This window comes from Streptomyces sp. NPDC050439 (assembly GCF_040655335.1).
In the GTDB taxonomy this organism is placed as follows: Bacteria; Actinomycetota; Actinomycetes; order Streptomycetales; family Streptomycetaceae; genus Streptomyces.
In genome coordinates, this window is record NZ_JBFAJT010000007.1 from 282,864 (window position 1) to 338,637 (window position 55,774).

Annotated in this window: 56 protein-coding genes (1 of these 56 running past the window's edge); 36 read left to right on the top strand and 20 right to left on the bottom strand. The window is 71.2% G+C overall.

The genetic code is table 11. The features are described from left to right. A protein-coding gene (locus AB0I66_RS29080) for a TDT family transporter (RefSeq protein ID WP_363210905.1) crosses the window boundary here: on the bottom strand, positions 1–291 show its 5' portion. The gene continues 834 nt to the left of window position 1, outside the view; 291 of the gene's 1,125 nt are visible here — the first part of the coding sequence; its start codon is at positions 289–291; its stop codon lies beyond the left edge, outside the window. 70 nt (positions 292–361) lie between these two features. Here AB0I66_RS29080 and AB0I66_RS29085 point away from each other — a divergent pair, with 70 nt between their 5' ends. Continuing rightward, on the top strand, positions 362–1,327 hold the full coding sequence (locus tag AB0I66_RS29085; RefSeq protein WP_363210906.1) for a LysR family transcriptional regulator: 966 nt from the start codon (positions 362–364) through the stop codon (positions 1,325–1,327). A 225-nt stretch (positions 1,328–1,552) separates the two neighbouring features. Here AB0I66_RS29085 and AB0I66_RS29090 read toward each other — a convergent pair whose 3' ends face one another. The 3 genes from AB0I66_RS29090 to AB0I66_RS29100 all read right to left on the bottom strand — a co-directional run bounded on the left by AB0I66_RS29090 (position 1,553) and on the right by AB0I66_RS29100 (position 4,659). After that, on the bottom strand, positions 1,553–2,278 hold the full coding sequence (locus AB0I66_RS29090; RefSeq protein WP_363210907.1) for a gamma-glutamyl-gamma-aminobutyrate hydrolase family protein: 726 nt from the start codon (positions 2,276–2,278) through the stop codon (positions 1,553–1,555). A gap of 32 nt (positions 2,279–2,310) precedes the next feature. Then, the gene (gene eat, locus AB0I66_RS29095; RefSeq protein WP_363210908.1) at positions 2,311–3,756 is read right to left on the bottom strand and encodes an ethanolamine permease; all 1,446 of its coding nucleotides are present in this window, start codon (positions 3,754–3,756) and stop codon (positions 2,311–2,313) included. Between the two features lie 141 nt (positions 3,757–3,897). Continuing rightward, entirely contained in the window at positions 3,898–4,659 is a 762-nt protein-coding gene (locus tag AB0I66_RS29100; protein WP_363211149.1) for an FCD domain-containing protein, read from the bottom strand. 86 nt (positions 4,660–4,745) lie between these two features. On the opposite strand from AB0I66_RS29100, the gene AB0I66_RS29105 reads away from it, so the two are divergent. From AB0I66_RS29105 to AB0I66_RS29130, 6 genes are all read left to right on the top strand, one after another. After that, positions 4,746–6,116, top strand: coding sequence for a glutamine synthetase family protein (locus AB0I66_RS29105; RefSeq protein WP_363210909.1), 1,371 nt, complete (start codon positions 4,746–4,748; stop codon positions 6,114–6,116). A gap of 7 nt (positions 6,117–6,123) precedes the next feature. Continuing rightward, complete coding sequence (locus AB0I66_RS29110) at positions 6,124–7,509, top strand: aldehyde dehydrogenase family protein (RefSeq protein WP_363210910.1); 1,386 nt, start codon at positions 6,124–6,126, stop codon at positions 7,507–7,509. A gap of 5 nt (positions 7,510–7,514) precedes the next feature. Beyond that, on the top strand, positions 7,515–8,294 hold the full coding sequence (locus AB0I66_RS29115) for a 3-oxoacyl-ACP reductase (protein WP_363210911.1): 780 nt from the start codon (positions 7,515–7,517) through the stop codon (positions 8,292–8,294). 78 nt (positions 8,295–8,372) lie between these two features. Further along, on the top strand, positions 8,373–9,665 hold the full coding sequence (locus tag AB0I66_RS29120; protein WP_363210912.1) for a haloacid dehalogenase-like hydrolase: 1,293 nt from the start codon (positions 8,373–8,375) through the stop codon (positions 9,663–9,665). 34 nt (positions 9,666–9,699) lie between these two features. Next, a complete protein-coding gene (locus AB0I66_RS29125) occupies positions 9,700–11,004 on the top strand; it encodes a haloacid dehalogenase-like hydrolase (protein ID WP_363210913.1) in 1,305 nt (434 codons plus the stop codon). Positions 11,005–11,032: 28 nt separating this feature from the next. Then, positions 11,033–12,001: a DUF2510 domain-containing protein gene (locus AB0I66_RS29130; RefSeq protein WP_363210914.1), complete on the top strand. Its 969-nt coding sequence runs from the start codon at positions 11,033–11,035 to the stop codon at positions 11,999–12,001. 19 nt (positions 12,002–12,020) lie between these two features. Here the strand turns inward: AB0I66_RS29130 and AB0I66_RS29135 are convergent, their stop codons facing one another. Beyond that, on the bottom strand, positions 12,021–13,223 hold the full coding sequence (locus AB0I66_RS29135) for an amino acid deaminase/aldolase (RefSeq protein WP_363210915.1): 1,203 nt from the start codon (positions 13,221–13,223) through the stop codon (positions 12,021–12,023). A 138-nt stretch (positions 13,224–13,361) separates the two neighbouring features. Between AB0I66_RS29135 and AB0I66_RS29140 the strand changes: the two genes are divergently transcribed. From AB0I66_RS29140 to AB0I66_RS29150, 3 genes are read left to right on the top strand one after another with little or no spacing between them, the layout of a single operon-like run. Beyond that, positions 13,362–15,464 carry a hypothetical protein gene (locus tag AB0I66_RS29140; RefSeq protein WP_363210916.1) on the top strand — a complete coding sequence of 701 codons (2,103 nt, stop codon included), beginning with the start codon at positions 13,362–13,364 and terminating at the stop codon, positions 15,462–15,464. Then, the gene (gene mycP / locus AB0I66_RS29145) at positions 15,461–16,651 is read left to right on the top strand and encodes a type VII secretion-associated serine protease mycosin (protein ID WP_363210917.1); all 1,191 of its coding nucleotides are present in this window, start codon (positions 15,461–15,463) and stop codon (positions 16,649–16,651) included. Before AB0I66_RS29140 ends, mycP begins: the two co-directional genes overlap by 4 nt. A 10-nt stretch (positions 16,652–16,661) precedes the next feature. Further along, a complete protein-coding gene (locus AB0I66_RS29150) occupies positions 16,662–17,393 on the top strand; it encodes an SseB family protein (protein WP_363210918.1) in 732 nt (243 codons plus the stop codon). A 22-nt stretch (positions 17,394–17,415) separates the two neighbouring features. On the opposite strand, the gene AB0I66_RS29155 is transcribed toward AB0I66_RS29150, so the two are convergent. Then, complete coding sequence (locus AB0I66_RS29155; RefSeq protein ID WP_363210919.1) at positions 17,416–17,799, bottom strand: DUF1844 domain-containing protein; 384 nt, start codon at positions 17,797–17,799, stop codon at positions 17,416–17,418. Between the two features lie 400 nt (positions 17,800–18,199). Between AB0I66_RS29155 and infC the strand changes: the two genes are divergently transcribed. The 10 genes from infC (at position 18,200) to AB0I66_RS29205 (ending at position 29,248) form a co-directional block, all read left to right on the top strand. Continuing rightward, positions 18,200–18,886, top strand: a complete 687-nt coding sequence (infC, locus tag AB0I66_RS29160) for a translation initiation factor IF-3 (protein WP_363211150.1) — start codon at positions 18,200–18,202, stop codon at positions 18,884–18,886. A gap of 105 nt (positions 18,887–18,991) precedes the next feature. Then, positions 18,992–19,186 carry a 50S ribosomal protein L35 gene (gene rpmI / locus AB0I66_RS29165; RefSeq protein WP_135330421.1) on the top strand — a complete coding sequence of 65 codons (195 nt, stop codon included), beginning with the start codon at positions 18,992–18,994 and terminating at the stop codon, positions 19,184–19,186. A 94-nt stretch (positions 19,187–19,280) separates the two neighbouring features. Continuing rightward, the gene (gene rplT, locus AB0I66_RS29170) at positions 19,281–19,664 is read left to right on the top strand and encodes a 50S ribosomal protein L20 (protein ID WP_003970214.1); all 384 of its coding nucleotides are present in this window, start codon (positions 19,281–19,283) and stop codon (positions 19,662–19,664) included. Between the two features lie 170 nt (positions 19,665–19,834). Next, complete coding sequence (locus tag AB0I66_RS29175) at positions 19,835–20,680, top strand: RNA methyltransferase (RefSeq protein ID WP_363210920.1); 846 nt, start codon at positions 19,835–19,837, stop codon at positions 20,678–20,680. Positions 20,681–20,735: 55 nt separating this feature from the next. Continuing rightward, positions 20,736–21,878 (top strand): ATP-binding protein, encoded by a 1,143-nt coding sequence (locus AB0I66_RS29180; RefSeq protein ID WP_363210921.1) that lies wholly within the window; start codon positions 20,736–20,738, stop codon positions 21,876–21,878. A gap of 148 nt (positions 21,879–22,026) precedes the next feature. Then, a complete protein-coding gene (pheS, locus tag AB0I66_RS29185; protein ID WP_363210922.1) occupies positions 22,027–23,157 on the top strand; it encodes a phenylalanine--tRNA ligase subunit alpha in 1,131 nt (376 codons plus the stop codon). Beyond that, positions 23,157–25,667, top strand: coding sequence for a phenylalanine--tRNA ligase subunit beta (pheT, locus tag AB0I66_RS29190; protein ID WP_363210923.1), 2,511 nt, complete (start codon positions 23,157–23,159; stop codon positions 25,665–25,667). Before pheS ends, pheT begins: the two co-directional genes overlap by 1 nt. Positions 25,668–26,005: 338 nt before the next feature. Continuing rightward, positions 26,006–27,013: a PP2C family protein-serine/threonine phosphatase gene (locus AB0I66_RS29195; RefSeq protein ID WP_363211151.1), complete on the top strand. Its 1,008-nt coding sequence runs from the start codon at positions 26,006–26,008 to the stop codon at positions 27,011–27,013. A gap of 266 nt (positions 27,014–27,279) precedes the next feature. After that, positions 27,280–28,629, top strand: coding sequence for a transcriptional regulator (locus tag AB0I66_RS29200; protein WP_363210924.1), 1,350 nt, complete (start codon positions 27,280–27,282; stop codon positions 28,627–28,629). A 76-nt stretch (positions 28,630–28,705) separates the two neighbouring features. After that, positions 28,706–29,248, top strand: a complete 543-nt coding sequence (locus AB0I66_RS29205; RefSeq protein ID WP_363210925.1) for an NUDIX hydrolase — start codon at positions 28,706–28,708, stop codon at positions 29,246–29,248. Here AB0I66_RS29205 and AB0I66_RS29210 read toward each other — a convergent pair. Beyond that, positions 29,245–29,502 (bottom strand): hypothetical protein, encoded by a 258-nt coding sequence (locus AB0I66_RS29210; protein WP_363210926.1) that lies wholly within the window; start codon positions 29,500–29,502, stop codon positions 29,245–29,247. The genes AB0I66_RS29205 and AB0I66_RS29210 overlap by 4 nt on opposite strands. A gap of 199 nt (positions 29,503–29,701) precedes the next feature. After that, a complete protein-coding gene (locus tag AB0I66_RS29215; protein ID WP_363210927.1) occupies positions 29,702–30,562 on the bottom strand; it encodes a 3-hydroxybutyryl-CoA dehydrogenase in 861 nt (286 codons plus the stop codon). A 179-nt stretch (positions 30,563–30,741) separates the two neighbouring features. Here AB0I66_RS29215 and AB0I66_RS29220 point away from each other — a divergent pair, with 179 nt between their 5' ends. After that, positions 30,742–31,974, top strand: coding sequence for a family 10 glycosylhydrolase (locus AB0I66_RS29220; protein ID WP_363210928.1), 1,233 nt, complete (start codon positions 30,742–30,744; stop codon positions 31,972–31,974). Between the two features lie 25 nt (positions 31,975–31,999). Here AB0I66_RS29220 and AB0I66_RS29225 read toward each other — a convergent pair whose 3' ends face one another. After that, positions 32,000–32,194: a DUF1918 domain-containing protein gene (locus AB0I66_RS29225; protein WP_363210929.1), complete on the bottom strand. Its 195-nt coding sequence runs from the start codon at positions 32,192–32,194 to the stop codon at positions 32,000–32,002. Positions 32,195–32,295: 101 nt separating this feature from the next. Beyond that, a complete protein-coding gene (locus tag AB0I66_RS29230; protein ID WP_363210930.1) occupies positions 32,296–33,240 on the bottom strand; it encodes a DMT family transporter in 945 nt (314 codons plus the stop codon). On the opposite strand from AB0I66_RS29230, the gene AB0I66_RS29235 reads away from it, so the two are divergent. Together AB0I66_RS29235 and AB0I66_RS29240 are read left to right on the top strand one after the other, a co-directional pair. After that, a complete protein-coding gene (locus tag AB0I66_RS29235; RefSeq protein WP_363210931.1) occupies positions 33,239–34,690 on the top strand; it encodes a PLP-dependent aminotransferase family protein in 1,452 nt (483 codons plus the stop codon). The two genes, AB0I66_RS29230 and AB0I66_RS29235, sit on opposite strands and share 2 nt — an antisense overlap. A 31-nt stretch (positions 34,691–34,721) precedes the next feature. Continuing rightward, positions 34,722–35,381 (top strand): deaminase, encoded by a 660-nt coding sequence (locus AB0I66_RS29240; RefSeq protein ID WP_363210932.1) that lies wholly within the window; start codon positions 34,722–34,724, stop codon positions 35,379–35,381. Here the strand turns inward: AB0I66_RS29240 and AB0I66_RS29245 are convergent. From AB0I66_RS29245 to AB0I66_RS29260, 4 genes are all read right to left on the bottom strand, one after another. After that, the gene (locus AB0I66_RS29245; protein WP_363210933.1) at positions 35,296–35,826 is read right to left on the bottom strand and encodes a DUF6314 family protein; all 531 of its coding nucleotides are present in this window, start codon (positions 35,824–35,826) and stop codon (positions 35,296–35,298) included. The genes AB0I66_RS29240 and AB0I66_RS29245 overlap by 86 nt on opposite strands. A 46-nt stretch (positions 35,827–35,872) precedes the next feature. Then, positions 35,873–36,859 (bottom strand): aldo/keto reductase, encoded by a 987-nt coding sequence (locus tag AB0I66_RS29250; protein WP_363210934.1) that lies wholly within the window; start codon positions 36,857–36,859, stop codon positions 35,873–35,875. A gap of 122 nt (positions 36,860–36,981) precedes the next feature. Next, positions 36,982–37,455 (bottom strand): VOC family protein, encoded by a 474-nt coding sequence (locus tag AB0I66_RS29255; RefSeq protein ID WP_363210935.1) that lies wholly within the window; start codon positions 37,453–37,455, stop codon positions 36,982–36,984. Between the two features lie 128 nt (positions 37,456–37,583). Continuing rightward, entirely contained in the window at positions 37,584–38,417 is an 834-nt protein-coding gene (locus tag AB0I66_RS29260) for a MerR family transcriptional regulator (protein WP_363210936.1), read from the bottom strand. Positions 38,418–38,561: 144 nt separating this feature from the next. Here AB0I66_RS29260 and argC point away from each other — a divergent pair, with 144 nt between their 5' ends. The 5 genes from argC to AB0I66_RS29285 are packed head-to-tail and all read left to right on the top strand — an operon-like array spanning position 38,562 to position 43,455. Further along, positions 38,562–39,590, top strand: a complete 1,029-nt coding sequence (argC, locus tag AB0I66_RS29265; protein WP_363210937.1) for an N-acetyl-gamma-glutamyl-phosphate reductase — start codon at positions 38,562–38,564, stop codon at positions 39,588–39,590. After that, positions 39,587–40,741 (top strand): bifunctional glutamate N-acetyltransferase/amino-acid acetyltransferase ArgJ, encoded by a 1,155-nt coding sequence (gene argJ / locus AB0I66_RS29270; RefSeq protein WP_363210938.1) that lies wholly within the window; start codon positions 39,587–39,589, stop codon positions 40,739–40,741. The genes argC and argJ overlap by 4 nt, the downstream gene beginning before the upstream one ends. Then, positions 40,738–41,688: an acetylglutamate kinase gene (argB, locus tag AB0I66_RS29275; RefSeq protein WP_363210939.1), complete on the top strand. Its 951-nt coding sequence runs from the start codon at positions 40,738–40,740 to the stop codon at positions 41,686–41,688. The genes argJ and argB overlap by 4 nt, the downstream gene beginning before the upstream one ends. Then, positions 41,685–42,893: an acetylornithine transaminase gene (locus AB0I66_RS29280; RefSeq protein WP_363210940.1), complete on the top strand. Its 1,209-nt coding sequence runs from the start codon at positions 41,685–41,687 to the stop codon at positions 42,891–42,893. Before argB ends, AB0I66_RS29280 begins: the two co-directional genes overlap by 4 nt. Before the next feature lie 7 nt (positions 42,894–42,900). Continuing rightward, a complete protein-coding gene (locus AB0I66_RS29285; RefSeq protein WP_363210941.1) occupies positions 42,901–43,455 on the top strand; it encodes an arginine repressor in 555 nt (184 codons plus the stop codon). 77 nt (positions 43,456–43,532) lie between these two features. On the opposite strand, the gene AB0I66_RS29290 is transcribed toward AB0I66_RS29285, so the two are convergent. The 3 genes from AB0I66_RS29290 to AB0I66_RS29300 form a co-directional block, all read right to left on the bottom strand. Beyond that, the gene (locus AB0I66_RS29290) at positions 43,533–44,498 is read right to left on the bottom strand and encodes a bile acid:sodium symporter family protein (RefSeq protein WP_363210942.1); all 966 of its coding nucleotides are present in this window, start codon (positions 44,496–44,498) and stop codon (positions 43,533–43,535) included. 98 nt (positions 44,499–44,596) lie between these two features. Then, the gene (locus tag AB0I66_RS29295) at positions 44,597–45,310 is read right to left on the bottom strand and encodes a L,D-transpeptidase family protein (protein WP_363210943.1); all 714 of its coding nucleotides are present in this window, start codon (positions 45,308–45,310) and stop codon (positions 44,597–44,599) included. A gap of 3 nt (positions 45,311–45,313) precedes the next feature. Next, the gene (locus AB0I66_RS29300; RefSeq protein WP_363210944.1) at positions 45,314–45,901 is read right to left on the bottom strand and encodes a pyridoxamine 5'-phosphate oxidase family protein; all 588 of its coding nucleotides are present in this window, start codon (positions 45,899–45,901) and stop codon (positions 45,314–45,316) included. 139 nt (positions 45,902–46,040) lie between these two features. Between AB0I66_RS29300 and argH the strand changes: the two genes are divergently transcribed. The 4 genes from argH (at position 46,041) to AB0I66_RS29320 (ending at position 50,727) form a co-directional block, all read left to right on the top strand. Further along, a complete protein-coding gene (gene argH, locus AB0I66_RS29305) occupies positions 46,041–47,471 on the top strand; it encodes an argininosuccinate lyase (protein WP_363210945.1) in 1,431 nt (476 codons plus the stop codon). A 108-nt stretch (positions 47,472–47,579) separates the two neighbouring features. Then, a complete protein-coding gene (locus tag AB0I66_RS29310; protein WP_363210946.1) occupies positions 47,580–48,554 on the top strand; it encodes an aldo/keto reductase in 975 nt (324 codons plus the stop codon). Between the two features lie 83 nt (positions 48,555–48,637). Continuing rightward, positions 48,638–49,189: a TetR/AcrR family transcriptional regulator gene (locus tag AB0I66_RS29315; RefSeq protein ID WP_363210947.1), complete on the top strand. Its 552-nt coding sequence runs from the start codon at positions 48,638–48,640 to the stop codon at positions 49,187–49,189. Beyond that, entirely contained in the window at positions 49,186–50,727 is a 1,542-nt protein-coding gene (locus tag AB0I66_RS29320; protein ID WP_363210948.1) for an MFS transporter, read from the top strand. Before AB0I66_RS29315 ends, AB0I66_RS29320 begins: the two co-directional genes overlap by 4 nt. Before the next feature lie 70 nt (positions 50,728–50,797). Here the strand turns inward: AB0I66_RS29320 and AB0I66_RS29325 are convergent, their stop codons facing one another. After that, a complete protein-coding gene (locus AB0I66_RS29325) occupies positions 50,798–51,418 on the bottom strand; it encodes a lysophospholipid acyltransferase family protein (protein WP_361056899.1) in 621 nt (206 codons plus the stop codon). A gap of 454 nt (positions 51,419–51,872) precedes the next feature. Between AB0I66_RS29325 and AB0I66_RS29330 the strand changes: the two genes are divergently transcribed. From AB0I66_RS29330 to AB0I66_RS29340, 3 genes are all read left to right on the top strand, one after another. Beyond that, positions 51,873–53,033 (top strand): glycerophosphodiester phosphodiesterase, encoded by a 1,161-nt coding sequence (locus AB0I66_RS29330; protein ID WP_363210949.1) that lies wholly within the window; start codon positions 51,873–51,875, stop codon positions 53,031–53,033. Between the two features lie 74 nt (positions 53,034–53,107). Next, complete coding sequence (locus AB0I66_RS29335) at positions 53,108–53,623, top strand: sigma-70 family RNA polymerase sigma factor (RefSeq protein WP_363210950.1); 516 nt, start codon at positions 53,108–53,110, stop codon at positions 53,621–53,623. Positions 53,624–53,660: 37 nt separating this feature from the next. Continuing rightward, positions 53,661–54,164: a GNAT family N-acetyltransferase gene (locus tag AB0I66_RS29340; RefSeq protein ID WP_363210951.1), complete on the top strand. Its 504-nt coding sequence runs from the start codon at positions 53,661–53,663 to the stop codon at positions 54,162–54,164. Between the two features lie 56 nt (positions 54,165–54,220). Here the strand turns inward: AB0I66_RS29340 and AB0I66_RS29345 are convergent, their stop codons facing one another. Both AB0I66_RS29345 and AB0I66_RS29350 read right to left on the bottom strand, forming a co-directional pair. Further along, positions 54,221–54,646, bottom strand: a complete 426-nt coding sequence (locus tag AB0I66_RS29345) for a hypothetical protein (RefSeq protein WP_363210952.1) — start codon at positions 54,644–54,646, stop codon at positions 54,221–54,223. Between the two features lies 1 nt (position 54,647). Further along, the gene (locus AB0I66_RS29350) at positions 54,648–55,007 is read right to left on the bottom strand and encodes a hypothetical protein (RefSeq protein WP_363210953.1); all 360 of its coding nucleotides are present in this window, start codon (positions 55,005–55,007) and stop codon (positions 54,648–54,650) included. 92 nt (positions 55,008–55,099) lie between these two features. Between AB0I66_RS29350 and AB0I66_RS29355 the strand changes: the two genes are divergently transcribed. Continuing rightward, positions 55,100–55,747, top strand: coding sequence for an HAD family hydrolase (locus AB0I66_RS29355; protein WP_363210954.1), 648 nt, complete (start codon positions 55,100–55,102; stop codon positions 55,745–55,747). Positions 55,748–55,774: the final 27 nt, after the last annotated feature.

Below are 55,774 nucleotides of genomic sequence, written 5' to 3' on the forward strand. Positions count from 1 at the left end.
GGCCACGGCCGGGTCGAGGAGGTGGGCGCGGGCCTGGTCGCGGTGGTGGATCCAGTGCAGCGTCCGGGCGGCGAGCAGCGAGGCCAGCATCAGCAGGGAAAGCGCCCAGACCGCGGTGCAGGCGGTCCGCAGGCCGGGGACGTGGACCGGCAGGGTCGCGCCGGCCCCGGCGATGATCGCCGTGCCCATGACGGCGGCGTACCAGTTCGGGCCGAGGTGGCGGGTGGCGCGGGTGATGCCGGGGGTGGTGGCGGAGCTCGTGGGTGCCTGCGGGTGGGCGACGGTGACCATGCCTCCACGGTCGCCGTTCGGCGGGCCCCCCACCAGGAGGCATCTTCGTATGAGGGCATAACCTGGGCTTATGGGTACGTCTTCTGGTTCCTCCGGTGTGTCCGATGCGTCGCCGGGGGCGTCGCCGCTCGCGCATCGCGTGCCGGATCTCGGGGCGCTCGAACTGCTGCTCGCCGTGGCGCGGCTGGGCAGCCTGGGGCGGGCCGCGAAGGAGCTCGGCATCACCCAGCCCGCCGCGAGCAGCCGCGTCCGGTCGATGGAGCGGCAGCTCGGGGTCGCACTGGTCGACCGGTCGCCGCGGGGGTCGCGGCTCACGGACGCGGGGGCGCTGGTCACCGACTGGGCGCGGCGGATCGTGGAGGCGGCCGAGGCGTTCGACGCGGGGGCGCAGGCCTTGCGGGACCGGCGGGACTCACGGCTGCGGGTCGCGGCGAGCATGACGATCGCCGAGTATCTGCTGCCGGGCTGGCTGATCGCGCTGCGGACGCAGCGGCCGGACACGGCGGTGTCCCTGACGGCGGGCAACTCGACCGCGGTCGCCGAGCGGTTGCTCGCGGGCGAGGCGGACCTCGGCTTCGTCGAGGGGCTCGCGGTGCCGACCGGCCTCGACTCTGCCGTCATCGCCCACGACAGCCTGGTCGTCGTCACGGCGCCGGGCCACGCCTGGGCGCGGCGCCGAAAGCCGTTGAGCGCCGCGGAGTTGGCGGCCACGCCGCTGATTCTCCGGGAGGAGGGTTCAGGGACGCGGCAGGTCCTCGACGCGGCGCTGGGGGGTCTGGCGCGCCCGCTGATCGAGCTGTCGTCCACCACGGCGGTAAAGGCGTCCGCGGTGAGTGGGGCGGGGCCCGCTGTGCTGAGTGAGCTCGCGGTGGGGGAGGAGCTGTCGGCTCGGCGCCTGGTGGCGGTCCCTCTGGAGGGGGTCCAACTACGCCGCGCCCTCCGGGCGGTGTGGCCCACGGGACACCGGCCCACCGGCCCGGCACGGGATCTGCTTTCGCTCACTCGGGCGGGGTCGCCGGCTTCCCCTGGGGGGTGAGTTCTGCTTCGCGCCTCCGGGGCTGGGGTCTGCTTTCACCTGCGGGTGGGATGTCTCCTCCCGCCTCCGGCGGAGGTCTCCCGCCCACCCACCCGATTACCCCGGGGCAACGGGCGGGTGGGCGGGAAAGGTCCCGCCGAGGGGAAACCCGGCGGTGCAGGGACCGCTGGGTGCAGGCATGCCCCCGGCCGGAGGGCCACCCCCCGGGTGCGAGGCGGTCCGGGGTCAGGCCGGGCTCCCCGGTCCGCTGAACGCCCTCGCCGCGCGAACCAGCGCTGACATCACCCGCAGGTCGTCCCCCATCTCCGGGTGCCACTGGACCCCAAGGACCCACCCCGCGGACGCGGGGAGTTCCAGCGCCTCCGGGGTGCCGTCCGCCGCGTACGCCGACACCACAAGCCCCCGGCCGATGCGGTCCACCGCCTGGTGGTGATAGGCGGGGACCTCCGCGGCGGCGGGGACGATCGACTCGTAGAGCGAACCCGGCACCGGCTTCACCTCGTGCGTGCCGAAGACGCCCACCGTCTCCGCATGCCCCTCCATGTGCTGCACCAGCGTCCCGCCGCGCGCCACATTGAGCAGCTGCATCCCCCGGCAGATGCCGAGCAGCGGCGTCCCGGACGTCAACGCCGCCTCGATCAGCGCTAGTTCCCACGCGTCCCGCTCCCGCGCCGGCGGGCCCGTACGCTGCTCGCGCTCCGCGCCGTAGCGGACCGGCTCGACATCGGGCCCGCCCGCGATGACCACGCCGTCGAGGCGGGCGACGACCTCGTCCGCGTACGAAGGATCATCCGGCGGCAGCATCGCGGCGATGCCGCCCGCCCCCTGCACGAGCCGCGGATAACCGGCCGGGAGCAGCGCCGCGGGCAGCTCCCACACGCCCCAGCCCACTTTCGACTCCAGATAGGTGCTGACACCGATCAGCGGTCGGCCGGTGTTCGTCGCGCTCACCCTCGTCTCCCTCACGCTCAGCCGCGACATGCTCAGTCGCGTTCCAGTTCCGCCTCCGCGGCCGCCAGCGCCGCGAACTCCTCCTCGGGCGCCCGTGCCACGAGATGCTTGCGGCTGTAGAGGCCGAAGTACGCGATCGCCACCACGTATACCGCGAGCGCGATCAGCGCCGCCGTCACGTCCACCAGGAAGGTCGCCACCAGCGCCGAGCAGGCGAGGACCAGCGCCACCGACGACGTCAGCATGCCGCCCGGCGTGCGGTACGGCCGCTCCAGGTGCGGCTCCCTGCGGCGCAGCACGATGTGCGAGAGCGACATCAGGGCGTACGAGATGGTTGCCCCGAACACCGCCACGTTCAGCATCCGCGCGCCGTCCCCGGTCGCCGCGGCCAGGCTGAAGCCGATCGCCCCGGGGACCAGGAGTCCCAGGTAGGGAGCCTTGCGGCTGCTCGTGAGGGAAAGGAAGCGCGGCAGGTAGCCCGCCCTGGACAGGGCGAACAGCTGGCGCGAGCCCGCGTAGATCAGGGAGAAGAAGGACGCCACCAGGCCCGCCAGGCCCGCGTAGTTCACGATCCGGCTCAGCGCCGTCGCCTCACCGCCCGGCTGCAACGCCTCCACCAGCGGATTGCCCGCCTCCTGGATCGCGTTCGCGCCGCGCGCCCCCGCCGACGCGAAGAACGTGAGGAGCGCGAGCACGATCAGGATGGCCATGGACCAGCGGATCGCGCGCGGCAGGGTGCGGGCCGGGTCCTTCGTCTCCTCTGCCGCCAACGGGACGCCTTCCACCCCGAGGAAGAACCACATGCCGAACGGGAACGCCGCCCAGATGCCCAGCAACCCCATCGGCAGCCAGGAGTTGGAGCCGAACGCGTCGGCCTCCACGGGGATGTCGTTCAGCGTCGACGCGTCGAAGTCCATGAACGCGCCGACCGCGAAGACGAGCAGCGCCGCCACCGCGATGCCCGTAACGACGAAGCTGAAGCGCAGCGCCTCGCCGACCCCCCACAGATGGATGCCGATGAAGATCACGAAGCAGGCCAGGTACACCGGCCAGCCGGAGGTGAGTCCGAAGAGGCCGAGCGACTCGACGTAGTCGCCGATGAAGATGGAGATCGCGGCGGGCGCCAGGATGTACTCGATGAGGATCGCCGTGCCGGTGAGGAAACCCCCCAGCGGGCCGAGCGCCCGGCGCGCGAAGCCGTAGCCACCGCCCGCCGTCGGCAGGACCGACGACAGTTCCGCCAGCGAGAACACCATGCACGCGTACATGACGCCCATCAGCGCCATGGCGATCCCGAGGCCGCCGAATCCGCCCTCCGCCAGGCCGAAGTTCCAGCCCGAGTAGTCGCCGGACACCACGTACGCGACACCGAGGCCGGTGAGCAGCAGCCAGCCCGCGCTGCCCCGGCGCAGCGCTCTGCGCTCCAGATAGTCGTCCGCCGGCTCGGCGGCACTCGACTTGGGGGACTCCATGGTCATGGCACGGCTCCTATGTGACTGCGCGGCGGCGGCACTACGGCGGGGTGACTCAATGGAACGGATGCATACCTTTGCCGTGCGACCCGCGAGAAAGCAAGACCCCTGCGTTACGTCGCCGTTAATCGCCCCGCAGCTCGCCCCTTATGTCAGGAAGCCCCGCAGCAAGGCGGCCGTACCTGCGCAGTGCTCGCGCATCATCTCCCGCGCCCCGTCCGCGTCCCCGTCGAGCACGGCCTCCACCAGAGCGGTGTGCTGACGCTGCGAATGCTCCAGATTCCGGACCAGGAGCGGGATGCAGTCAAGGAGGTCGTTGACGGTCGCGCGGACCGCCGCGTACTGCGCGGTGAGTGAGGGGGAGCCGCACAGCTCGGCGAGCGTCAGGTGCAGCAGCGTGTCCAGGCGGCGGTACTCGGAGAGGGGTGCCTCGTGCGTCTGTACGAGCGCCGCGCGCAGCCGCTCCCGCTGCTCCCCGCTCAGGCCGTGCGCCGCGCAGAGCCCGGCCGCGCCGACCTCAAGGACCTCGCGGAACCGCAGCGCGTCCTCGACGTCGACATCCGCCACGCGCCGCCGCAGCTCGTCCTCGCCGGCCGCCTCCGGGCGCGGACGCACGAACGTGCCGCCGTACCTGCCCCGCCGCGACTCGACCAGACCCTGGTCCTGGAGCACCTTGAGGACCTCGCGCAGCGTGACCCTGCTGATGCCGAGGCGTTCGGCCAACTCCCGCTCGGAGGGCAGCCGTTCGCCGCCGGGCACCAGGCCGAGGCGTACGACCTGGAGGATCTGTTCCAGGGCCTCCTCGAAGCCGTTGCCCGCCCGCACGGGCCGCAGGATCGGTGCGAGCCGGTCGTCGGCGGTCGCGGCGGGGCCATCCGGACCCGCCTCACCGGCGACGTCGGCATCCATGTGCGACATCTGGCCGTACCCCCTTCCCAATTAATGGTTCTCGGCAATACCTTATGGCTCTCGGCTGACCCAAGGAGGATTTTCCCGTGGCAGACCGCACACCACCGCTAGGGATCGAGGAGCTGCGTGCTCTCGTCACGAGCGGCGAGATCGACACTGTCGTCCTGGCCTTCCCCGATATGCAAGGGCGGCTCCAGGGCAAGCGGTTCGCCGCCCGCTTCTTCCTCGACGACGTCCTGGAGCACGGCACGGAGGGCTGCAACTACCTCCTGGCCGTCGACGCGGAGATGAACACCGTCGAGGGGTACGCGATGTCCTCCTGGGACCGCGGCTACGGCGACTTCGCCATGCGCCCCGACCTGAGCACCCTGCGCCGCGTCCCCTGGAACGAGGGCACCGCGATGCTGATCGCGGACCTCGCCTGGAACGACTCCTCGCCCGTCGTGGCCGCGCCCCGCCAGATCCTGCGCCGTCAGCTCGACCGCCTCGCCGAGCTCGGCTACACCGCCAACGTCGGCACCGAGCTCGAGTTCATCGTCTTCAAGGACACCTACGAGCAGGCCTGGGACGCGGGCTACAAGGCCCTGACTCCGGCGAACCAGTACAACATCGACTACTCGGTGCTCGGCACGGGCCGCATCGAGCCGCTCCTGCGCCGCATCCGCAACGAGATGGCGGCCGCCGGGCTCGTCGTCGAGTCGGCCAAGGGCGAGTGCAACCCGGGCCAGCACGAGATCGTGTTCCGCTACGACGACGCCCTCGTCACCTGCGACCAGCACGCCATCTACAAGACCGGCGCCAAGGAGATCGCGTCCCAGGAAGGTGTCTCGCTCACCTTCATGGCCAAGTACAACGAGGCCGAGGGCAACTCCTGTCACATCCACCTCTCGCTCGCCGACGCGGACGGCGCCAACGCCATGGCCGGTTCCCCGGACGATCCCGGCGGCATGTCGCCCGTCATGCGGCACTTCCTGGCCGGGCAGCTCGCGGCGCTCCGCGAGTTCTCCCTGCTCTACGCGCCCAACATCAACTCGTACAAGCGGTTCCGGCCCGGCTCCTTCGCGCCGACCGCCGCCGCCTGGGGGTACGACAACCGCACCTGCGCCCTTCGCGTCGTCGGCCACGGCCGTTCCCTGCGCTTCGAGAACCGCCTCCCGGGCGGTGACGTCAACCCGCACCTCGCGGTCGCCGGACTCGTGGCCGCCGGTCTGCACGGCATAGAGCAGAAGCTGGAACTGCCCGAGGAGTGCACGGGCAACGCCTACACCGGTGACTACGCGCACGTTCCCACCACCCTGCGCGAGGCCGCCGAGCTCTGGGAGAACAGCGCCATCGCCAAGGCCGCCTTCGGCGACGAGGTGGTCGCGCACTACAGCAACATGGCCCGGGTCGAGCTGGACGCCTTCGACTCCGCGGTGACCGACTGGGAGCTCCGCCGCTCCTTCGAACGCATGTGAGGCACCCTTGCTCGACGTACAGCACCTCGAGGTATTGAATCCGGCGACCGAAGAGGTCGTCGCGACCGTCCCCGCCGCCACCCCGCAGGACGTCGACGCCGCCGTCGCGCGTGCGACATCCGCACAGGTCAAGTGGGCCGCCGCAGCCCCCGCCGACCGCGCCCGGCTGCTCCGCCGTTTCGCGGCGAAGGTCGACGAACACCTGGAAGAACTCGCCCTGTTGGAGGTCCGCGAAGCCGGTCACCTCATCGGCAACGCACGCTGGGAAGCAGGCAACGTCCGCGATCTCCTGGACTTCGCGGCCGGGGGAGCCGAGCGGCTGAACGGCCGTCAGATCCCGGTACCGGGCGGCCTGAACGTCACGATCCTCGAACCCCTCGGCGTCGTCGGCGCCATCGCGCCCTGGAACTTCCCCATGCCGATCGCGGCCTGGGGCACCGCCCCGGCGCTCGCGGCGGGCAACGCGGTCATCCTCAAGCCCGCCGAGACCACCCCCCTCACCGCGCTGCGTCTCGCCGAACTCGCCCTGGAGGCAGGCCTCCCCGAGGGCCTCTTCCAGGTACTGCCAGGAATCGGCGGCGTCGCGGGCAACGCCCTGGTCGAACACCCCGGCGTCGCCAAGATCGTGTTCACCGGCTCCACGGGTGTCGGCAAACAGATCATGGCCAAGTGCGCCGACCGCGTGAAGCGCGTGACGCTGGAACTCGGCGGCAAGAGCCCGAACATCGTCTTCGCCGACGCGGACGTGGAGGCCGCCGCCCTCGCCACCCCCATGTCGTACCTCGACAACTCCGGCCAGGACTGCTGCGCCCGTACCCGCATCCTGGTCCAGCGATCGGTCTACGACCGCTTCCTGGAGATCGTGCGGCCCGCGATCGAGTCGATCGTCGTCGGCGACCCGTCCGACGAGAAGACCCAGATGGGCCCGCTGATCTCCAGGTCCCAGCTGGAGCGCGTGCGCTCGTACGTCGCCGCCGGCACCGGAATCCACGGCACGGCCCCCGAAGGTCCCGGCTTCTGGTTTCCGCCGACGCTCGTCACCGACGCCGCCCCCACCTCGCCGGTGGCGACGGACGAGGTCTTCGGCCCGGTCGCCGTCGTCCTCCCCTTCGACGACGAGGCCGACGCGATCCGCCTCGCCAACGCCACCGAGTACGGCCTGTCCGGGTCCATCTGGACGCGGGACGTGGGCCGTGCGCTTCGGGTCTCGGGAGCCGTCCAGGCCGGGAACCTGTCCGTCAACTCGCACTCCAGCGTGCGCTATTGGACCCCGTTCGGGGGTTACAAGCAGTCCGGGCTCGGCCGTGAGCTCGGCCCGGACGCGCTCGCCGCCTTCACGGAAACCAAGAACGTCTTCATCAGTACGGAAAGCACGGAAAGCACGGAGGCCTGAGCCCTATGTCTGAGAACATCTGCCGCCGTCTCGTCGGCCGCACCGCCGTCATCACCGGCGCCGGCAGCGGCATCGGCCTCGCCACCGCGCGCCGTCTCGCCTCGGAGGGCGCACACGTCGTCTGCGGTGACATCGACGAGACCGCGGGCAAGGCCGCAGCCGACGAGGTCGACGGGACCTTCGTCAAGGTCGACGTGACCGACGCCGAGCAGGTCGAGGCGCTCTTCAAGACCGCGTACGACACCTATGGCTCGGTCGACATCGCCTTCAACAACGCGGGCATCTCGCCGCCCGACGACGACTCCATCCTGGACACGGGCCTGGAGGCCTGGAAGCGCGTCCAGGAGGTCAACCTCACCTCCGTCTACCTGTGCTGCAAGGCCGCCATCCCCTACATGCGGCGCCAGGGCAAGGGCTCGATCATCAACACCGCCTCCTTCGTGGCGAAGATGGGCGCGGCGACGTCGCAGATCTCGTACACGGCATCCAAGGGCGGTGTCCTCGCCATGTCCCGCGAGCTCGGCGTGCAGTTCGCCCGCGAAGGCATCCGCGTCAACGCGCTCTGCCCGGGCCCGGTCAACACCCCGCTCCTCCAGGAGCTGTTCGCCAAGGACCCCGAGCGGGCCGCGCGCCGCCTCGTCCACATCCCGGTGGGCCGCTTCGCCGAGGCCGACGAGCTCGCCGCGGCCGTGGCGTTCCTCGCCAGCGACGACTCCTCCTTCGTGAACGCCACCGACTTCCTCGTGGACGGCGGTATCGCCGGGGCGTACGTCACGCCCATGTAGTTCATCCTCCAGCAACCACCCCGTCAGCCGGGCGTCGCACGACGCCCGGCTGACCTGCGTAAACACGGGAGTGTGTTCGTGAACTTCAAGCGCCGCGCCGCCGCGGCAGCAGCAGTGATCGCCGTCGCCGGAGCCGGTCTCGTCACCGTCCAGGCCACCGCGGAAGCCACCCAGCCGGTGCGGGCCAAAGCGAAGGACTGCCCCTCGCTCACCGTCTCCAAGGGCTGGTACGGCGACAACAGAGCGCGCATCCAGAAGGTGATCGACACCTACGGGACCTGCGGCGAGCGCCACGGCCGAGGCGCCGCCAAGCCCGTCGCCACCTTCGACTGGGACAACACGGTCATCAAGAACGACGTCGGCGACGCCACCATGTTCTGGCTCCTGCGCAACAGCAAGATACGTACGCCACAGGGCGCCGACTGGCACACCACCAGCCGCTATCTCACCGACCCGGCGGCCAAGGCCCTCGCCACGGCCTGCCCGGCCACGCGGACCACCCTCCCCACCGGCCGCGACACGGACTGCGCCGACGAGATCGCCTCCGTCTACAGCGAGGGCACCACCACCGGCGGCGACGCGGCCTTCGCCGGCTTCGACCGCCGGCGCATGGAACCGCAGTACGCCTGGCTCGCCCAGCTCACCCGCGGCTGGTCCACCCAGCAGGTCAAGGGGTTCGCCGCCGCGGCCCGCAAGGAGAACCTCGCCGCGCCCGTCGGCACCGAACAGCGCGTCGGCACGGGTAAGTTCACCGGCTGGGTCCGCTACTACGACCAGCAGCGCGACCTGATCCGTACGCTCAAGAAGGCCGGATTCGACGTCTACGTTGTCTCCGCGTCACCCGAGCCGGTCGCCGAGGTGTGGGCCAAGAGCGTCGGCATCGACGCCCGGCACACCATCGGCATCCGCAACGTCGCCGCGCACGGGAAGCTGACGGCCCATCTGAAAGGGTGCGGCACCGTCAAGGACGGCGACGACTCGATGATCACGTACATCGACGGCAAGCGCTGCTGGATCAACCAGGAGATCTACGGGGTCCGGGGCGCGGCCGCCGAGGAGGTCCAACCGGCCTCCAGGCGACAGGTGTTCGCGGCCGGGGACTCCGACACCGACATCTCCTTCCTGCGCGACGCCACGGCCCTGCGCCTCGTCCTGAACCGCAACAAGAACGAGCTGATGTGCCGCGCCTACGACAACTTCGACGGCCGCTGGCTGGTGAACCCCATGTTCATCGAACCCAAGGGCAAGCTCGCCGACCCGTACCCGTGCGCGAGCACCGGCTACACCGAACGGAACGGAAAGGAAGGCCCCGTACGGCGCGCCGACGGGTCCGTCATCCCCGACCAGAAAGACACGGTGCACGGGGCCTGACCTGGCCCGGGAGATTGATGTACGGTCCATGCGCATGCGCAACAGACATGCCTTGGCATTGACGTTGGCCACGGCCGCCACTCTGGCCGCCGTGCCCGCGTCGCTCCCCGCGGCCGCCGCCACGCCCGCGAACTCCCCTGCTGCGAAGGCCCATTGCCCGCAGCTGTCCAAGAAGTTGACCTGGTTCGGCGACAACCGCGACCGGCTCCAGCAGATGATCGACGAGCGCGGACGCTGCGGCTCCCACCGGGGCCACGACGAGAAGCGTCCCGTCGCCGCCTTCGACTGGGACAACACCGTCGTCAAGAACGACATCACCGACGCGACGATCGCCTGGTCGCTGCGCCACGACAAGATCCTGCGTCCCGCCTCCTGGAAGTCCACCAGCAAGTGGATGACGGACGAGGCCGACAACGCGCTCACCAAGGCCTGCGGCACCAAGGTGCCGGTCGGCAGGCCGCTGCCCACCTCCAGGGACACCGACTGCGCCGACGAGATCTTCGAGGTCCGCGAGGACGGGAAGACGATGAGCGGCGCCCCCGCCTTCGCGGGGGAGTGGGACCACCGGCACACCGTCCCCCAGTACGCCTGGGTGCCCCAGCTCTTCGCCGGACACACCGTCCCCGAACTCAAGTCATACGCCGCGAAGGCCCGCAAGCAGGTGCTCGCCGCACCCGTGGGCGCCACCCAGACCGTCGGAACGCACGAGATCCCCGGCTACGCCCGCTACTACGACCAGCAGCGTGACCTCATCCGCACGCTCAAGCGGGCCGGGTTCGACGTCTACATCGTCTCGGCGGGCTCCGAGCCGGTGACCGAGGTGTGGGCCGGCGGCAAGGGGGGCGTCGGCATCGACAGCGAGCACACCATCGCCATCCGCTCCGTCCTGGACCGCAAGGGCCGGATCACCACCTGGAACCAGGGCTGCGGTGACGTGCCGGTGAACAAGGGCGAGGCCATCCCCTACATCGACGGCAAGCGCTGCTGGATCAACCAGGAGATCTTCGGCGTCAAGGGCAAGTCGGCCTGGGACAAGCAGGACCCGTCCCACCGCATCGCGCTGGGCGGCGGCGACGCCGACACGGACGTGACGTTCGTCGGTGACGCCACGGGCGCCCACCTCGTCCTGAACCGCAACAAGGACGAGTTCATGTGCCGTGCGTACGACAACGCCGACGGCCGCTGGGTCGTGAACCCCATGTTCATCGAGCCCCTGAAGCAGAAGTCCGGCCTCTACCCGTGCTCGACGGCCGCGTACAACGTGCCTGCCGGGGGCAAGGGTCCGGTCCTGCGCGAGGACGGCTCGGTGGTGCCGGATCAGGCGGACGCGGTGTTCTGATCTTCACGGCACGTCCTAGAGTGCCGGGATGAGCATGTCGCCCCCTCCCGGCTGGTACACCGACCCGTCGGCGCCCCCGACGCAGCACGTCGAGCGCTGGTGGGACGGGTCGGCCTGGACCGAGCACCGGCGCGCGCCCGAAACGCCCCAGACGGGCCAGGCGCAGCCGGGGTTCGGCCCGCCGCAGCCGCAGACCCAGGTGCAGCCGCTCGCGGGAACCACCTCCGGAAGCGGCCGGGCCAAGGTGGTGGCGCTGACCACCGCGGGGGTCGTCCTCGTCGCGTCGATCGTCACCGGCGTGGTGCTCCTGGGCAAGGACGACGGCGGCGACCCGCAGGTGGACGGCCCCGTCCCGGGCGCGTCGGAGCCGGTGGACCCGCCGTCGCCGACCTCGCCCTCGCCGACCACCTCGGCGCCGGACCCCGATCCCTCCACCCTCGTCGACCAGCTCAACGGCATCACGATCCCCGTCCCCGACGGCTGGGAGAAGGCCGACAGCACGGTCGGCGGCGACCCGACCGTCCGCACCCCGGACATCTACGACTGCCCGGGCGAGGGCAGCCTCTGCCGCCACGGCACGGTGTACTCGCGCACGTCGACGGCGACCGACGAACGCTCGCCCAAGGTCCTCGCGCTGAGGGACGTCAAGGACGCGGCCGACCGGGCGTACGACGAGGACAAGGTCGGCATGGAGCCCTTCGGCGGGATCGTCCGGCACCAGAAGGTCAAGGAGGGGACCGTGGCGGTCGCGGGCCGCTCCGGCTACCTCGTGCGCTGGCGCGTCCACACGGAGAAGGGCTCCGGCGGATACGTCCAGTCGCTCGCCTTCCCCTCCAGCGTCGGATCCGAGGCGATGGTGATCGTCCGCTTCGCCATCGACGCCGGGACCGAGGCGCCGCCCCTCTCCGACATGGACGAGATCACCAAGGGAATCAGGGCGGTCGGCGACTCGGAGACGGGCGGCGGCGTGGGCAACAGCGTGGGCGCGACACCCTGACGGGCCCCGGCCCCTCCCGCTACAGGAACGTGTGGCCTTCCCCGCGGTACGTCGGGACCGTCGCCGTCACGCGGTCACCCTCGACCAACTGCAGTGCGTCGAACCGCTCGCACATCTCCCCGGCCTTGGCGTGCCGGAACCACACCTTGTCGCCGAGTCGCAGATCGTCGGCGGGCGCTCCGAGCAGCGGGGTCTGCACCTCGCCGGCGCCTTCCTGCGGGTCGTAGCGCAGGCCCTCCGGGAGGTACGGCACCGGGGAGCGGTCGGCGCCCGCCGCACCCGAGGCGGGGTAGCCGCCGCCGAGCACGGTCACGGTGCCCACGCCGGGGCGGCGCACGACGGGCTGGGCGAAGAGCGCGGCCGGACGCCCGCTGAACGACGTGTAGTTGTCGAAGAGCCGCGGCACGTAGAGGCCCGACCCCGCCGCGATCTCGGTCACCGCCCGCTCGGCCGCGGTGTGCTGCACACTGCCCGTGCCACCGCCGTTGACGAACTCCAGGTCCGGCGCGACCGCCCGCACCGCGCGAATGGTCTCCGCCCGGCGCGCGGCAAGCTCCTTGCGGGCGGCGGCCTGCATCAGCCGGATCGCCCGCGAGCGCGCGGGACGGCCGGCGATCGCGTCACCGACCCCCGCCACATGCCCCTCGTACGCCATCACGCCCACGAGCCTGAAGCCCGGCCGACGGACCACGGCGCGGGCCAGCGCGGCGACTTGGGCGGGGGAGTGCAGCGGCGAGCGCAGCGCACCGATCCGCACCCGCCCTCCGAGGGTCTTGTAGGCGGTGTCCAACTCCAGGCAGACCCGCACCTCTTCGCGACCGCCGTCCCTGGCCTCGTCGATGAGCCGCAGCTGCGCGGGGTCGTCGATCATCACGGTCACCGAGGACGCGAGCTTCGGGTCGGCGGCGAGTTCGGCGAAGGCGGCGCGGTCGGCCGAGGGGTAGGCGAGCAGGACGTCCTCGAACCCCGACCGCGCGAGCCACAGGGACTCGGCGAGCGTGTAGGACATGAGCCCTGCGAAGCCGTCGCGGGCCAGGACGCGTTCGAGCAGCGCCCGGCAGCGCACGGACTTGCTCGCGACCCGGATCGGCTTGCCGCCGGCCCGGCGCACGAGGTCGTCGGCATTGGCGTCGAATGCCTCCAGATCGACGATCGCGACGGGGGCGTCGAGGTGTGCGGTGGCCCGGTCGTAGCGGGCCCGGTCTGCTGCACGGGAGGTCATGGCCGAAGCCTGCCAGACGGGATTACCCGAGGGTAGGGGGATGATCCGGGCAGATCGCCCGGGGCCGCGGACTGGTTCCCGCACGACCGGAATCTGCCCTTAGAGTTACGCGCAGAAGAGCGAGGAAACGGGGGGTGCATGAGCACGGAAGCGCGACGGGCCCCAGTCCCGCCACGTCCCACGACTCCGCCCCCGCCGCCGGGCCCGCCCTCGTCGATGCCGCCGCCCGCTCCTTCGTCCCGCTTCCCCGACCAGAGTCCGCCCCCGGCGGACCCTGAGCCGTCCGACTCCGACTCCGACTCCGACGACGACCAGGACTCCCTCCTCGGAGACCTGCTCGCGCCCTTCGACCGGGTACGACTGCCACGGCCGTCGCCGCCACCGGACGAGGCACGGCCCTCCGCGGGAGAGACGGACGAACCAGGCATTCTGTACGGAACGCACGACGCCGCTGACGAGTTGCGGCGAGGCGCCGACGAGGCGGAGACACAGCACTCTCCACCTCCGCCGCCCGCGTCGGCCCGCTTCCCCGACGCACCGCCGCCGTCAGCGACGACACCGGCGCGTACCGCCGACTCTGCCCCGGCCCCCACCCAGCCCCCACGACCCCCTGCCGCCCCACCGCACGTCGGTGGCCCGGACACGGAGGAGTACCGGCTCAGTCCGCTCCCCGACGCACCGCCGCCGTCCGCGACACCTGGGCCGCCCGCGCACGCCACCGACCCTGCCCCGGACTCCGCCGAGCCCCTGCCGCACATCGGCGCCCCGGACACGGAGGAGGAGCGGCATTCCGCGGAGTACCGGCTCCGTTCGCTCCCCGACGTACCGCCGCCGTCGGCTACGACCGGGGCGCCCCCGCACGCCACCGACACTGCCCAACCTCCGCCGCCCCCTGCCGCCCCACCGCACGTCGGCGGCCCGGACACGGAGGAGTACCGGCTCCGCTCGCTCCCCGACGCACCGCCGCCGTCGGCGACGACCGGGGCACCCCCGCACGCCACCGACACTGCCCAACCTCCGCCGCCCCCTGCCGCCCCGCCGCACATCGGCGCCCCGGACACGGAGGAGTACCGGCTCCGTTCGCTCCCCGACGTTCCGCCGCTGTCGGCTACGACCGGGGCGCCCCCGCACGCCGCCGACCTTGCCCCGGACCTTGCCAAGCCCCCGCCACCCCCTGCCGCCCCGGACACACACGAGGAGCGGCATTCCGCGGAGTATCGGCTTCGTCCGCCGATGCCTGCGGTGGCGCCTCCGGGCGCGACGGCGGCGGGCATATCCGGGCAATCCGTGGCCGACCCCGCTGATCCCGCCGCCTCCGGACCCATATCCGCGCCCCCACCCACTCCCTCCCCCCGAACGGCCGCCGCCCGTCGCGCGGTCGGTGCTGTCGACCTGACGCCAGGGCCCGGAGCAGGGCGGCCCTTCGTGTCGTTCGCGCGGCCCGCGATGTACGACGACAGCACCACGCGGCTGCGTCCCGTCCGCACCTGGGCCCAGCCCCGCGTGACCGCCGCCGCTGCCTGTGTCGTGCTCGGCCTCGGCCTCATCGGCGGCGCGGCGACCGGGAGTTGGCTGACCGGCGGCTCCGAAGGAACGGCCACCACGCGCACCACGTACGCCGCCGCGGGCGAGCTCTGGCACAGCGTGCCCGTCGACCAGCTCTTCCCGGCCACCATCAAGGGAGAGGGCGCCGGCCCCGGCGGAGCCGACCGCACCTGGACCCGCGTCGCCGTGGCCCCCGACTCGCACTGCAAGAGCGCCTTCGACCCGCTCCTGCGCAAGGCCCTGGCCCCCGCGGGCTGCCTGCGGCTGCTGCGCGCCACGTACACGGACGCCACCCGCAGCCATGTCACCACCGTGGGCCTGCTGTTCACCAAGGCCGACGCCGACGCGATGCGCTCGCTGCGCACCCGCTTCACGGAGGAAGGCCTCGACAGGCGCCCCGACCTGATGCCACGGCCGTACGCCGCCAAGGGCACCCCGGCCGCGGACTTCGGCGACGCCCAACGCGCCTCCTGGACCGTCTCCGTGCTCCCGGACGCCCCCGTAGTCGCCTTCTCCGTCTCCGGCTTCGCCGACGGCCGCACGCTCACCGAACCCGAGCCCGCCGAAGAGGCCATGAAGACCTCAGCCACCTCCGCCCCCGCCCAGGCGGGCCTCGGGCACGAGGCGCAGGGCATCGCCGACCGCGTGGAGCGGCGCCTGCGCAAGACCGTCGCGGCCACGGAGAAGTCCTCATGAGAATCCGCCGGCCGCTCGTCGCCGCCCTCGCCGCCTCGCTCGCCCTGCTGCCCGCCACCGCCCACGCCGACGACGGCATACGAGCGCAGCAGTGGGCCCTCGACGCCATGCACACCAGCCAGGCCTGGCAGACGACCAAGGGCAAGGGCATCACCGTCGCGGTCCTGGACACCGGCATAGACGGCGCACACCCCGACCTGGCCGGCAGCGTCCTCGAAGGAAAGGACATGGTCGGCTTCGGGGCGAAGAAGGGCGACCGCCCCTGGGCCCGGCACGGCACCGCCATGGCCGGCATCATCGCGGGCCACGGACACGGCGCGGGCCGCGAGGACGGCGTGGTCGGCATCGCGCCGGAGGCCAGGATCCTGCCGATCCGCGTGATCCTGGAGGACGGGGACCCGGACCGCTCGAAGGCCCGCAACACCCGGGGCAACGCCCTCGCCGACGGCATCCGCTGGGCCACCGATCACGGCGCCGACGTCATCAACCTCTCCCTGGGCGACGACTCCAAGTCCGCGCACCCGGAGCCCGCCGAGGACGCCGCCGTCCAGTACGCCCTGAAGAAGGGCATCGTCGTCGTAGCGTCGGCGGGCAACGGCGGCGAGCGCGGCGACCACATCTCGTACCCCGCGGCCTACCCCGGCGTCATCGCCGCCACCGCCGTGGACGAGAGCGGCGAGCGCGCCTCCTTCTCCACCCGCCGCTGGTACGCCACGGTCAGCGCCCCCGGCAAGGACATCGTCATCGCCGACCCGGACCGGGAGTACTACGAGGGCTGGGGCACCAGCGCCGCCTCGGCGTTCGTCTCCGGCGCCGTGGCCCTCATCCGCGCCGCCCACCCCGGTCTGACCCCGGCCCAGATCAAGCAGCTTCTGAGGGACACCGCCCGCGACGTGCCGAGCGGTGGCCGCGACGACTCACGCGGCTTCGGCTTCATCGACCCGGCGGCAGCGATCGCCCAGGGCGGCAAGAAGCAGCCCGAGGGTCTGAAGTCGGCGACGTACGGAAAGAAGTACTTCGGCCCCGGCCCGGACACGGACCGGGCCGACGAAGGACCCGCAGGCTGGGTGGGGCCGGTCGCGGGCGGCTTCGGTGTCCTCCTGCTCGGCGCGGCCGTGTATCTGTGGCGTGGCCGCAGGGGAGCCCGCCCCGGCACCGCCCGACAGGGCCGGGCCGACGGTCGATAGGCTCGTGACCGTGGCGAACAAGAACATCCCCGACCCCGGCTTCTCCGACGACGACGGCTCCGCCGATCCCCGGCTCACCGCGGCGCTGACCGCGTGGGCGGAGGACCGCACGGCACACGGCCCCGTCCTGGAGGCGCTCACCGGCGCCCGGCTGCTCGTCCCCGTGGTCGCCGTGCTGGGCGAGGTCGAGGAGGACGAGGACGGCCTGCGCCGCGAGAAGTCCAGCGACATGGCGGTGCCCACCCTCAAGGCGGGCGACCGCAAGGCCCTGCCCGCGTTCACGTCGACCGAGGCCCTCGCCCTGTGGGACCCGGCGGCCAGGCCCGTCGCCGTCCCCCTGCACCAGGCGCTCCAGGCCGCCGCGCACGAGCAGGCCGACACGATCGTGCTCGACCTCGCGGGACCCGTCGCCTACGAGATCAACCGGCCCGCCCTGATCGCCCTCTCCGAGGGCCGCCACACCCCGGACCCGCTCTCCGACCCCGCCGTCACGGCCGCCGTGCGCGCGTCCGTCGCCGCCGAGCCCGCCGTCCTGCGCGCCTACCTCGGGGCGGGCACCGCGGACGGCACCCTCGCGCTCGTCCTCGACCCGGCGGCGGACCCCGCCGAGGCCGCCCAGCGCGTCGCCCGGCACATCGCGGCCGACGAAACACTGAGGGCCCGCCTGGTCAGCGGCCTCGACCTGGCACTGCTGCCGGCCGAGGCGACGCCACCGGGCGAGCCCTTCTACGTACGTCCGTGACGCACGTGTCCCACGTGACCGCTCAGCCGAAGACCGGGCCCGTGTACTTCTCGCCCGGGCCCTGACCCGGCTCGTCCGGAACCTCGGACGCCTCGCGGAAGGCCAGCTGCAGCGACTTCAGGCCGTCGCGCAGCGGGGCCGCGTGGAACGAGGAGATCTCCGTGGCGCTCGCGTCCATCAGGCCGGCGAGGGAGTGGATCAGCTTGCGGGCCTCGTCGAGGTCCTTGTGGCCCTCGCCGCCCTCGGCGAGACCGAGGTTCACGGCCGCCGCGCTCATCAGGTGGACGGCGACCGTGGTGATCACCTCGACCGCGGGGACGTCCGCGATGTCACGGGTCAGGGTGTCGAAGTCGGGGGAGTCGGGCCCGGGGGCCGCGGACTCGGGGGTGGGGGTCGCGTCGCTCATGCCCCACACGATAAGCGGAGCCCCGTGCGGAGCGGTCCGCGGGAGGCCGCGGCAGCCCGTGGGCGCCGTTGGTTAGCCCCACCCCCGCGGAGCTGCTAACCTTGTGTAACGACCGGCCGGACACTCGCGTGCCACGCAGAGACCCGGCCCACAAGTGGAGGCTCCGCTTCCCACCTTGCCGCTCTCAGAGTGGCGGGTCACCGGTCAGGCGGCCGCAGTCCCCGAGACTACGGCAGGCCCGAGATGCGCCCCGCGATCATCGCGGAGGTGCTCCGGTAGTAATGGAGCCCCTTCCTGTGATCGGTTGGGGCATTTTTTATGTACTCACTCGGTTGGTCCTTATAACAGACGTAACGCGGCTGTCCGCCAGACCGCCGCGTGGTGCTACCGAGGAGGATCCATCAGCGCCGAGCCCCGCATCAACGACCGGATTCGCGTTCCCGAGGTGCGACTTGTCGGTCCCAGCGGCGAGCAGGTCGGGATTGTTCCGCTTGCCAAGGCCCTTGAGCTCGCACAGGAGTACGACCTCGACCTGGTCGAGGTGGCGGCGACCGCCCGTCCGCCCGTGTGCAAGCTCATGGACTACGGGAAGTTCAAGTACGAGTCGGCCATGAAGGCCCGTGAGGCGCGCAAGAACCAGGCGCACACGGTCATCAAGGAGATGAAGCTCCGGCCGAAGATCGACCCGCACGACTATGACACCAAGAAGGGTCACGTCGTCCGGTTCCTCAAGCAGGGCGACAAGGTCAAGATCACGATCATGTTCCGTGGTCGCGAGCAGTCCAGGCCGGAACTCGGCTACCGACTGCTGCAGCGTCTCGCGAACGACGTCGAAGACCTCGGGTTCATCGAGTCGAACCCGAAGCAGGACGGCCGAAACATGATCATGGTCCTCGGTCCGCACAAGAAGAAGACCGAAGCCATGGCCGAGGCTCGCGAGGCCCAGGCGGTCCGCAAGGCGGACGCGAAGGCCAACCCGGGTCGCTCGCAGAACTCCGCCGAGGGCGAGGAGCCCGCAGCGGCTCCTGCCGAGGCTGCCGCCGAAGCTCCTGCCGAGGCCCCTGCCGAGGCTCCCGCCGAGGCCTGATCCCAGGACGCGAGTCCGGGGATCGCCAACTGACACATACGGTTCCCGGATGCCCGGTTTCACGACCGGGCATCCGAGTGCCACTGACGAGGAGAGAACGGCGCTATGCCGAAGAACAAGACGCACAGCGGTGCCAGCAAGCGCTTCAAGATCACCGGCTCCGGCAAGGTGCTCCGCGAGCGCGCCGGCAAGCGCCACCTGCTCGAGCACAAGTCGTCCCGTCTGACGCGTCGCCTCTCCGGCAACGCCGAGATGGCCCCGGGCGACGCCAAGAAGATCAAGAAGCTTCTCGGCAAGTGAGTTCGGGCGCACACCGCGCCTGAACTCTGACCGGGACCCAATCGATACCGGGTCGTGTGAGTCCAACCACGGCCCCGCTACAAGGAGTTAACAAGTGGCACGCGTCAAGCGGGCAGTCAACGCCCACAAGAAGCGTCGGGCGATCCTCGAAGCGGCCAGCGGCTACCGCGGCCAGCGTTCGCGCCTGTACCGCAAGGCCAAGGAGCAGGTCACCCACTCCCTGGTCTACAACTACAACGACCGCAAGAAGCGCAAGGGCGACTTCCGTCAGCTGTGGATCCAGCGCATCAACGCCGCTGCCCGCCAGAACGGCATGACGTACAACCGCCTCATCCAGGGTCTGAAGGCCGCCAACATCGAGGTGGACCGCAAGATCCTCGCGGAGCTCGCCGTCAACGACGCGAACGCCTTCGCGGCGCTCGTCGAGGTTGCCCAGAAGGCTCTGCCTTCGGACGTCAACGCACCCAAGGCCGCCTGAACCTTGCGTTGAGCTGTACGTGACCGGACCCGCAAGCCTGTGGCTTGCGGGTCCGATTGCGTCCGCTGTCCGCCGACCGCGGGCCGTGGGGGCTTGTCGCGCAGTTCCCCGCGCCCCTGACGGGGCCCCGCGCGCGCCCCGATCCGTTCTCGTTCCACGAAGGTGACTTGATGCCCGCCAGCCCCGAGTTGATCTCCCCCAAGTCACCCCGCGTCAGCGCCGCCCGGCGGCTCGCCAAGCGGAACTTCCGGGGGAAGGAGCAGCTGTTTCTCGCCGAGGGGCCGCAGGCCGTGCGGGAAGGGGCCGCGCATCCGGACACGCTCGTCGAGCTGTTCGCCACCGTCGAGGCCGCCGAGCGGTACGCCGACATCGTGGGGGAGGCCCGTGCCGCGGGCGCCCGGGTGCACCTGGCCGACGAGGACGTCATCGCCGACATCTCCACGACGGTGACGCCGCAGGGGCTCGTCGGTGTCTGCCGGTTCCTGGACACCTCTTTCGACGGCATTCTGGCCGCCAGGCCCAAGCTGGTCGCCGTCCTCGCGCACGTCCGTGACCCCGGGAACGCCGGCACCGTACTGCGGTGCGCCGACGCGGCGGGGGCCGACGCCGTCGTCCTGACGGACGCCTCCGTGGATCTCTACAACCCCAAGTGCGTGCGCGCGTCGGTCGGTTCGCTGTTCCATCTGCCCGTCGCCGTCGGCGTACCCGTCGAGCGGGCCGTGCAGGGGCTGAAGGACGCGGGCGTACGCATCCTCGCCGCCGACGGAGCGGGCCAGGACGACCTCGACGACGAGCTCGACAAGGGCACCATGGGCACGCCCTCCGCCTGGGTCTTCGGCAACGAGGCCTGGGGGCTCCCGGAGGAGACCCGCGCACTCGCCGACGCCGTGGTGCGCGTTCCGATCCACGGCAGAGCCGAAAGCCTCAACCTCGCGACGGCCGCGGCCGTGTGCCTCTATGCGTCCGCCCGTGCACAGCGTGCGGCTGGAGGGTGCCGTTCCGTCACTCCCAGCTAGTAGGGTGACGGGCTCGGAGGCCTCCTGCGCCGGTCCGAGAGGTGGGGTACGGGGAATGAGCATCGGCACGAGCAGATCACCGGGAGTACAGGACATCCTGTCCTCTCGCGCGGACCATGGCGCCCTCGGTGACCTCGGCGGCCTCGGTGTCGACCCGGACGACCTGCCCGACGGCCTCGTGGTCGCGGACGAGACGGGCCACGTCATCTGCTTCAACGCCGCGGCCGTGCGGATCACCGCGGTGGACGCCGACGAGGCACTGGGCGCGCCACTGGAACGAGCTCTTCCGTTAGAGGACCTCGAAGGCCGCCGCTGGTGGCAGCTGACCGATCCCTACGGCGGCCTCGCCACCCGCTTCGCCCAGCCCGAGCGCAATCTGCTGCTCCCCGGCGGGCGTGAGGTCCTCGTCTCCGCTCGCTATGTGCGCACCGCGCCCACCGGCCCCGTCCGCCGCGTCGTCGTCGCCATCCGCGACACCGAGGCCCGCCGCCGCACCGAGCGCAGCCACGCCGAGCTGATCGCCACCGTCGCCCACGAGCTCCGCTCGCCCCTCACCTCCGTGAAGGGCTTCACCGCGACGCTGCTCGCCAAGTGGGAGCGCTTCACCGACGACCAGAAGAAGCTGATGCTGGAGACGGTGGACGCCGACGCCGACCGCGTCACGCGGCTCATCGCCGAGCTTCTCGACATCTCCCGCATCGACTCCGGCCGCCTCGAACTACGCCGTCAGCCCGTCGACATCGGCGCCGCCGTCGGCCGCCACATCCAGGCCCATGTCGCCTCCGGCCAGGACGCGGACCGCTTCCTGGTCCGGATCGAGCAGCCGATGCCCGATCTCTGGGCCGACCCGGACAAGATCGACCAGGTGCTCAGCAACCTGCTGGAAAATGCAGTGCGGCACGGCGAAGGAACCGTCACCATCGACGTGGCACCCTCATCGTCCCCGCGTGAGCGGGGCGGGGCCGAGACGGCCGTGACCGTGAGCGACGAGGGGACCGGCATTCCGGAGGAATCGATGGGCCGCGTCTTCACCCGCTTCTGGCGGGGCAGCAAGCGCGGCGGGACGGGACTGGGCTTGTACATCGTGAAGGGCATCGTGGAAGCGCACGGCGGGACGATCACCGTCGGCCGTGCGCCCGGCGGCGGCGCCCAGTTCCGATTTACGTTGCCCGTGGGCACTCCGGCGTATCTCCTCTGATCCGCCCGAGCACCGCCCGCGGGCTCATTCACCCGCGTCACCCCCGTTAGACTCGATCCTTGGCACGTTTGCGTCCCTGATCTGTGGACGATTCGTCTCCGAGTCGTAGACGGGGACCATCACCAGCCAACCGGAAGCACGGGAAGAGATGTCGGCACCGAACAAGTCGTACGACCCTGTTGAGGTCGAGGCACTGAAACCTGAAGAGATCGAGCGCATGCGGGACGAGGCGCTCGCCGCCTTCGCCGCCGCCGGCGACCTCGAAAAGCTCCAGGAGGCCAAGGTCGCGCACACCGGCGGCACCTCGCCGCTGGCCCTCGCCAACCGCGAGATCGGCGCGCTGCCCCCGCAGGCCAAGGCCGAGGCCGGCAAGCGCGTCGGCATGGCGCGCGGCGCGGTCAGCAAGGCGCTCGCCGCCCGCCAGACCGAGCTGGAGGCCGAGCGTGACGCCCGGGTGCTCGTCGAGGAGGCAGTGGACGTCACGCTGCCGTACGACCGGGTCCCGGCCGGTGCCAGGCACCCGCTGACCACGTTCATGGAGCGTGTCGCCGACGTCTTCGTCGCGATGGGCTACGAGATCGCGGAGGGCCCCGAGGTCGAGGCGGAGTGGTTCAACTTCGACGCCCTGAACTTCACCCCGGACCACCCGGCCCGGCAGATGCAGGACACCTTCTTCGTCCAGGGACCCAAGGGCACTGACGGGGACGAGTCCGGCGTCGTGCTGCGCACGCACACCTCGCCCGTGCAGGCCCGCGCCCTGCTCGAACGCCGTGAGCCACCCGTCTACATCGTCTGCCCCGGCCGCGTGTACCGCACGGACGAGCTGGACGCGACGCACACCCCGGTCTTCCACCAGATCGAGCTGCTCGCCGTGGACGAGGGCCTGACCATGGCCGACCTCAAGGGCACCCTGGACCACATGGTCCAGTCGCTCTTCGGCGCGGACATGAAGACCCGCCTGCGCCCGAACTACTTCCCGTTCACCGAGCCGTCCGCCGAGATGGACATGGTCTGCTACGTCTGCCGCGGCGAGTCCGTGGGCAACCCGGACCGCCCCTGCCGCACCTGCGGCAGCGAGGGCTGGATCGAGCTGGGCGGCTGCGGCATGGTCAACCCGAAGGTGCTCACCGCCTGCGGCGTCGACCCCAAGAAGTACAGCGGATTCGCCTTCGGGTTCGGCATCGAACGGATGCTGATGTTCCGCCACAACGTCGAAGACATGCGAGACATGGTCGAGGGTGACGTCCGGTTCACCCGGCCCTTCGGGATGGAGATCTGATGCGGGTCCCGCTTTCCTGGCTGCGGGAGTACGTCGATCTCCCCGCCTCCGAGACCGGCCGTGACGTACAGGCCAAGCTGATCGAGGTCGGCCTCGAGGTCGAGACCGTCGAGCAGACCGGCGCCGGCCTGACCGGCCCGCTGGTCGTCGGCAAGGTCCTCACCATCGAGGAGCTCGAAGGCTTCAAGAAGCCCATCCGTTTCTGCACGGTCGACGTCGGCCAGGCCAACGGCACGGGTGAGCCGCAGGAGATCGTCTGCGGCGCGCGCAACTTCGCGGTCGGCGACAAGGTCGTCGTCGTGCTGCCCGGCGCCGTCCTGCCCGGCGACTTCAAGATCGCCGCGCGCAAGACGTACGGCAAGACGTCGCACGGCATGATCTGCTCCGGCGACGAGCTGGGCATGGGTGACGACGGCAGCGGCGGCATCATCGTCCTGCCGCCCGAGCACGAGGCCGGCACCGACGCGATCAAGCTGCTCGAGCTGGTCGACGAGGTCCTGGACATCGCCGTCACGCCCGACCGCGGGTACGCGCTCTCGATGCGCGGCGTCGCCCGCGAGGCCGCCATCGCGTACGGCCTGCCGCTGCGCGACCCGGCGCTCCTGGACGTGCCCGCGCCGAACGCCGCCGGCTACCCCGTCAAGATCTCCGACCCGCGCGGCTGCGACCGTTTCACCGCGCGCACGGTCACGGGCCTGAAGCCCGAGGCCCGGTCGCCGATCTGGCTGCAGCGCCGCCTGCAGAAGGCGGGCATGCGCCCGATCTCGCTCGCCGTCGACATCACCAACTACGTGATGCTGGAGCTCGGCCAGCCCCTGCACGCCTACGACCGCTCCCGCATCGAGGGCACCATCGGCGTGCGCCGTGCCGAGCAGGGCGAGAAGTTCACGACGCTCGACGGCGCCAAGCGCGTCCTCGACGCCGAGGACCTGGTCATCACCGACGACCGCGGCCCCATCGGCCTCGCGGGCGTCATGGGCGGCGCCAACACCGAGATCGCGGACCACGAAGAGACGGCCGGGACCACCGACGTCGTCATCGAGGCCGCGCACTTCGACGCCATCTCCATCGCCCGCACGGCCCGGCGCCACAAGCTGCCCTCCGAGGCGGCCAAGCGCTTCGAGCGCGGCGTCGACCCGCAGGCCGCGTCCGCCGCCGCGCAGCGCACGGTGGATCTCCTCGTGCTGCTCGCGGGCGGCACCGCCGAGGCCGGTGTCACCGAGGTCATCGCGCCCTCAGCGCCGCACACGATCGCCATGCCCGCCGATCACCCGGACAAGGTCGCCGGCGTGGAGTACGGCCGCGAGACCGTCGTGCGCCGCCTCCAGGAGGTCGGCTGTGACGTGTACGGCCAGGACGCCCTGACCGTCACCGTGCCGTCCTGGCGCCCCGACCTCGCCGAGCCGAACGACCTCGCCGAAGAGGTCATCCGCCTGGAGGGGTACGAGAACCTCCCCTCCACGCTGCCCAAGCCCCCCGCGGGCCGCGGCCTGACCGGCCGGCAGCGCCTGCACCGCCGCGTCGGACGCGCCCTCGCCGGCAGCGGCTTCGTCGAGGCGCCGAACTACCCCTTCATCGGCGAGCAGGTCTTCGACCAGCTGGGCCTGGAGCCCGGCGACCCCAAGCGCCGGGTCGTCAAACTGGTCAACCCGCTCTCCGACGAGGAGCCCGCTCTTCGTACGACGCTCCTTCCGGGTCTGCTCGGCGCGCTTCGCCGCAACGAAGGCCGCGGCAGCCACGACCTGGCGCTCTTCGAGACGGGACTGGTCTTCCAGCCTCGTGACGAAGCCCGCGTCGCGGTCCGGCTGCCCGTCGACCGCCGACCCACGGACGAGGAGATCGCCTCCCTGACCGAGGCGCTCCCCGTGCAGCCGCGGCACGCCGCCGTCGTGCTCGCGGGCGCCCGTGAGCAGGCCGGCTGGTGGGGCAACGGCCGGCCGTCCGAGTGGGCCGACGCGATCCAGGCCGCCCGCGCCCTGGCCGCCGAGTCGGGCACCGAACTGCTCGTGCGCCAGGGCCAGTACGGCCCGTGGCACCCGGGCCGGTGCGCCGAGCTCGCCGTCGTGATCGACGGGGCGGAGCAGGTCATCGGGCACGCGGGCGAGCTGCACCCGCGTGTCGTCAAGGCGCTCTCGCTGCCCGCGCGCACCTGCGCGATGGAGCTGGACCTGGACCGTCTGGAGGAGGCGAGCACCGGCGTCCCGCAGGGCCCGAAGATCTCCACCTTCCCGGTCGCCACGCAGGATGTCGCGCTCGTCGTCGACGGGGGCGTGCCCGCCGCCGACGTGGAGAAGGTGCTGCGCGAGGGCGCGGGTGAACTCCTGGAGTCCATCCGGCTGTTCGACGTCTTCGAGGGCGAGCAGATCGGCGAGGGCAAGAAGTCCCTGGCGTACGCGCTGCGTTTCCGCGCGGCCGACCGCACGCTGACCGTCGACGAGGCTTCCGCGGCCCGGGACGCGGCCGTCGCCCTGGCGACCGAGCGGACCGGCGCGGTGCTGCGCGGAGCGTAGTCACCGCCAGTAGTCGCCGCCAGGCGCACAAGAGGCGCAAAGAAGGGCGTATCCGGGTCTCCGGGTGCGCCCTTCACTCGTTTGAGTGACTAGTTAGCCCTCCCTGGTCCGATCGGCTCATGCGGTCGACAGAATCGGTGCGGCCGCAGGGCCTCGATCTGTACGGCCTGCGCGGTCCGCACGCTGAACAGGGCCGTAGGGGGGCCGTCGGCATGATCCGTATCAGGGCTGGAGATCCTCGCCGGGCGTTGTGCCGGGCGAGGAACCGGGCCAGGCTCCGGGCGCGGGCCGGGACGAGGGCGTCCCGGGTGGATCCGCCACGCGTCCGGCGCGTCCTCATGCTCGGTCTTCCCACGGTGTGGGGCGCGGCCGCCATCACGTACAAACTCCTCTGTCCGCTCGCCCAGCAGAACGGCCTGGGGGCCCGGATCGTCACCAGCGCGGTCTTCTTCGCGGTCGGCACCGGTCTGATATTGCAGGTCCGCGGCGCACTGGTGCGGGAGCTGCGTCAGCTCCGGGAGGTCGCGGGCGCCGCACAGAACGTCCTGCTCCGCCCGCTGCCGCCGCGCGTCGAGGGCCTCACGGTCGCGGCCGGGCGGGTCTCCGCGTCACGCGGCGCCTCCGTCGGCGGGGATCTGTACGAGGTGATGGCCACCGATCACGGCGTCCGGGTGGTCATGGGAGATGTGCGCGGGCACGGCCTGACCGCCGTCGGCACGGCCGCCGCGGTGCTCGGCAGCTTCCGCGAGGCGGCCCACGAGGAGGCTGAACTGGCGCACGTGTTAAGGAAGTTGGAGCGCTCCCTGGGGCGGCACCTGCGGGAGCGCTCACGGGCCGAGCACCCGGCGAACGGTGCTCCCGCGCCGGAGAGTCCGTCGGCCGAGGAGTTCGTCACCGTACTGCTGATGGAGATCGGCCCGGAGGGCGAGCTGACCGCGCTCAACTGCGGTCACCCCTGGCCGTACCGCCTGAGTGGGCACGCCGAGCCGGTCGCCGACGGAGATCCGTTGCCGCCGCTCGGACCCTTCCCGCTCCCCGCCGACCTGCCCCTGCTGCACTGCGGGCCGCTCCTTCCCGGGGAGGCGCTCGCCCTGCACACGGACGGCATGGAGGACGCGCGGGACGCGGCCGGACGGTTCTTCCCGCTCCAGGCGGCGCTCACCGAAGCGGTGCGGGTCCCGCCGGTCGCGCCCCAGTCGGTGATCCGCACGGTGTACGCCCAACTCGCGCGCCACGCGGGGCGGTTGCCCGCCGACGACGCGGCGCTCCTGGTCCTGCGGAACGACCGTCGCCGGGTGCCGGTACAGCAGGGGGAGACGGTGCGTCGGCAAAGCACCATGACATGACGCACCGTCAACCTCCGCCGGCCTTGCGCCGCCCGGCCCGCCTGTAGGTGTCGGGCAGACGGCGGGGCGGGCGGCGCCGGTGTGGGCCGCCGTACTTTTCGAGGGGGAGCCGACGGCCCGGCCGGCCTCCTTGTGAGGAACCTCAGTCAAGCGTGACGGGAGTGGCGACGGCAGAGCGCACACCCCCCGGATCCGGGCGTTCCGTTCACACCCCGTGTGAAGTCACCTCTACTACGCTGGCCACACCGAGTCACCGGAGGGCCTCCATGCAGCCCAATACCCTGCTCGACGCGATCCTCGACGAGGCGGGAATCTCCCACGCGGGCCTGGCTGCCCACGTCAATCAGGCGGGGAAGAGGCGAGGCCTCGCCCTGCGGTACGAACACACCGCTGTGTCACGGTGGTTGAAGGGTCAGCGCCCGCGAGGCCAGGTGCCCGACCTGATCTGCGAGGTACTGGCGGGGCGACTCCAGCGCACCGTCACCCTCGACGACATCGGCCTCGGCGTGCCGGGCCTGCCGGCCGTCGGGCACCACTCCATGGCCTCGACGCTCTCCGGGTTCGTGGAGCGGGCCACGGCTTTGTGGCGCTCGGACGAACAGCAGCGCCCGCACCTCCTCGGCGCCCCCGCGGTCACGGGAACCCCCGCGGTGATGCCGGTCTGGGAGTGGGAGAATCCGCCTGAGGACGTGGACGTCTCGCGGGGCGGCAGGCATCCGGTGAGCACGGCCGACATCGACATGATGCGCGCGGCCCGCGCCCACTACGAGCAGATGTACCGCAAGACAGGCGGCATCGCGACCCGCACCCGCATCGTCGGCTTCCTCAACGCCGAGGCCGCGCCGCTGCTGCGCGGCAGCTACACGGACGAGACGGGACGCCAACTGCACAGATCCACCGGCGGGTTGGTGGCCATCGCGGGGATCTGCGCCTACGACTCGGACGCGCACGGCCTGGCCCAGCGCTATTTCCACCAGGCCCTGCGGCTGGCGAAGGCCAGTGGGGACAGAGGTCTTGGCGCGTATGTCATCGCGCTGCTCGTCAACCAGTCGCTGTTCATGCGCGAGTACCGCCAGGCGGTGGCCTTCGCGGAGGCCGCGCTGCGCGCCGCGGGGCGCGAGCTGACCCCGGCCCTGGCCTCCGATCTCTACGCCATGCAGGCCAAGTCGTACGCACACCTGGGCGATGGCAGCAGCGCGCTGTCGTGCATCCGGCGTGCGGAGGTCGCGGCGGATCGCATCCGGCGTGGACGTGAGCCGGACGAAACCGGCTATGTCCAGCCCGGACTCGTCAACGTACAAGTGGCGGAGGCGCTGCTCAGCCTCGGCGACCTCTCGGGGGCGTACGAGCATGCTGCCGCGGCGGTGGACACTCCGGCACATGACAGGGGCCGGGTCCATCGACTCGCCATGCTCAGCCAGATCGAGCTGCGCCAGGGGAACACCGACGAGGCCGTGGCCACGGCGGTGGAAATGGCCGAACAGGCACGGGGGATGGAGTCCCAACGGCTGCGCGACCGGCTGCGGGCCGTGCGGGAACATCTGGTGCGCAGTGACTGCGCGGGCACGGCCGAGGCAGCCGAACTCATCGACGGGGCGCTGCGCGTGCCGCTGTGACCTGAAGGGCGCACCACTGCTCTGAACCCCCTCCTGCTGCGATATTGCCATCTACTCGGCGGAAGGTGGCAGAACCGTGCAGTGGACGAAACAAAGCGAACAAACTGTGTATGAAAATCGATGGTTCACGGTCAATCTGGCAGATGTGGAGCTGCCCGACGGCCGGCACCTCGATCACTTCCTGATACGGCTGCGGCCCGTCGCCGTGGCCACCGTCGTCAATGAGGCCAACGAGGTGCTGCTGCTCTGGCGGCACCGCTTCATCACCGACAGCTGGGGCTGGGAACTCGCGGCCGGAGTCGTCGAGGACGGGGAGGATCTCGCGTACGCGGCCGCCCGGGAAATGGAGGAGGAGACCGGCTGGCGGCCGGGCCCGTTACGACACCTGCTGAGTGTCGAGCCGTCCAATGGGCTCACCGATGCAAGGCACCACATCTACTGGTCCGACGAGTGCACCTACATCGGTCATCCCGAGGACGACTTCGAGTCCGACCGCCGTGAATGGGTCCCACTCAAACTCGTCCCTGACATGGTGGCCCGCGGAGAAGTACCCGCCGCCAACATGGCGGCGGCACTACTCCTCCTGCACCACCTGCGTCTGGGCCAGGACGCGCACTAACGGCCGATGGCCTGCCAGATCGCCACGGCGAGCGCACCGACCGCCGTCAGGGCGAGCAGGGCGGGCAGCGGCCATCGTGTGTGCTCGAGTGCGGTGATCCTTACGGTCAATTCATCCTGGTTCTTGACGCTTTGTTCGTCGTGTTGGGTGAGCAACGCCAGCTCTCCGTCGACGCGGGTCAGGCCCACGTCCAAGCTGCGGCGTAACTCGGCGAGTTCGTGCGGGACCACGCGATGCTCGGGGTCGGCGGTCACTGGTCCGCTCCTCTCTGTAGCTGTCGATCCCCCTGCTACGCACAGAAAGTCAACTCGCCTGGTGGCCGGGGCGGGAGAGTGTGCGAAGGGCATATGCGAGCCCATGGCGCACACGGTGTGTGAACGCCGCGGGCCCGGCACTCGATCGAGTGCCGGGCCCGCTTGCGGTGCGAAGTGCCGGATGCAGGTGTGAGCCGCGTCAGCCGTACGGGTAGAAGCCCGAACCGGACTTGCGGCCGAGCCGGCCCGCGTCCACCATCCGCTGGAGCAGCGGGGGAGCGGCGTACAGCGGCTCCTTGTACTCGGCGTACATGCTGTCCGCGACCGAGGCGACGGTGTCGAGGCCGATCAGGTCGGCGAGCTTGAGCGGGCCCATCGGGTGGGCGCAGCCCATCTCCATGCCGTTGTCGATGTCCTCGCGGCTCGCGATGCCCGACTCGAACATCCGGATCGCGGAGAGCAGATACGGGATGAGCAGGGCGTTGACCACGAAGCCCGAGCGGTCCTGGGCGCGGATCGCGTGCTTGCCGAGCACCTTCTCGACCATGGACTGCGCGCGGCTGATCGTCCCCTCGGACGTCGTGAGCGCGGGGATCAGCTCGACGAGCTGCTGCACCGGTGCCGGGTTGAAGAAGTGGATGCCGATGACCGCGTCGGGACGGGACGTCGCGACGGCCAGCTTGACCAGCGGGATGGACGAGGTGTTGGAGGCGAGGATCGCGTCCTGCCGGGTCACCACCTGGTCGAGCACCTGGAAGATCTCGGTCTTGACGGCCTCGTTCTCGACGACCGCCTCGATGACGAGGTCGCGGTCGGAGAACTCCCCGAGGTCGGTCGTGAAGCTGAGCCGGGCGAGCGTCTCGTCCCGCTCCTCCTCCGAGATCTTGCCGCGTTCGGCGGCCTTGGAGAGAGAGTTGTAGAGCCGGGTGCGGCCGATCTCCAGGGCCTCGCCGGTGGTCTCCGCGACCATCACATCCAGTCCGGAGCGGGCGCAGACCTCCGCGATCCCGGCGCCCATCTGGCCACAGCCCACTACTCCGACGCGTGCGATGTCGGGCATAGAGTCGGTCACCTCGTGCCTTTCGCTGATCAACGGGCGGGCAGTCCCCCGTACGGTTGCGGTGTCTGCCCCAGCGGTGAACGTTACCGCCGAACCTCCGGTGCATGACGTGCCGGGTCGGGCATGCTGTCCCGTACAAGCAGCGGTTCCGGCGGATATGCAGGCCAGGGGGCGAGCGGATGAGGCGTATGTCACGCCGAGGTTTCACGATTGCGGCAGCCGCGATGGTGGCGGGGCTCACAGCCGCGGGGGACGCGGCCGCGGTGCCCGGGAAGGCCCCCTCGCGCCGCGAGCTGCGGGGCATGTGGCTGGCGACCGTCGCCAACCGCGACTGGCCCTCGAAGCCCGGACTCACGGTGGCCGAGCAGCGCGCCGAACTGATCGGACACCTCGACACGGCCGTACGGCGTCGGCTGAACGCCGTGATCTTCCAAGTGCGGCCCACCGCCGACGCCTTGTGGCCCTCGCCGTACGAACCATGGGCGGAGTGCCTCACCGGCGTGCAGGGCAAGCATCCCGGCTGGGACCCGCTGGGCACCGCCGTGGCCGAGGCGCACCGCAGGGGCCTTGAACTGCACGCGTGGTTCAACCCCTTCCGCATCGCCAACCACACGGACCCCTCGCGGCTCGTCCCGACGCACCCGGCGCGACTGCACCCCGACTGGGTCGTGCCGTACGGCGGGAAGCTCTACTACAACCCCGGCCTGCCCGAGGTGCGCCGTTTCGTCCAGGACGCGATGCTCGACGCCCTGCGCCACTACGCCATCGACGCGGTGCACTGGGACGACTACTTCTACCCGTACCCGGTCGCCGGGCAGGTCTTCGACGACGACGACGCCTTCGCGCGCTACGGCGGCGGTTTCCCGGACCGGGCCGCCTGGCGGCGCGACAACATCGACCGCCTGGTGCGGGAGATGGCGACGCGCGTGAAGAAGGTGCGCAAGCACGCGCAGTTCGGGATCAGCCCGTTCGGTGTCTGGCGCAACGCCTCGACCGATCCGCTCGGTTCGGACACCCAGGCCGGTGTGCAGACCTACGACAACCTGCACGCCGACACCCGTGGCTGGGTCAAGAAGGGCTGGCTCGACTACATCTGCCCGCAGCTGTACTGGAACATCGGCTTCACCGTGGCGGACTACGGCAAGCTGCTGCCCTGGTGGGCCGATGTCGTCGAGGGCACGGGCGTGCGCCTGTACGTGGGGGAGGCCCTCTACAAGGCGGGCGACCCCGCGCAGCCCGCCGCCTGGCAGGACCCCGCCGAGCTGTCCCGCCACCTCACCTACGCCAAGGGGTTCCCGCAGGCCCGCGGCCATGTGTACTTCTCGGCGAAGGAAGTGGGCGTGGACAAGATCGGTGCGATGGCGCGCGTGGTGGCCGACCACTACCAAAAGCCGGCCAAGCCACCCCGCTGACGCCGGTCGGGTCCGTCCCCGGACGTTATGAGGCCGGGTCCTGGTGCCGTACGACGGTGTCGGGGCCCGGTGACAGCAGCGTCTCGTGGCCGTCGTCGAAGCGGACGCGATACGGCGGGCCGCCGTCCGCGCCGAGCACCTCGACGACCTGTGCGATCCGGTCGTGCTGCCCGACGGTCCTGCCGTGCAGCACCAGCTCGTCGCCTACGGTTGCACGCATCTGGAGCGACCTCCTCGTCCCACCCTGCGGTTGCTTTCCGTGGCCGCAAGTCTACGTCCGGTGGCGGGACCTTGAGCCCCGGCCGTCGGCGGCAGAAGGGCCTAACCGCGCGCCCGTTGGGTCACCGCGATGCACACGAGGACGGCCGCGGCGGTCAGGGGTGCGGCCGGGGTGAGGTGCTCGCCGAGCAGGAACACCGACCAGACCAGCGTGAGCAGTGGCTGCGCCAGCTGGAGCTGGCTGGCCTTGGGCACGCCGATCGCGGCCATGCCCCGGTACCAGACGACCAGGCCGAGGAACTGCGAGCCGATGGCGGCATAGAGCAGGCCCGCGGTGCTGTGCCCGGTGAGCTGGAAAGGCTCGTGCTGGAGGGCGACGGCGGCGCCGATCACGGCGAGCGGCAGGCACCCGACCAGCGCCCAGCCGATGACCTGCCAGCCCGGCATCTCCCGGGCGAGGCGGCCGCCCTCGGTGTAGCCGGCCGCGCAGATGAGGAGCGAGGCGAAGAGGTAGAGGTCGGCCGTCGACAGGGCGCCGCCGCTCTGCTGGACCGTGAACGCGATCACCGCCGCCGCGCCCGCGAGGGCCGCGGCCCAGAACGTCCGCGAGGGACGGGCCCCGGTGCGCAGCGCCGAGAGCACGGCGGTGGTCAGCGGGAGCAGGCCGACGACGACCGCCGCGTGGGCGGTGGTGGAGGTCTGCAGGGCGAGTGTGGTGAGCAGCGGGAAGCCGACGACGACTCCGGCGGCCACGACCGCGAGCCCGGCCCAGTGGCGGCGGGCGGGCAGCGGGATGCGCAGGGCGAGCAGGGCGCCGCCCGCGATGACCGCGCTCAGGGCGCAGCGCAGGGCCACGAACGACCAGGGGCCGATGCCTTCGAGGCCCCAGGCGGTGGCGGGGAAGGTGAGCGAGAAGGCGGTGACGCCGAGCGCGGCCATGACGGTGCCGCTGCGGCGGGAGCCGTTCTGCGGGGGCTCCGCGACTGTGGCTGCGGTGGTGGTGACCGCTATCCCGGTCGGGCGAGTAGCGCTATCCTGTGCTGTCATGCACGAGAGTAGCAGTGTCGCTGAGTTGGCCAAACGGTTGCGGGACGAGTTGGACCGCTACTCTCCAGGTGGAAAGCTGCCGTCGAGCCGGGCGCTGGTCGAGCGGTTCAGGGTGAGCCCGGTGACCGTGTCGCGGGCCCTGGGGCAACTGGCCGCCGAGGGCCTGGTCGTCACCCGGCCCGGCGCCGGAGTCTTCCGCGCCGAACCGCAGGCCGCCGCGGCGCCGGCGGGCGACACCTCCTGGCAGGAGGTGTCGCTGAGCGCCGACGCGGCGACGGAGCTGGTGCCGCGCGCGGTGGACGCCTCCGGGGTCCTGGTCACGCTCGCGGCGCCCTCGCACGGTGTCATCGAGTTCAACGGCGGCTATCTGCATCCCTCGCTGCAGCCCGAGCGCGCGATGGCGGCGGCCCTCGCCCGGGCCGGGCGGCGGCCCGGCGCGTGGGGGAGGCCGCCGATCGACGGCCTGCCCGAGCTGCGGGAGTGGTTCGCGCGGGGGATCGGCGGCGCGATCACGGCTGCCGAGGTGCTGATCACCGCGGGCGGCCAGAGCGGGCTCACCACGGCACTGCGGGCGCTCGCCCCGCCGGGCGCACCCGTCCTGGTGGAGTCGCCGACGTACCCCGGCATGCTGGCCATCGCCCGCGCGGCGGGGCTGCGGCCGGTACCGGTCCCGGTGGACATCGACGGCGTACGCCCCGACCTGCTCGCCGCGGCGTTCCGGGCCACGGGGGCGCGGGTGTTCGTCTGCCAGCCGCTGTTCCAGAATCCGACGGGGGCGGTGCTCTCGGCCGAGCGTCGCCCGCAGGTGCTGCGGATCGCGCGTGAGGCCGGGGCCTTCGTCATCGAGGACGACTTCGTGCGCCGTCTCGTCCACGAGGATGCGGGGCCGCTGCCGAGGCCCCTGCAGTCCGACGACCCCGACGGGGTCGTCGTGCACGTCTGCTCGCTCACCAAGGCCACGTCGCCGAGCTTCCGGGTGAGCGCGCTCGCCGCGCGCGGGCCGGTCCTCGAACGGCTGCGCGCGATCCAGGTCGTCGACCACTTCTTCGTGCCGAGACCGCTTCAGGAGGCGGCGCTCGAACTGGTCGGTTCCCCGGCCTGGCCGCGCCATCTGCGCAACGTGGCCGCCGAGTTGAAGGACCGCAGGGACACGATGGCCGCCGCCCTGCGCCTCCACCTGCCCGAACTCGCCCTGCCGCACATCCCCGCGGGCGGCTACCTCCTGTGGCTGCGGCTGCCCGACGGCACGGACGAGGCGGCCCTGGCGGGAGCGGCACTGCGCGCGGGCGTCGCGGTGGCCCCCGGCCGCCCGTACTTCGCGGCCGAACCCCCGGCGGCACACCTGAGAATGAGCTTCGCCGCGGTCGCCGGGGTCGGAGAGATCGCCGAGGGGGTGCGCAGGCTGCGGGGGGCGTGCGACGAGGTGTGGGGGAGCGTGGTGAAGCCTTGACCTGCGCGGCCGGGCCCTCCACGATCACCGCATGTCTGTTCCCGTCCCCCTGGATGACCGCCCGTGGCCTGAGGAGGCCCCGCCCGAGGAGTTCGGCGCTGCCTGGCGGCGGCTCGCCCCGGCGGCACGGCGCTGCCTCGAACTCGCCCACCGCTCGCTGCGGGGCGGCGGGCTCGCGGTCGGCGCCGTGCTCACCGACGAGGCGGGGGTGATCGTCGCCGAGGGGCGCAACCGGGCGTACGACCCTCCGGGCGGGGACGACGTCCTCCAGGGGACGCCCCTCGCGCATGCGGAGATGAACGCGCTGGCAGGCGTGCGCACGGAACGGGAACTGGGTGGGCACGTCCTGTGGAGCAGCCACGAGCCGTGCGCGATGTGCGCGGCGGCGGCCGCCTTCACGGGGGTCGGGACGGTGCGGTACGTCGCGCGGGACCCGTGGGCACTGGCCACCGGGCAACCGTCGTCGTCGGCGGAAGCCCTGGGGGATTCCGCCTGGGAGACGTGCGCCCATGTCCTGTTCCTGCGCGGCATCGTGCAGCAGCGCGGCGCCGGGCATCCCACCGTGCGGGGCAACGCGGGAATCGCCCCGGAAGCCGTACGGATCGCTACCTGCCCGGACTTTCCGGATACGGAGGATGTCGCGGAGCTGTGCGCGGTGCTGTGGGGCCGCATCGCGTGTAAGCCGTCGTGAGGATCAAGTCCTTGGTGGGGCCCGCGACCCGCCACCGCATGCGCCAGTGGCGGTCGTCGTAGGCCTCGAACTCGCCGCGGTAGAGGTCGAGTCCGCACGGGTGGTCGGCGGTGTGTCTGCCGGTGCGCAGGTCCAGGTCGTGGAAGGGCCGGCCGTCGGCGAACAGGACGTGCGCGGTGGCCGGGTCGTCGCCCGGCACGAAGCGGAGGGTGCGCTCGGCGGGGCGGGGAGTGCCGCGCCAGGTGAACGTGCCGGACTCGTGATGCAGGAGGCCGCCGTCGTTGGCCGGAGTGAACACCGTCGTGCCCGAGAAGTGCCCCTCCGCGTTGCCCGCCAGATCCCGCGCCGTCCGCTCCACCTGCCAGGTCCCGGCCAGGTACGCCAGCACGTCCGGCACGCCGTGTCGCGTGCCGTCGTGCGTGGCTGCTTCATCCGGAAGGGGCATGCCCGCAGGCTACGCGGCCGTCGCCCCCGCCCCGCTCCCGGGATGTCTACTTGTCGACGAAGCCGAGACTGTTCTCGTCGTACCGCGTCCCGGCGACCGCACTCGCCGGCGCCGCCGCGTCGATGGCCGCGAGCTCCTCGGCGGAGAGCTCGACGGCGAGCGCGCCCAGGTTCTCCGTGAGGTACTTCTCCCGGCGCGTCCCCGGGATCGGCACCACGTCGTCGCCGCGGTGCTGGACCCACGCGAGGGCCAGCTGGCCCGCGGTGACCCCCTTCTCCTCCGCCAGCGTGTTGAGGGCGGCGACGATGGGCAGGTTGCGCTCCAGGTTCCCGTCGGCGAACCGCGGCTGGGCGCGCCGCATGTCCCCTTCCTCAAGACCGGCGACCGAGGTGTAGCGCCCGGTCAGGAAACCGCGGCCGAGCGGCGAGAACGGCACGATGCCGACGCCGAGTTCACGGCAGACCGGCGCGATCTCCGCCTCCAGGTCCCGCGTCCACAGCGACCACTCGCTCTGCAGCGCGGCGATCGGATGCACCGCGTGCGCCCGCCGGATCGTCTGCGCGCTCGCCTCGGAGAGCCCGAGGTGACGTACCTTCCCGGCCTCGACGAGCTCGGCCATCGCGCCGACGGTCTCCTCGATGGGCACGTCCTGGTCGACGCGGTGCAGGTAGTACAGGTCGATGTGATCGGTCCCGAGCCGCCGCAGCGAGGCGTCGCACGCCTGTCGTACGTAGGCCGCGTCGCCCCTGATCCGTGTCGGCTCGCCGAGGCGGTTGGCGAAGCCGAACTTCGTGGCGAGGACGGCCTGCTCGCGGCGGCCGGCCAGCGCGCGGCCGATCAGTTCTTCGTTGTGCCCCTCGCCGTAGAAGTCGGACGTGTCGAGCAGGGTGACGCCGAGGTCGAGGGCGCGGTGCAGCGTCGCGATCGACTGCGCGTCGTCCGAGGCGCCGTACGCGTGGCTCATCCCCATGCAGCCGAGCCCCTGCGCCGAGACGGTCAGTGCACCGAGACGGCGGGTGGGAATGCTGGTCATGCCGTTACCTCCAGGTGGAGCCGTGTGCCCGTGTCGGGCGGACGGCTCCGACCCTAGGAGCTGGAGTCAGCTCCAAGTCAAACCCTTTGTAAGGGCGTTGAGTCGCACGAGCGGTGAGACGGTCACTTCTGGTCCGCCGCCGCGTACAGCGCCGCCACGTCGATCTTCTTCATGCCGAGCATCGCGGCCATGGCGCGCTGCGCCCGTGCCTTGTCGGTGTCGGAGATGAGCTCGCCCAGGGCGGCGGGGACGACCTGCCAGGAGAGACCGAACTTGTCCTTGAGCCAGCCGCAGGGGCCTTCCTCGCCGCCCTCGGAGAGCTTCGTCCAGTAGTGGTCGACCTCTTCCTGGTCGGCGCACTCGATCGTGAAGGAGATCGCCTCGTTGAAGGTGAACTGGGGGCCGCCGTTGAGCACCAGGTACGGCAGGCCGTCGAGCTCGAAGTCGACGGTCATCACCGTCCCGGCCGGCCGCGGCCCGGCGTCGCCGTAGTGGGCGACGTTCGTGATCTTCGAGTTCGGGAAGACCGACACGTAGAACCTGGCGGCGTCCTCGCCCTGCGTGTCGAACCAGAGGGTGGGCGTGATGCGGGGCATGACTCTCTCCTGTCGTCGGCGTGGAGCGGCACGGCATGTGTCTGTCTGTACTGACCCTCACGCGCGCAAGAACTCATCGCCACCCGCGCGCCCGCGCGCAAAAAGCTGTGCCGCCGGCGGTGGCTGTGTCAGTGAGCTGGAGGGGCGCTCAGCTCGATGGCGCGCTCCATGCAGCGCAGCCGGGCGGGCGAGAAGTCGTACGGCATCTTGCCGATTGCCTCGAAGGCGCTCATCGACGCGTTCTCCTCGCCCTTCAGGTCGGCGTCGTACAGCTCGAAGAGCTCTTCCTCGGCCTCTTCGAGCCCGGCAGCCTCGATGGCCTGCTCCAGGGCCTTCTGGAAGGCGCATCGCCGGACGGCGATCTCCTCGACGCGCGGGTCGTGAGGATCGACGGTGTCGTCCAGCGCCTCCTCGGCATCGTCGAGGCGGTCGGCCTCGGCCCGTAGCTCGGGGTCGGCCGCCAGCACGATGCACACACTGGCCTGGAGAGCGGCACCCAGCGGGCCGAAGATCCGTTCCGACACCAGCAGGCTGTCCAGGTCGGACTGGCGCAGGGCGTCCGAGGACAGACCCCGGAGCCGGTCGGTGACCAGAGGGGAGAGAAGGCCCAGCGGGCTGCCCGCTTCCCGAAGCTGGCGCACGGTCGCACGCCGGCGCCGGAGGGCGGCTTCCTGGGCGGCCAGGGTCTCTTCCAGCCGCTCCAGGGTCTCGTCGATGGTCCGGGTGCCGTCGAAGGAGGTCCGGATGTCGTCCAGGCTGATGCCGGCCTCCGTCATCCTGCGGATCCACAGCAGGCGGATCATGTCGTCGTGGCCGTAGCGGCGTTTCCCGTCCCCGCCCCGCCCGGGCTCCGGCAGCAGACCGATGGCGTGGTAGTGCCGGATGGCTCTCGGCGTGGTTCCGGCGAACGCGGCGGCATCACCGATCTTGACCTGCCGGGGCGTGCTGAGGGGGAAGTCCATGAGGGGCCTTTCGTGCAGTGCTCCCTTCACGACAACACATGACGCCACGGCAGGTGCAAGGTCTCGCAGCACAGCGCCTGCGACACCTTCGTTGCATAAAAGTGCGGCCGTGCGTATAGTCATGCCATCCAAGAGGAGGGTTCCATGGCGGTACGCGCAGCAGTGGCAGGAGCGAGTGGGTACGCGGGCGGTGAATTGCTGCGTCTGCTGCTCGTCCACCCCGAGGTGGAGATCGGCGCCCTCACCGGCAACTCGAACGCGGGCCAGCGGCTGGGTGCGCTCCAGCCGCACCTGATGCCGCTCGCCGACCGTGTCCTGGAGCCGACCACCGCCGAGGTGCTCGCCGGTCACGATGTCGTCTTCCTCGCCCTGCCCCACGGCCAGTCCGCTGCCGTCGCCGAGCAGCTCGGCCCGGACGTCCTCGTCGTCGACATGGGCGCCGACTTCCGGCTGACGGACGCGGCCGACTGGGAGAAGTTCTACGGCAGCGAGCACGCAGGCACCTGGCCCTACGGCCTGCCCGAGTTGCCCGGCGCCCGCGCGGCCCTGGAGGGGTCCAAGCGCATCGCGGTCCCCGGCTGCTACCCCACCGCCGTCTCGCTCGCACTCTTCCCCGCGTACGCCGCCGGACTCGCCGAGGCCGAAGCGGTGATCGTCGCCGCGTCCGGGACCTCGGGCGCGGGCAAGGCCGCCAAGCCGCATCTGCTCGGCTCCGAGGTCATGGGCTCCATGTCGCCGTACGGCGTCGGCGGAGTCCACCGGCACACCCCCGAGATGATCCAGAACCTCTCCGCCGCCGCGGGCACCCCCGTCACCGTCTCCTTCACGCCCACCCTGGCCCCGATGCCCCGCGGCATCCTCGCCACGTGCAGCGCGAAGGCGAAGGAGGGCGTCACCGCCGAGAGCGTGCGGACCGCGTACGAGAAGGCCTTCGCCGACGAGCCCTTCGTCCGGCTGCTCCCCGAGGGGCAGTGGCCCGCGACCGCCGCCGTGTACGGCTCGAACGCCGTACAGATCCAGGTCGCCTACGACGAGGCAGCGGGACGCGTCATCGTGATCAGCGCCATCGACAACCTCACCAAGGGCACCGCGGGCGGCGCCCTGCAGAGCATGAACATCGCCCTCGGCCTCGACGAGGCCACCGGGCTCTCTACGATCGGAGTCGCGCCGTGAGTGTGACGGCAGCTAAGGGATTCACGGCGGCGGGCATCGCCGCCGGGATCAAGGAGAACGGCAACCCGGACCTGGCCCTCGTGGTCAACACCGGGCCCCGTCTGGCCGCCGCGGGCGTCTTCACCTCCAACCGCGTCAAGGCCGCCCCCGTCCTCTGGTCGGAGCAGGTCGTCAAGGGCGGACTCGTGTCGGCCGTCGTCCTCAACTCCGGCGGCGCCAACGCCTGTACGGGCCCGCAGGGCTTCCAGGACACGCACGCCACCGCCGAGAAGGTCGCCGAGACCCTCGAACTGAACGCGGGCGAGGTCGCCGTCGCGTCGACCGGGCTCATCGGCGTCACGCTCCCCATGGACAAGCTCCTGCCGGGCGTCGAGACCGCCGCCGGTGAACTCTCCGCGCACGGCGGCGAGAAGGCCGCCATCGCCATCAAGACCACCGACAGCGTGCACAAGACGGCCGTGGCCGAGGGCGAGGGCTGGGCGGTCGGCGGCATGGCGAAGGGCGCGGGCATGCTCGCCCCCGGGCTCGCCACGATGCTCGTCGTCCTGACCACGGACGCCGACCTGGAGGCCGACGTCCTGGACAAGGCCCTGCGGGACGCCACGAAGGTCACCTTCGACCGGGTCGACTCCGACGGCTGCATGTCGACGAACGACACGGTGCTGCTGCTGGCCTCCGGGGCTTCTCAAGTCACCCCGGCCTACGCCGAGTTCGCCGAGGCCGTCCGTGCCGTCTGCGACGACCTCGCCCGTCAGCTCATCGGCGACGCCGAGGGCGCGAGCAAGGACATCCGGATCGAGGTCATCAACGCGGCGAGTGAGGACGACGCCGTCGAGGTGGGCCGCTCCATCGCCCGCAACAACCTCCTCAAGTGCGCCATCCACGGCGAGGACCCCAACTGGGGCCGCGTGCTCTCCGCCATCGGCACGACGAAGGCCGCCTTCGAGCCCGACCAGCTGAACGTCGCCATCAACGGCGTATGGGTCTGCAAGAACGGCAGCGTGGGCGAGGACCGCGGGCTGGTCGACATGCGCTACCGCGAGGTCAAGATCACCGCCGACCTGGCGGCAGGCACCGCCGAGCCGGTCGTGATCTGGGCCAACGACCTCACCGCCGACTACGTCCACGAGAACAGCGCGTACTCCTCATGAGCGGCGACACGAGCGGCAATCCGACCGCGCGGAAGCACACCGCGCTCCCCAAGGCGCAGATCCTCATCGAGGCGCTGCCCTGGCTGACCCGGCACCGCGGCAAGACCGTCGTCATCAAGTTCGGCGGCAACGCCATGGTCGACGAGGAGCTGAAGGCCGCCTTCGCGCAGGATGTCGTCTTCCTGCACCACGCGGGCCTCAGGCCCGTCGTCGTGCACGGCGGCGGCCCGCAGATCAGCAAGGCCCTCGACCGGCACGGCATCGTCAGCGAGTTCAAGGCGGGCCTGCGCGTCACCACCGAGGACGCCATGGACGTCGTACGCATGGTGCTCGCCGGACAGGTGCAGCGTGAGCTCGTCGGGCTGCTCAACCAGCACGGCCCGCTCGCCGTCGGCCTCACCGGCGAGGACGCGCACACCATCACCGCCACCAAGCATCAGCCCCGTATCGAGGGCGAGTTGGTCGACATCGGCCGCGTCGGCGAGATCACCGAGATCGACACCGGCGCCATCGAGGCGCTGCTCGCGGACGGCCGTATCCCGGTCGTCTCCTCGATCGCCCGCTCCCAGGACGACGGACATGTCTACAACGTCAATGCTGATACGGCGGCTGCGGCACTTGCGGCTGCGCTGGACGCCGAAACCCTGATGGTCCTCACGGACGTCGAGGGACTCTACGAGGATTGGCCCCACAGCGACGAGGTGATCAGCCGCCTCACGGCCATGGAGCTGGAGAAGCTCCTGCCCGAGCTGGCCAGCGGCATGGTCCCGAAGATGGAGGGCTGCCTGCACGCCGTGCGCAACGGCGTCGAGACGGCCCGCGTGATCGACGGCCGGGTCCAGCACTCGATCCTGCTCGAGATCTTCACCGACGAGGGCATCGGCACGATGGTCGTGCCCGACAAGCCCGGCGTATCCGACGACGCGACAGAGGGGGAAGCGGCATGACCGGCAACGAGGAGCTGACCAAGCGCTGGCAGGACGCGCTGATGGACAACTACGGCACCCCCAGGCTGCCCCTCGTCCGCGGCGCGGGAACCAAGCTCTGGGACGCCGACGGCAAGGAGTACGTCGACTTCGTCGGCGGCATCGCGGTCAACGCGCTCGGCCACGCCCACCCGGCGGTCGTCGAGGCGGTCAGCACCCAGATCGCGTCCCTCGGGCACGTCTCGAACCTCTTCGTCGCCGAGCCGCCGGTCGCCCTGGCCGAGCGGCTGCTCCAGCTCTTCGGGCGCGAGGGCCGGGTGTACTTCTGCAACTCCGGTGCCGAGGCCAACGAAGGCGCCTTCAAGATCGGCCGCCTGACCGGGCGTCCGCACATGGTCGCCACGGACGGCGGCTTCCACGGCCGGACCATGGGGGCGCTCGCGCTCACCGGCCAGCCCGGCAAGCAGGAGCCGTTCCTGCCGCTGCCCGGCGACGTCACCCATGTCCCGTACGGCGATGCCGAGGCCCTGCGGGCAGCGGTGACCGAAGAGACGGCCCTCGTCGTCATCGAGCCCATCCAGGGCGAGAACGGCGTGGTCGTGCCGCCCGCGGGCTACCTCAAGGCCGCCCGCGACATCACCAAGGCCACCGGAACCCTCCTCGTCCTCGACGAGGTGCAGACCGGAATCGGCCGTACCGGCCACTGGTTCGAGTACCTCGCGCACGAGGGCGTGCAACCCGACATCGTCACGCTCGCGAAGGGTCTCGGCGGCGGCCTGCCGCTCGGCGCGACGGTCGCGTTCGGCGCGGCGGCCGAGCTCCTCAAGCCCGGTCACCACGGGACGACGTTCGGCGGGAACCCCGTGGCGTGCGCCGCGGGACTCGCAGTACTTGACACGATCGAGGCCGACGGACTCCTGGAGAACGTGAAGCGGGCGAGCGAGAAGCTGCGCGACGGAATCGAGTCACTCGGACACCCGCTCGTGGGCCATGTCCGGGGCGCGGGCCTGCTGCTGGGTATCGTGCTCACCGAGCCGCTCGCGCCCCAGGTGCAGCAGGCGGCTCAGGACGCCGGCTTCCTGGTGAACGCGCCCGCCCCTGATGTCGTACGGCTGATGCCGCCGCTGAACGTGCGCGACGACGAGGTGGACGCGCTCATCGGAGCTCTGCCAGGCGTGCTTGACCAGGCCACCGCGGCCGACGGGGACGGACGATCCGGAGAATGAGACGACGATGAGCCAGGCGCAAGGCAACGAGCACGCGGAACACCCGGATCACGCCGGGCCCGCCGTGCCGCAGACCCGCACCGCACGCCACCGCCGGATCGTGGACATCCTCAACCGGCAGCCGGTGCGCTCCCAGAGCCAGCTGGCGAAGCTGCTCGCCGACGACGGCCTCACGGTCACTCAGGCGACGCTCTCGCGGGACCTGGACGAGCTGAACGCCGTGAAGATCCGCAACGCCGAGGGCGACCTCATCTACGCGGTGCCGAGCGAGGGCGGCTTCCGCACGCCGCGCGCGCCGCTGGGGGAGTCCGCCAAGGAGGAGCGGATGCGCCGCCTCTCCTCGGAGCTCTTGATCTCCGCGGAGGCCTCGGCCAACCTGGTGGTGCTGCGCACGCCGCCGGGCGCGGCCCAGTTCCTCGCCTCGGCGATCGACCAGGCGGAACTGCACGACATCCTGGGAACGATCGCGGGCGACGACACCCTGATGCTGATCAGCCGGGAGGCCACGGGGGGCCAGGCGCTGGCGGATCACCTGCTGCGGCTGGCGTCCAACGAGCACTGACGGGCCCCTGGCCTCGGCCACCGCCTGTCACCGGCTTCGCCGAGTTCGTCCTCAATCGCCGGACGGGCTGAGACTGTTCAGCCCGTCCGCCGTGCCCGATGTGACATCCAGGCAGCGACCAGCGCCCCCGAGACGTTGTGCCACACGGAGAACACGGCGGCGGGCAGTGCGGCGAGCGGGCTGAAGTGGGCGGTGGCGAGCGATGCCGCGAGCCCCGAGTTCTGCATGCCGACCTCGAAGGCCATGGCCCGCGACGCGGGCGGACCGAGGCGGGCCAGCTTGCCCGCGCCGTAGCCGAGCGCGAGGCCGAGGCCGTTGTGCAGGACGACGGCGACGAACACGAGCAGGGCGGCGGACTTGATGGCTGCCGCGCTGCCCGCCACCACCACGGCCACGATGACGGCGATCGTCAGCGCGGACAGCCACGGCAGGGCGCTGAGCACCCGCCCGATGTAGCGGCCGAACAGCAGGCGCACGACGAGACCGGCGAGGACCGGAAGCAGCACGGTCTTGAGGATGTCGGTGACCATCGATCCCGCGTCCACGGGCAGGTACTCGCCCGCCAGGAGCAGCGTCAGCGGCGGCGTGATGAGCGGCGCGAGCACGGTCGAGACGGTGGCCACCGAGACGGACAGGGCCACATCGCCGCGCGCCAGGTAGGTCACCACGTTGGACGCGGTCCCGCTCGGCGCGCAGCCCACGAGGATCACGCCGGCCGCCAGTTGCGGCGAGAGCCCGAGCGCGTGGGCGATCAGCCAGCCGAGCCCCGGCATGATCACGTAGTGCGCGACCAGGCCGAGCGCGACGGCCCAGGGCCGCTTGACGACACCCTGGAAGTCGAGCGGGGTCATGGTGAGCCCCATGCAGAACATCACGAGCCCCAGGAGGTACGGGACGTTCGTGCCCCAGCCCTTGAAGGTGTCCGGCGTCAGCAGGCCGAGCGCGCCCGCGGCGAGCACAAGGACGGGGAAGACCGTGACGGCGAGGCGGGCCGCCCTGTCGCCGCTCTCCGTTGAACTGGGGATCGTCTGTTCGGTTTGCACCCGGCGATGCAACGCCGCCGCGCGGCACGGACGCAAACCCGTCTCGATATGTGGTCGCTACACGGAGCTGGCGCGGACGGGCAGTCTGGTGCAGCCGCTCAGTACCGCGTGATGTCGGTCGCCCCCGACGCCGTCCCGATCGCCATGTGCGGCCGCCGGTCCGGCTCGGCCCAGTTCAGGATGCGGGCCATGGCCTCGCCCGGCACGGACACGCAACCCGCCGTCGCCCCGCGGCCGTTGACGTGCAGGAAGATCCCGGCGCCGCGGCCGCGCACCGGGCGGTCGTAGTTGAAGCCGATCACGAGGGCGTGCGTGTACTGGGGGTCGTACGTGATGAGGTGCTCGGACTCGGCGGCGCGGCAGTCGGCGGGGCGGGGCTGGGTCCAGCGGTTGTAGGAGCGGGAGTCGTTGTCCTGGCACCACCAGGAGTCCTTCGTGATCCGGCGGTACGGATAGGCCGTGCCCGACGGCTCCGCCCTGAGCCCGAAGGCGTACGGGAGGCCGAAGAGCCCGGTGGGGGTCGTGTTCGTCCCCTGCTTGCGGGAGCCGCCCTCCGCCAGGCCGTTCGCGCCGAAGCGTGCCGCCGCCGACCCGGTCTTCGTCCACTGCCCGCCGCGCCGGTCCCACCAGGTGACGGTGCCGGTGGTGGAGCCGGTGCGGGCGGCCTCGGCGGTGATGAGCTGGCTGCCGCCGCCCGTGTCGGCCATGCGGTCCGGCAGCGGCGGGATCACGCCCGGCGCGGCCCCGAGGGTTCCGGTGACGGCGAGCACGAGGGCGGCTGCGGAGGCGAGGACGGCGGCACGGGGGCGCATGGCTCAGACCGTAGTCGGGGGCAAGGGCAGCGGAAGGCCCGGCAGGCCGTCGATGCTCTGTGCGATGTACTCCTTCTTGCTGAAGTAGGCGTTCAGCGACGCGTCGTCCTCGCGGGCGAAGCGCTTGGCGTGCAGGTCGCGGTCCTCGTCGTACGACATGAAGGGCACGGCGTATCCGCAGGTGTCACGGATGAGTTCGGCCGTCACGACGATGATGGCGCGCAGGCCGTGCGGCGTCGGGTCTATGTCGGGGAAGTGCCCGAGCAGCTCAGCCCAGCGCGGGTCGTCGCGGAAGACGGGTTCGCCGCGCCCGTGCACCCGGACGATGTTCGGCGGTCCCTGGAAGGCGGTCCACATCAGGGTGATGCGGCCGTTCTCCCGCAGATGCGCGACCGTCTCCGCGTTGCTGCCCGCGAAGTCCAGGTAGGCGATGGTGAGATCGTCGATGACGGCGAGGGAGCCGGTGAGGCCTTTGGGGGAGAGGTTGATCGTGCCGTCGTCCGCCAGTGGCGCGGTGGCGGTGAAGAAGACGGGCTGAGCCTCGATGAAGGAGCGGAGTCTGCCGTCGATGCGTGCGTGAGTCTTTCCCATGACCAGGGATTATTCGCCGAGATACTTCGCCTGTCTAATGACTTCATGCGCCACCCCGCCTCCAGGGCTGGATTGACGAAACATACGGAGTTCTGCATACTCATGCATGACGGCGATTGCAGGCTAAGGAGTACGTGAAGTGAGCAGCAACAACGGCGGTGACGTCCGGCTCTGGGGCGGCCGGTTCGCGGACGGCCCGGCCGAGGCCCTGGCCAAGCTGTCGGCGTCGGTCCACTTCGACTGGCGCCTCGCGCCGTACGACATCGCCGGGTCCCGCGCCCACGCGCGCGTGCTCCACAAGGCGGGGCTGCTCACCGAGGACGAGCTGACCCGCATGCTGGGCGGCCTCGACCGGCTCGAGGCCGACGTGGCCGACGGCTCCTTCGTGGGCACCATCGCCGACGAGGACGTCCACACCGCCCTGGAGCGCGGCCTCCTGGAGCGGCTCGGCCCGGACCTCGGCGGCAAGCTGCGCGCGGGCCGTTCGCGCAACGACCAGGTGGCGACGCTCTTCCGCATGTACCTGCGGGATCACGCCCGAATCATCGGCGGCCTGATCGCCGACCTCCAGGGCGCGCTCGTCGGCCTCGCCGAGGCGCACCCCGACGTCGCCATGCCCGGCCGTACGCACCTCCAGCACGCCCAGCCCGTGCTCTTCGCGCACCACGTCCTCGCGCACGTCCAGTCCCTCTCCCGGGACGCGGAACGCCTGCGGCAGTGGGACGAGCGGACGGCCGTGTCGCCGTACGGCTCGGGCGCGCTCGCGGGATCCTCGCTCGGCCTCGACCCGGAGGCCGTCGCCGCGGACCTCGGCTTCGAGCACGGCTCGGCCGCCAACTCCATCGACGGGACGGCGTCCCGTGACTTCGCGGCGGAGTTCGCCTTCATCACCGCGATGATCGGCGTGAACCTCTCCCGGATCGCCGAGGAGATCATCCTCTGGAACACGAAGGAGTTCTCCTTCGTCACGCTCCACGACGCCTTCTCGACCGGCTCGTCGATCATGCCGCAGAAGAAGAATCCGGACATCGCCGAGCTGGCGCGCGGCAAGTCCGGGCGGCTCATCGGCAACCTGACGGGCCTGATGGCCACGCTCAAGGCGCTTCCGCTCGCGTACAACCGCGACCTCCAGGAGGACAAGGAGCCGGTCTTCGACTCCTGCGACCAGCTCGAGGTCCTGCTCCCCGCCTTCACCGGCATGATGGCGACGCTCACCGTGCACCGCGAGCGCATGGAGGAGCTGGCCCCGGCCGGCTTCTCGCTCGCCACGGACATCGCCGAGTGGCTGGTCAAGCAGGGTGTGCCGTTCCGTGTCGCGCACGAGGTCGCGGGCGAGTGCGTCAAGGAGTGCGAGGCGCACGGCATCGAGCTCGACCAGCTCACGGACGAGCAGTTCGCCAAGATCTCCGAGCACCTGACCCCCGAGGTCCGCACCGTCCTGAACGTCCCCGGCGCCCTGGCGTCCCGCGACGGCCGTGGCGGCACCGCCCCCTCGGCCGTGGCCGCCCAGCTCGCCGAGGTCAAGGCCGGTCTGACGGCCCAGCAGGAGTGGGCCGCGGCGCGTAAGTGACGCCGGGAACGCAGTAGGGGTGGCGCGTGCCGCGTTGACGTGGGCATCGCGGGTTACGTTGGTCGTTCTTCGCAAGAAGCCGAAGGAGCCGACCGAACGGAGCCCGCGATGCCTTTCTCGCGTCTGGCCACAGCAACCACCCCCACCGCCCACATCGGCTTCGGCCTGGCCGCCGTCGGCAGGCCCGGCTACATCACGCTCGGCCGCGACGCCGACCTGCCGCCCTCCCGCAGCGTCGAGGCCTTGCGCGAACGCAGCCTCGAACTCCTGGACGCCGCCTACGCGTTGGGCGTGCGGTACATCGACGTGGCGCGCTCCTACGGCCGCTCCGAGGAGTTCCTCGCCGACTGGCTGAACGCCAGGCCCGACATCCACGACGTCGTGATCGGCAGCAAGTGGGGGTACACGTACACGGCCGCGTGGAACGCCGACGCCGCGGGCCCGCACGAGGTCAAGGACCACAGCCTCGCCGCGTACGTCCGTCAGCGCGAGGAGAGCGCCCAGCTGCTCGGTGAACGCCTCGACCTCTATCAGATCCACTCCGTGACTCCGGAGAGCCCCGCCCTCACGGACAAGGAACTGCAGGCCAGGCTGGCCGAGTTGGCGTCCACGGGTGTGACGGTCGGACTCTCCGTCAGCGGTCCTCGGCAGGCGTCCGCGATCCGCGCCGCACTCGAAGTGACCGTAGACGGCGAACCGCTCTTCCGCACGGTCCAGGCGACGTACAACGCCCTGGAGACATCGGCGGGCCCCGCGCTCGCCGAGGCCCATGACGCGGGGCTCACCGTGCTCGTCAAGGAGGCCATGGCGAACGGCCGCCTCGCCGGTCCGCAGGCTCCCGCCGCCCTGCGCGAGATCGCCGAGGCCACCGGGCTCGGCTGTGACGCCGTCGCCCTGGCCCTGGTGCTCCGGCAGCCGTGGGCGGGCGTGGTCCTCTCCGGCGCCGCCACCTCAGTCCAGCTCGTCTCCAACCTGCACGCGGCGGCCGTGGACCTCGATGCCGGGCAGCTGGAGCGGCTCGCGGGGCTGGTGGAGGAGCCCGCCGCGTACTGGGAGCGGCGCGGGCAGCTGCCCTGGCACTGAGAAAACCCCGGAGGCCGCCCCTCCGCTGAGAGGCGCACGTATCTCGTGAGACAAAAATGTCTCACGTGGCTTATGGTTGTCTCATGTCAGTCGATCGCGATCAGGTGCTGCGCAGCGCCGCGGCGCTCCTCACCCGCAAGGGCTCGGCCACGATGGACGAAGTGGCGCGCGCGGCGGGGATTAGCCGTGCCACCCTGCACCGCCACTTCGCCGGGCGCGACGCCCTCGTGCGCGCCCTGGAGGAGCTCGGCATCCAGGAGTGCGAGGCCGCCCTTGAGGCGGCCAGGCTCGGCGAGGACAGCGCCCAGGAGGCGCTGCGCCGCCTGGTGAAAGAGATCCAGCCGGCCGCAGGGCTGCTCGCGTTCCTCGTCACCGAGAACCAGCTGTTCGAGGACGACGCCCAGCACGAGGGCTGGTCCCGGCTCGACGACAGCATCGGCGCGCTCTTCCGGCGCGGCCAGGAGAGCGGAGAGTTCCGCATCGACCTGAGCCCCGTCTGGCTCACGGAGGCGCTGTACGGCCTCATCGGCGCGGGCGCCTGGGCCGTACTGGACGGCCGCGTGGCCGCCAAGGACTTCACACACATGATCGCCGAGCTGCTGATCGGCGGCGCACAACGGAGAGTGGAACCATGACCAGCATCGAACAGCGGACCGCGTCGGCGGAGGTCGAGCGCAGCCCCGGCCGCTGGCTCGCGCTCGCCGTGCTGGTCCTGGCCGTGCTGCTCGTCGCCGTGGACGCGACGGTGCTCGGCCTCGCCACGCCGTACATCAGCGAGGACCTCAAGCCGACCGGCACGCAGCTGCTGTGGATCGGCGACATCTACTCGTTCGTCATCGCGGGTCTGCTGGTCTCGATGGGCAGCCTCGGTGACCGCATCGGCCGCAAGAAGCTCCTGCTGATCGGCGCCGTCGCCTTCGGCGCGGTCTCGGTCCTGAACGCCTACGCGACCACGCCCGAGATGCTCATGCTGGCCCGCGCGCTGCTCGGCGTGGCGGGTGCGACGCTGATGCCGTCCACGCTCGCGCTGATCCGCAACATCTTCCACGACCCCCGCGAGCGCAGCCTCGCGGTCGGCATCTGGGGCGCGATGGCGTCGGCCGGTGCGGCCGTCGGTCCAGTCGTCGGCGGTTTCCTGCTCGAACACTTCTGGTGGGGCTCGGTCTTCCTGATCAACCTGCCGGTGATGGCGGTCCTGGTCGTCGTCGGCATCAAGCTGCTGCCCGAGTCGAAGAACCCGGCGCCGGGCCCGTGGGACCTGATCAGCGTCTTGCTCTCGCTCATCGGCATGATCGCCGTCGTGTACGCCATCAAGGAGGCGGCGGCGCACGGCATCCGCTGGGACATCGGGGCGTCGGCCGTGCTCGGCGTGGCGGCGCTCACCTGGTTCGTGCGACGCCAGCTCACCCTGCCGGCGCCTCTCCTGGACATGCGTCTCTTCCGCAACCGCGGGTTCTCCGGGGCGGTCCTCGCCGATCTCCTCACCGTGCTCGGGCTCTCGGGCCTGGTCTTCTTCCTCTCCCAGTTCCTGCAACTGGTCCAGGGGCGGCGGCCGTTCGAGGCGGGCCTGGCCGAACTGCCGGCCGCGGTGGGCGCGGTGGCGGCCGGTCTGATCGCGGGCATGGTCGCGCGGCGGTTCTCCGTGCGCGCGGTGGTGGCCGGCGGACTCGCGGCGGTGGGCATCGCGTTGGCGGCGCTCACCACGCTGGAACAGAGCACCGGCTATCCGCTGCTCGGCGCCTCGCTCCTGGTCGTCGGCATCGGCGCGGGCTTCTCGTTCACGGTGACCGCCGACGTCATCCTCTCCAGCGTGCCCAAGGAGCAGGCCGGTTCCGCGTCCGCGGTCTCGGAGACGGCGTACGAACTGGGCGCCGCCCTGGGCATCGCCCTGCTCGGCTCCATCGTCACCGGCGTCTACCGCGACTTCACCGCCCCGGCGGGCACCCCGCCCGAGGTGGCCTCGGCCGCGCACGAGTCACTGGGCGGCGCGGTGGAATCCTCCGCGAGCCTCCCCGCCCACGAGGCCCAGGCCATGCTGACCTCGGCCCAGGACGCCTTCGTCGACGGCCTGCGCCTGGCGGCGGGCGTGGGCGCGGGAGTACTCATCGCCACGGCGGTGGCGGCATGGTTCCTCCTGAAGGGCTCAAAGCTGGAGGACGGCGTCGAGCACTAGTCGTTGACTGCTGACACGAAGGAGGGCCGTACCCCGTGGGGTACGGCCCTCCTTCGTGCGTCACGTACCGTCAGGCGGCTTTCGCCTTTGTGGCGTACATGTCCACGTACTCCTGGCCGGAGAGCTGCATGACCTCCGTCATCACGGAGTCCGTCACGGCGCGCAGCACATAGCGGTCGCGGTCCATGCCCTCGTAGCGCGAGAACTCCATCGGCTCACCGAAGCGCACCGTCACGCGGCCCGGACGCGGCAGGCCCTTGCCGCCGGGCTGGAGCTTGTCCGTGCCGATCATCGCGAAGGGGACGACGGGCGCCCCGGTCATGAGGGTGAGCCGGGCGATGCCCGTACGGCCGCGGTAGAGGCGGCCGTCAGGGGAGCGGGTGCCTTCGGGGTAGATGCCGAAGAGCTTGCCCTCCTCCAGGACGCGTCGCCCGGTCATCAGCGCGGCGACACCGCCGTGGCCGCCGTCGCGGTCCACGGGGATCATTCCGGAGCCGGTGAAGAACCAGGCCATCAGGCGGCCCTTGAGCCCCTTGCCCGTGACGTACTCGTCCTTGCCGATGAAGTACACGGGGCGCGGGCAGACGAGGGGCATGATCATCGAGTCGATGAACGTGAGGTGATTTCCGGCCATGATGACCGGGCCAGTGCCCGGAATGTTCTCGGCGCCTTCCACCCGAGGGCGGAACATCAGACGCAAGATCGGTCCGAGCACAGCCTTGATGAGCGCGAGACGGGACAACGGGCCCTCCGGTGTCAACGGGTCGACGACGAGTATGTGCAGGTGAGGACGATACTCGCGGGTCCACGCTCACCGCACATCGGGTTCACGCACTGGATACGCAGAGTTGACATGCAGGTGCGTGGTGTAGCCCTCGAACCGCTCTCCCTGTGATGACGTTATCCCCGTGTGCCCCATGTGGCGCGTCCTAGTGGTCCTTGTCACGCACCGAGGTCACGCGCTGCCACGGAGTTCCGGGCGTACGCGCCGCACCGATGCCCACCGAAAGGACCCCACCCCGCACACCAGTCGCCATCCGGCGTCACCCTTACGTTCGGTCCAGGGTCTCCCGTCCGTCACGTGCGGCCACCTACGATCGTGCCGCTTTGTCAGGTGCAAGGCAGTACATCGGGAGGAGCGCTCAATGGCCACACAGAAGTCGGGTCGGTCGGGGTCGGGGGAGCGGAGCCCGGGGCGACGCGCGGTACTGGGAGCGGCGGTCCTCGGGGCGGGCACGGCCGTCGTGGGGCTGCCCGGCGTGGCGAGAGCCGACGCCAGGCACGGGCACAGAGACCTGCCGGTGCCCACGGTCGTCGCGCACCGCGGCGCCAGCGGCTACCGCCCCGAGCACACGCTCGGCGCGTACCAGCTCGCCCTCGACATGGGTGCGCACGTCATCGAGCAGGACATCGTGCCCACCAAGGACGGCCATCTCGTATGCCGTCACGAGAACGACATCACCGCGACGACCGACGTCGCCGCGCACCCCGAGTTCGCGTCCCGCAAGACCACCAAGTCCGTGGACGGCACCTCGCTCACCGGCTGGTTCACCGAGGACTTCACGCTCGCCGAGCTGAAGACGCTGCGCGCCAAGGAGCGCATCCCCGGCACCCGCCAGCGCAACACCCTCTATGACGGCCGCTGGGACGTGCCGACTCTGGAGGAAGTCTTCCGGTGGGCCGACAAGCAGGGCCGTGAGCGCGGCAAGCGGGTCTGGCTGCACATCGAGACCAAGCACCCCACGTACTTCCGCAAGCTGGGCCTGGGCCTCGAGGAGCCGCTCGCCAAGCTGCTCCGCAAGTACGGCCGGCACAAGAAGAGCTCGCCCAACTTCCTGCAGTCCTTCGAGCCCAGCAGCATCCAGCGCCTGAACAAGCTGGTCGACCCGCCGCTCGTGGTGCTCCTGTCCGGCGCGAGCTCCCGTCCCTGGGACTTCGTCGAGGCGGGCGACCCGCGCACCGTCGCCGACCTCATCAAGCCCGAGGGCCTGAAGTGGATGGCGTCGTTCGCGCAGGGCATCGGCCCCACGCTCGACCTCATCATCCCCAGGAAGCCGGACGGCAGCCTCGGCACCCCGACCACCCTGGTCAAGGACGCGCACAAGGCGGGCCTGATCCTGCACCCGTACACGATGCGCAACGAGAACACCTTCCTGCCCGCGAACTTCAGGAAGGGCACCGACCCGAACGCCTACGGCGACGCCTTCGGGGCCTTCAAGGCGTACTTCGAGACGGGCATCGACGGGATCTTCTCCGACAACTGCGACACCGCGCTGCTCGCCCGCGAGGACTTCGTCAACGGCTGACCGCCCGGCCCCGGTTGGGGTGACAGACGCCCGCCCCGGCAACCTCCTGCCGGGGCGGCCGCGTCACGCCCTGCATGACTCACTCGCTCATCCCCACGCTGCGCCCGCTCCTCGCCGCGGAGGCCTCCGCCGCGGCGCATGGCTCCGGCGCCGACCCCGGTGACCTGGAGCAGGCCGTCTGGCTGCGCCTGCTCGAACGCATGGACGCCGCCGACCCACCCGCCGACCCGGCCACCTGGCTGCGCGCCGCCGTCGCCTCCGAGGCGCGCCGCAGCCGGCGTACGCAGGAGCGCGAGGTGGCGTACGCGGCCGAACCCACCGACGACTCCGAGTGCGGACCCGAGCAGCGCGCCCTGCGGGCCGACCGCGACCGCACCCTGCACGCGGCGGTGCGCAAGCTGCCCGGACGGTGCCCCGGTCTCATGGCGGCGCTGCTGTCCCCCAAGGACCTCACCTACCGGGAGATCGCAGGTGAGTTGGGAATGTCACAGGGCAGCCTGGGGCCTGAACGTTCCCGTTGCCTGGGATGCCTGCGCAGAATGCTCGCGGCGGAGGTTGCAGCTCCTGACCCGCGGGGAATGGAGCGATAGACAACCGGCGGAGCAGGTGAGCGGGAGGCATGCACACATGGGCATGAGCGTGACCATCTCGGAGGCGGGCGGACAGGACGCCGAGAAGATCCTCAAACTGCAGTACCTGTGCTACCAGAGCGAGGCCGAGCTGTACGGCGATTATTCGATCGAGCCGCTCACGCAGTCCCTCGACTCCATCAAGGCCGAACTGACCACCGGGAACGTGCTGGTGGCCCGCCTCGGGGACGAGGTGGTCGCGTCGGTGCGCGGCACGGTCGACACCGACGGAACGGCGCGGATCGAGAAGCTCGTCGTCCACCCCAGGATGCAGCGCCACGGCCTGGGCGGCCGGCTCCTGAACGCGATAGAGGGACGCCTGGGCGCGGGCGGCACCGCCAAGTGCTTCCAGCTCTCCAGCGGCCACCGCAGCGAACAGAACCTCCAGCTCTACCGCAAGCACGGGTACGTGGCGGTGGGCGCCCAACAGGTGAACGAACGGCTGACGCTGGTCACGCTCTCCAAGGAGGACGGCGCGAGCGCCTACGCGGCCAGCGTCTGAGCGCACGCCGGGCGACTGCGGGCCGGCCGTGGCTGGTCGCGCAGTTCCCCGCGCCCCTACGGGGCGCTCTTCCTCCGCGCCTTGTTCAGCCAGAAGATCGCGGTGACCGGCAGGATCACCGGGATGAACAGATAGCCCATCCCGAAGTCCGACCACACCGTGGCGTCGGGGAAGGCGGACGGCTCGACGAGCGTCCACGTCCCCACCGCCAGGACGCCCACCAGCTCGGCGGCGCAGCACACCAGCGCCGCCCTGCGGGCCTTCTCGCCGCCGCGCACGAGCGAGTACGTGATGAAGCCGTAGACGAGACCCGCGAGCGCGGACAGCGTGTACGCGAGCGGGGCCTTGTGGAAGTCCGCCGAGATCTGCACGGCCGAGCGCGACACGGCGCCGACCACCATCACCCCGTACAGCCACACCAGGAGAATGCCCGGCCCGGTGATCAGCCTCTGCTGTTGCCGCTCGGGTTCGGTCACCGTCACCTCAGCCTCCCCAGATGTCGTAGAGCCGTACCTGGAGCACGGCGAGGACCACGCCACCCGCGGCGACCGTGATGGAGCCCCAGCGGGTGCGCTCGGCCAGGGACATGAAGCCCGCCGCCGGGACGCAGGCGAAGGAACCGATCAGATACGCGATGAAGATCGTCATGCCCTGCTCGGGCTTCTCGCCCCGGGCCAGCTGGACGATGCCCACGATCAGCTGGACCGTGGCCAGGAAGGTCACCACGCCCATGCCGATGAAGTGCCAGTCCTTGGTCGGCTGGTCCCGGTAGGCGGCGAAGCCGCACCACGCGGCGAGCGCGAGCGCGGCCACGGCGGTCGCGATCGTCAGGGCAACAAGCATGCCGTGACTTTATTACGGGCCCTATGACCCGATGCGCGCACCCCTAAGGCCCCATGCGCCTGCCCCGGGGATGACCCGTACGCTCGGACACCATGAAGATCCACGCTGAAGCGCTCCTGTTCGACAACGACGGCACCCTCATCTCCTCGATGGAGTCGGTGTACCGCTGCTGGACGCGCCTGGCGCAGGAGTACGGGATCACCGCCGAGGAGTTCGCCGAGGTCGAGCTGCACGGGCGTCCCGCCGCCGAGATCATCGCCGACATGCTGCCCGCCGAGCGCGTGGCCGAGGCCGTCGCCCGCATCGAGGAGCTCGAGGTCTCGGACGTCGCGGGCGGCGTCGTGCTGCTGCCCGGCACCCGTGAGCTGCTCGCATCCCTGCCCCCCGAGCGCTGGGCCGTCGTCACCTCCGCCGGGCGGCGCCTCGCCGATGCCCGGCTCGCGGAGGTCGGCATCGACGCCAGGACCGTGATCGCCGCCGACGACATCACGCGCGGCAAGCCCGACCCGGAGCCCTTCCTGCTCGCGGCAGCGAAACTGGGCGTCGACCCGGCGCGCTGCGTGGTCTTCGAGGATGCGCCCGCGGGTCTCACGGCGGGACGCGCGGCCGGCATGACCACCGTGGCGTTGGCCACAACGCACACCGCCGGCGAGCTCACCGCCGACGTCGTCGTAAAGGACCTCTCGGCCGTGTCCGCACAGGCCGGCGAGGGCGGCGTGCAGATCACCGTCGCGGACTGAGCAGCCACCCCGGGCGGCCGCACCTGT

Bases quoted from the DNA above. Each gene is read 5' to 3' on its own strand.
- AB0I66_RS29325 (WP_361056899.1), bottom strand. From the start codon at position 51,418: ATGTTCCGCCCTCGGGTGGAAGGCGCCGAGAACATTCCGGGCACTGGC.
- argB (WP_363210939.1), top strand. From the start codon at position 40,738: ATGAGCGGCGACACGAGCGGCAATCCGACCGCGCGGAAGCACACCGCG.
- AB0I66_RS29135 (WP_363210915.1), bottom strand. From the start codon at position 13,223: ATGACCTCCCGTGCAGCAGACCGGGCCCGCTACGACCGGGCCACCGCA.
- AB0I66_RS29235 (WP_363210931.1), top strand. From the start codon at position 33,239: ATGCACGAGAGTAGCAGTGTCGCTGAGTTGGCCAAACGGTTGCGGGAC.
- AB0I66_RS29310 (WP_363210946.1), top strand. From the start codon at position 47,580: ATGCCTTTCTCGCGTCTGGCCACAGCAACCACCCCCACCGCCCACATC.
- AB0I66_RS29180 (WP_363210921.1), top strand. From the start codon at position 20,736: ATGAGCATCGGCACGAGCAGATCACCGGGAGTACAGGACATCCTGTCC.
- AB0I66_RS29295 (WP_363210943.1), bottom strand. From the start codon at position 45,310: ATGCGCCCCCGTGCCGCCGTCCTCGCCTCCGCAGCCGCCCTCGTGCTC.
- AB0I66_RS29340 (WP_363210951.1), top strand. From the start codon at position 53,661: ATGGGCATGAGCGTGACCATCTCGGAGGCGGGCGGACAGGACGCCGAG.
- AB0I66_RS29130 (WP_363210914.1), top strand. From the start codon at position 11,033: ATGAGCATGTCGCCCCCTCCCGGCTGGTACACCGACCCGTCGGCGCCC.
- AB0I66_RS29140 (WP_363210916.1), top strand. From the start codon at position 13,362: ATGAGCACGGAAGCGCGACGGGCCCCAGTCCCGCCACGTCCCACGACT.
- AB0I66_RS29355 (WP_363210954.1), top strand. From the start codon at position 55,100: ATGAAGATCCACGCTGAAGCGCTCCTGTTCGACAACGACGGCACCCTC.
- AB0I66_RS29195 (WP_363211151.1), top strand. From the start codon at position 26,006: ATGCTCGGTCTTCCCACGGTGTGGGGCGCGGCCGCCATCACGTACAAA.
- AB0I66_RS29300 (WP_363210944.1), bottom strand. From the start codon at position 45,901: ATGGGAAAGACTCACGCACGCATCGACGGCAGACTCCGCTCCTTCATC.
- AB0I66_RS29155 (WP_363210919.1), bottom strand. From the start codon at position 17,799: ATGAGCGACGCGACCCCCACCCCCGAGTCCGCGGCCCCCGGGCCCGAC.
- rpmI (WP_135330421.1), top strand. From the start codon at position 18,992: ATGCCGAAGAACAAGACGCACAGCGGTGCCAGCAAGCGCTTCAAGATC.
- AB0I66_RS29335 (WP_363210950.1), top strand. From the start codon at position 53,108: ATGACTCACTCGCTCATCCCCACGCTGCGCCCGCTCCTCGCCGCGGAG.
- AB0I66_RS29200 (WP_363210924.1), top strand. From the start codon at position 27,280: ATGCAGCCCAATACCCTGCTCGACGCGATCCTCGACGAGGCGGGAATC.
- AB0I66_RS29225 (WP_363210929.1), bottom strand. From the start codon at position 32,194: ATGCGTGCAACCGTAGGCGACGAGCTGGTGCTGCACGGCAGGACCGTC.
- AB0I66_RS29250 (WP_363210934.1), bottom strand. From the start codon at position 36,859: ATGACCAGCATTCCCACCCGCCGTCTCGGTGCACTGACCGTCTCGGCG.
- AB0I66_RS29245 (WP_363210933.1), bottom strand. From the start codon at position 35,826: ATGCCCCTTCCGGATGAAGCAGCCACGCACGACGGCACGCGACACGGC.
- AB0I66_RS29280 (WP_363210940.1), top strand. From the start codon at position 41,685: ATGACCGGCAACGAGGAGCTGACCAAGCGCTGGCAGGACGCGCTGATG.
- pheT (WP_363210923.1), top strand. From the start codon at position 23,157: ATGCGGGTCCCGCTTTCCTGGCTGCGGGAGTACGTCGATCTCCCCGCC.
- AB0I66_RS29115 (WP_363210911.1), top strand. From the start codon at position 7,515: ATGTCTGAGAACATCTGCCGCCGTCTCGTCGGCCGCACCGCCGTCATC.
- AB0I66_RS29085 (WP_363210906.1), top strand. From the start codon at position 362: ATGGGTACGTCTTCTGGTTCCTCCGGTGTGTCCGATGCGTCGCCGGGG.
- eat (WP_363210908.1), bottom strand. From the start codon at position 3,756: ATGACCATGGAGTCCCCCAAGTCGAGTGCCGCCGAGCCGGCGGACGAC.
- AB0I66_RS29255 (WP_363210935.1), bottom strand. From the start codon at position 37,455: ATGCCCCGCATCACGCCCACCCTCTGGTTCGACACGCAGGGCGAGGAC.
- AB0I66_RS29350 (WP_363210953.1), bottom strand. From the start codon at position 55,007: ATGCTTGTTGCCCTGACGATCGCGACCGCCGTGGCCGCGCTCGCGCTC.
- argC (WP_363210937.1), top strand. From the start codon at position 38,562: ATGGCGGTACGCGCAGCAGTGGCAGGAGCGAGTGGGTACGCGGGCGGT.
- pheS (WP_363210922.1), top strand. From the start codon at position 22,027: ATGTCGGCACCGAACAAGTCGTACGACCCTGTTGAGGTCGAGGCACTG.
- AB0I66_RS29220 (WP_363210928.1), top strand. From the start codon at position 30,742: ATGAGGCGTATGTCACGCCGAGGTTTCACGATTGCGGCAGCCGCGATG.
- AB0I66_RS29330 (WP_363210949.1), top strand. From the start codon at position 51,873: ATGGCCACACAGAAGTCGGGTCGGTCGGGGTCGGGGGAGCGGAGCCCG.
- AB0I66_RS29230 (WP_363210930.1), bottom strand. From the start codon at position 33,240: ATGACAGCACAGGATAGCGCTACTCGCCCGACCGGGATAGCGGTCACC.
- AB0I66_RS29125 (WP_363210913.1), top strand. From the start codon at position 9,700: ATGCGCAACAGACATGCCTTGGCATTGACGTTGGCCACGGCCGCCACT.
- AB0I66_RS29215 (WP_363210927.1), bottom strand. From the start codon at position 30,562: ATGCCCGACATCGCACGCGTCGGAGTAGTGGGCTGTGGCCAGATGGGC.
- AB0I66_RS29320 (WP_363210948.1), top strand. From the start codon at position 49,186: ATGACCAGCATCGAACAGCGGACCGCGTCGGCGGAGGTCGAGCGCAGC.
- AB0I66_RS29100 (WP_363211149.1), bottom strand. From the start codon at position 4,659: ATGGATGCCGACGTCGCCGGTGAGGCGGGTCCGGATGGCCCCGCCGCG.
- AB0I66_RS29175 (WP_363210920.1), top strand. From the start codon at position 19,835: ATGCCCGCCAGCCCCGAGTTGATCTCCCCCAAGTCACCCCGCGTCAGC.
- AB0I66_RS29315 (WP_363210947.1), top strand. From the start codon at position 48,638: ATGTCAGTCGATCGCGATCAGGTGCTGCGCAGCGCCGCGGCGCTCCTC.
- AB0I66_RS29285 (WP_363210941.1), top strand. From the start codon at position 42,901: ATGAGCCAGGCGCAAGGCAACGAGCACGCGGAACACCCGGATCACGCC.
- mycP (WP_363210917.1), top strand. From the start codon at position 15,461: ATGAGAATCCGCCGGCCGCTCGTCGCCGCCCTCGCCGCCTCGCTCGCC.
- AB0I66_RS29240 (WP_363210932.1), top strand. From the start codon at position 34,722: ATGTCTGTTCCCGTCCCCCTGGATGACCGCCCGTGGCCTGAGGAGGCC.
- AB0I66_RS29260 (WP_363210936.1), bottom strand. From the start codon at position 38,417: ATGGACTTCCCCCTCAGCACGCCCCGGCAGGTCAAGATCGGTGATGCC.